We start from the raw sequence: 55,122 nt of genomic DNA, 5'->3' as shown, positions 1-55,122 counted from the left end.
AAAATCATATAGAAGGTTCCCTACCTATAAATGCCCAATTCGTGAAATCTACATGAGTGGAGCAGAACGTTCCACCAATAATCGTTTCACTTTATCACTGCGTCACAAGTTCATGTTCTTCCAAAAACTTTGTATTAAATTCACCTTTTACAAAATCCGGATGATTTAGCAATTGTAAATGGAACGGGATTGTTGTATGTACGCCTTCAATGACAAACTCACTAAGCGCTCGCTTCATCTTTGCAATTGCTTCTTCACGAGTTTTTCCGTGAACGATTAGCTTTGCAATCATCGAATCATAGTAAGGTGGAATTGAATAACCTGGATAAACAGCTGAATCGACGCGAATACCAAGCCCACCTGGCGGTAAATACATTTCAACTTTACCTGGGGATGGCATAAATTTTTTGGCAGGGTTTTCCGCATTAATCCGACATTCAATTGCCCAGCCATTAAATTGTACTTCTTCTTGCTGTAACGATAGCTTTTCTCCAGAAGCAACACGGATTTGTTCTTTAATTAAATCCATTCCTGTCACCATTTCAGTCACAGGATGTTCCACTTGAATTCGTGTGTTCATTTCCATAAAATAAAAGCTTTTCGTTTTATATTCATAAATAAACTCAACCGTACCAGCACCTGTATAATCAACTGCTACTGCCGCTTTCACTGCCGCTTCACCCATTTTTTGACGAATTTCAGCATCCAAAGCAGGTGAAGGGCTTTCTTCTAACAATTTTTGCAAACGGCGCTGAATTGTACAATCACGTTCTCCTAAATGAATGACATTGCCATGTGCATCTGCCATTATTTGAATCTCAACATGGCGGAAATCTTCAACGTACTTTTCTAAGTATACACCAGGGTTTCCAAAAGCGGTACTAGCTTCTTGCTGTGTAATTTGAATTCCCTTTACAAGCTCCTCTTCATGGCGAGCAACACGAATTCCTTTTCCTCCACCACCAGCTGTCGCTTTAATAATAACAGGATATCCAATTTCATTTGCAAGTTCGATCGCTTCTTCTATGTTTTTAATAATACCTTGTGAACCCGGTACAATCGGAACCCCTGCTTCTTTCATTGTATCACGAGCAACGTCTTTTGTACCCATCTTTGAAATCGCTTCTGGGCTCGGCCCAATAAAGATTAAATTACACTCACGGCATAGTTCAGCAAAATCAGCATTTTCAGCTAAAAATCCATAGCCCGGATGAATTGCATCACATCCCGTTAACTTAGCAACACTAATAATATTTGTCAAATTCAAATAACTTTCTTTTGACATCGTTGGTCCAACACAATATGCCTCATCAGCTATCTGTACATGAAGTGATTCTTTATCTGCTTCTGAATAAATAGCAACTGTTTCAATATCCATCTCTTTACATGCACGAATAATGCGCACTGCAATTTCCCCACGATTGGCTATCAATACTTTTTTTATCATTACAAAGACTCCCTTATTACGCTTTTACAAGAAATAGCGGTTGTCCATATTCAACAAGTTGTCCGTTATTAACAAGAATTTCAACAATTTCGCCCTCTACATCTGCCTCAATCTCATTAAATAACTTCATCGCTTCTACAATACATACAACAGAATCTTTTGATACGCGATCTCCAACCATTACATATGGAGGTGCATCAGGTGAAGAAGAAGCATAAAATGTCCCTACCATAGGCGATGTAATTTTATGTAGATTCTCATCTTTAACAACTTCCTTCTCTTCCTGCTTCGGAACTTTTACCTGCGCTGCTGCCGCTGTTGTTTCTACTTGTACAGCTGGAGCCGCTGCTTGCATAACTGCTGGTGCTTGCCCTACCACTACTTCGTGACCGCGTTTTTTCATTTTAATTGTTGTACCATCTTTTTTGTATTCAAATTCATCAATATTAGAGCTATCAATTAATTTAATTAATTCACGAACTTCCTGAATTTTAAACATATAAAACCCACTCCCATACTCTTGTTTGTCTCGTTTTTACAGTCGTCCTATGAGAAATAAGCGATTCGCTGTAAAAATACGATGCATTCTACTGGAAACATTCTCTTTCAAAATGTACCAATAGAAAGATTGACTAGTTCCATCTTACGATAAATATTTTCAACATTCCAACTTATATTTCTTTATTATAAGTCGAAACTCCTGTAAAAATATAATTTCAATTAATATTTTATCACCTAGTAATAATACCAAGTTTCACATGAAATTGGCAAGACCACTTCAAAAAAAAAGGCTGTTTTCTTATCTATAAAAGAATGAAATGACATAATGTTTCCCATATGAATCGTATTTATAAATGTACGAAAATATATTTTACTAAATATTATTTTTTCGTTTACAAACCGTTTAGTCTTCCTCCATATAAAAATAGTATGTTCAAAGGGAACGAAAATATTGTGTAGCGAGGTGCCGAAATATGATTTGGCTCATTCTATTTCTACCGGCTGTAACCGTTTGGGTCATTGTTACTTTTGTTCATATCAAATCTGTGGAAAGCAACCATCATTACCACGAACCTATTATTTTCCACTCTCAACGTATCCCTCCGTTTCGGATTGAAGAAGACCATACGAATGAAATGGAAAAAAGCTATCGAAAACGATAGCTTTTTTCCATTTCTCTCTGCCTTACCATCCACCTTTGATTACTTAACAGGATCAAACTTTACACCTACATCCTTCGCTCCAGCTTCACTTCGTACAAGTTGAATAATTTTATTTGCTTCTTTTTTCGAATGCTTTGCCGCTTTCACTGTTACTTTAATATCAGTTCCATCTGCTCTTACAAGGGCATCTTTATAACCCCCTTGCGATTTAATAACTGTTTCCAATAAGCTTTCCTTTGTCTCCATTGTAGTAATTGCATCAAAACTATCTTTCGCTTTGCTCTTTTCCTCTGCAGAAGATTTCGATGAATTAATTACATTTTGTAATTTTTCTTTCTCAGCACTACGCTGGTCTTCCATTTGCATACGAAGAGCTGTAAAATTCTCATCATTCGATTCAACAGTTACATTTCCTTCCTGTTTACTCGTTTCTTTATTACCATTATCTTTTTTCTCTGTTTCTTTACCCGCAGTTTCTTTTTTCTCTGTTTCTTGATTTGTCGTTTCTTTCGTTCCTTCTTTTTCAGCGTTTTGCTTTTCTTGTCCAATTTTTTCACTTGCTGTTGGTGTTACATTATTCATTTTCTCTGGTGTTGTTACATAATAAACAGATAAAACAACAACTAGACTTAACATCGTCAATAACCAAACTGTTTGTTTTTTCAACATTTCACTTCCCCCTTAACCTTTTTTTGGTAACACAGCAACGCGGTGTGCTGGAACATCTAACATGCGCGTTACTGCTTCTTTTACCATTGATTTAATTTGTATATTATCCACTCCCTTTGCCACGACAAGAACACCGCGTACTTTCGGCTTTTCTGTGCGCAAAACAATAGGAGTTTCTTTATCCCCTTCACGGATAATCACTGTTTTCTCGTCTGTTGACTCGTCCTCCACCTCTCTTTTCCCTCCCGTTTTATCTGTTTCTCCGGTTGTTTGGGATCGTTTTACAATATTTTTTTCGAGTATTTTTTGTTCAGAGGAGTCAAGATTCACTTCAATTGATACTTCTTTTACACCTGTAATATCTTCTAACGAAGACTTTAATTCTTGTTCGTATGCTTTTTCATATTTTTCTACCACAGACATACTATCGTTATTCTTTTGTCCAAAAGTAGGTACATCTTTCTCTGTCTTTTGACTTGTCTGTTCTTTAAAAACTGGCACTTCTTCTTTCTTCGGTTGAAAGAAATTACTAGAGAACATAAGCAAGATTCCAAGTATAAGTAGGACAAGCAAAAATTTTGGTGTTACCTTTTTTCCCTTCTCCCTATCTTCTTTCTCCTCTCCCTTAAATAAGTTGCGAAAAAATGAGAACTTTGTCCCCTTATCGTTTTTGTCCATTTCCTCTACCTGTCCCTCCTTCCATTTGAACTTGGATTTGTTTATCCTCTAGCTGCCATTTGCTTGAAAAGAACTCCTTCATTTCTACATTCATTTCTTCCGTTGTTTGCTTCGGTTCTTTCGTATTGATTTCAATTGGTTTTACAGTTTCAATTGCATCATTTTTCTTCGGTTCTCTTTCTTTCAATGTTACAATAACAGACTCAATATCTTTTGCCGTTCTTACTTCTTCCTTTGTTTCTAGCGCAACTACCTCTATATTAGATACTGTCATACCATACTTTTTCTCAAACTCTTTACCGATTTCTTTTTTCATTTTGACAGCCATCTCTTCTAAACTATATGCACGTGTAAGGGCTTGTATTTCTTTTTTCTTTGCATCAATAGAATTTTTTATAGAATGATCTGTTGCATATTTTTCTGAATTAAAATTAGCAATTACCTCATTTACATCTGTTTGTAATAGCTTGAATAACGGAGTCAACATCAACACGACTAATAGTAGACTTACAACAAATTTTACATATTTCTGTAAATTAGAATTAGGAAGTAACAAATGAAGCATCGTCGCTAAAAGCAAGAATACAATAATGTTTCGAATCCATTCCGTAACAAATTGCATATTCCTCACCTCCTAGCGCATCATGAGGGTAATATTCCCTGCGGCAATCATAATTGTAATGCTAAGGAAGAACATAAAAGATACGATTGCTAGACAAGCAAACACATAAATAATGCTTCGTCCTATAATATCCAAACATTGAATGATTGCTCCCCCGCCAACTGGCTGTAAAACAGCGGCTGCAAATTTATAAATAAAGGCGATACAAAAGATTTGAATAGCTGGAAATGCTACGATTAAACATAAAATAACAAGCCCAATCATCCCTACTGTATTCTTAAGTAGTCCAGATGCACTAATAACAGTATCTGCAGCTTCTGTAAACATTCTGCCTACGACTGGTATAAAGTTTCCTGTGACAAACTTCGCTGTTTTTACAGCAATACCGTCAGCAACTGCTGTTGCTGTTCCTTGTACTGATAAAACTCCAAGAAAAACTGTTAAAAATATTCCGATAATCCCCACGCTGACTTTCTGTAAAAGTTTAGACAGTTTCGTAACTTTATATTGATCACTCATCGTACTTACGATACTTAAAATTGTTGCAAGCAACAAAAGTGGAAGAACGATATAATTCATAAGTAAACCGCTTGTATTCATTAAGAAAACGATAATAGGATGAAAGAATGATACAGATACAACACCGCCTCCAGTCGCTATTAAAGCCAACAAAATTGGAAGCAATGCCAATATGAAATCTACCATCGTTTGAATGGTTTCTCTTGCATAAGTCATGACTACATAAAAGCTATTTAACGCAAAAATAATGAGCACCATGTATACAACAGCATCTGCAATTTTACTAATGCTACTTTTTGCAAAAGCGGATTGCAAAGATTGTAATAGTGCACTAAAGATTGTGAGCATAATAAGAGTCCCAAGTAATTTTCCATTTGCAACAAGCTCATGGAACAAATATTTGAGTAAACCTATCATCCACTCCTTTATCGAAAATTCTTTTTCTCCTTTCACAAATTCCATAAAACTTCCCTTTTGACTTTCTGGTAAATAACCGTCATATTTAGTAATCAGCCCATCCCAAAACTGCTTCACATCCTCAATTCCAAGTTTGTCCAATTGCTGATCAACGACGTTTTGTTCTATGGGAGAAGCTTGTACGACAATTGGTAAAGAAAAGAAAAGGAAGCAAGCAAATAACAGCTTAGCTCCAAACTTCCGCAACATCTACTCCCCCTTATCCCGTAGGTAAAAAGCCAAGAATGGTTTCAATTACAACTGTTAAAATCGGAATGGCCATAACAAGTATTAATATTTTTCCGGCTAATTCGATTTTAGAAGCGATTGCTCCTTGCCCTGCATCTTTTGTAATTTGCGCCCCAAATTCAGCAATATAAGCAATGCCAATAATCTTTAATAGTGTTTCTACATAGACATTGCTCACCTTTGCTTCACTGGCAATTCGCTCAATCATTTTTAAAATAGAATGAATTTGATCGATTAATAGAAGAAACATTACACTACCAATAAAGACAATAAATAATGATGTAATGCTAGACTTATGTTGATTTAATATAGCCGCTAAAAAAGTTGCAACGAGGCCTAATCCGACAATTTGAATAATTTCGATGCGAATCGCCTCCTTTACTGGAAGAGAAAGACACTTTTAATCTTGTCGAATAATGTATTGATTAGAAATGCTACGTGGAATAAAATGACTACAAAACCGACAAGAATGACCCAATTTGCAATATCTTCCCGCTTTAATTCTTTTAATACCGTATGAATGAAAGCTAATATAATGCCAATTCCGGCGATTTGAAATATTAACCCTACGTCAATGGACATCGCCTTTCTCCCCCCTTTATAGCAGTAAAATCACAATAAGTAGCCCTGCTAATACCCCTAGGCTTTTAATCATTTTTTCATATTGCTGCTGCAATGCTTTCGCTTCTCCTTCCTCTCTTTCTAAATGTGTAATGCATAACCGAATATGTTTTTGTTGCGACTCTCGGTCATGCTGCCCTAACGTTTCACCAAATTGTTGCAAAATCTCATATTCAGCTTGTTTAAGAGATGTGAGCGCCCAATTTTCTTTTAAACTATCAAGCCAGGACTCTCTAACAGTTTGTTCACCGTTTTCAAGCCGCTTTGAAAAGCTTTGAAATATCCAATTTAATGGTTTCGGCATTTGTTTGACTAAACGTTCTGCCGCTTCTGATAAAGGGGTATGTCCATACATAATTTCAGCCTCTAATGATTGAAGGGCTGCTTTTAAAAGCCGTAATTGGCGCGGACGCTCACTATATCTCTTCGCATGTGAAAATCCAAAAAAAGTCGTTACTGCTACAATTAACACCGCACCAAATATTTTTATCATACGTTTTGAACCTTCTTTCGCCTTTGAATCGGTTTCCCTTCTCTATCCTTCACTTGCACTACAGTACCAGGCCCTTTTGCTTTTGAGAGTTCAATAAAACGCTCAAACACTCCAAATTCCATTACTGCTTTTAAAGATGGACGCTTTCGTATATCATCTAAAGAAAATCCATGTGCACTTATGAACAGTTGTACCCCTGCATGAACAGCCTCCATAATGGCTTCGCTATCTTCCATGCGCCCGATTTCATCAACAATTAATATATCTGGACTCATAGAACGAATCATCATCATCATTCCTTCTGCTTTCGGACACGCATCAAGCACATCAACACGTGGGCCGAATTCATATTGCGGAATCCCTTTTACACAACCTGCAATTTCTGATCTCTCATCCACAATGCCAACTTTACAAGAAGGGATGTTCGCAAAGCCCACTCCTTGACTCATACAGCGTGCTACGTCTCTAAGAAGCGTTGTTTTCCCCGTTTGTGGAGGTCCAATTACCATCGTATTTAACCAACGTGATTCGTATAAATAGGATAAAAGCGGTTCAGCTATTCCCATTTTTTGACGAGCAATCCGAATATTAAAAGATGACACATCACGAATCATCTTGACCGCACTTTTCTCCGTAATCACTTTCCCTGCGAGACCAATTCTATGCCCACCACGCAGCGTAACATAGCCACGCTTTAATTCTTCCTCTATCGTATAAATAGAAAATTGACTCAGTTTATTTAAAAGGTGCATAGCATCTTCCGGTGTAACTATATATTCATGAAAGAATACTTTTCCATGTGCAATACATTCAAGCGGTCTCCCAATTCGAACGCGAATTTCTTCTAACGCGTTATATTCCTTACATCCTTCAATTAACTCCCTCATCATTTTTGGTAAAACCTCTAATACTTCTTTCATCGCCTTCTCTCCACTCTAATTGACTTTCTATTTCAACACTGCGATAAAAATGCAAGCAACCCCAAGAGTCAGAAAAAAAAGCTTTAAAAAAGAGATTTCACTTGCGACACTTGCAATGCCAATTGTCATTGTCAAAATTAATACAGTAGGCCCAACAAATGCCAACATACCATTTATAAACAAGGCCTTTTTCGCATCATTTACATAAAGCATAAGCAAAGCGGCGCATATTTCCACGCTTCCAGAAAACACCCGAAGTAATCCCATAACAAGCACAGAAGTTTCTATTGCCGCTAGCCATTGTTTCATTCTTTCACCTTCTCTCCTCACAACGACTCTTTCGTTTGCTAAAAATGCTAATTTGAAAAAGAATATATTTGTACAACCATATGCAGTGGTTGTCTATTTCAGAAGTAAAAACATATTTTTTTGCATAACGTAACGAAATTTTCTGAATATTAAATTAAATAATGTTATACTTACGATTAGAAAGGAGTAAAGCCATGAAGCACGTAACATTATTACCACTGGATTTACAATATGCAGAAATTATTTTCACATTATCAAGTGATACACAGGTAAAAAATGCATTAGAAATAAAAGTAGAGAAAATCGAAGACACAAAGGCGTTCCTTCTTTTCGCAATAGAAGAAGAACGCCAAAAGAAATCTTTATCGAGAATGATTGTAAATGAAGAGAATGAAATAATCGGTCTCACCACGCTTAAGCATATTAATTATGAAAAGAAACAATCTCACATTGGTAGTTGGCTTGGCTATCCTTACTGGGGAAAAGGATATAATGAGGCTGCTAAAAAAGAAATCTTTAAAATCGCTTTTTTAGACTTACAACTTACATATGTATTCGCTGGTGCTAAAAAGGCTAATATTCGTTCTTTAAAAGCACAAGAGAAATTACCTTACATTTCATTGCATGTGGAAGATAGATTCCCCGATGAGCACTCTGCTTTAGAGAAAGAAGTAAAATCTTCTTGTGTACTGCATGTCGTGTCACGTGAGAAATTTCTAAATTGGCTAGACCTACAAAATGAGGAGGAAAAATATGAGGGGATTAAAAATTAGTTTAACCATTGTAGTAGAATTAGTCCTTATCTATCTTTTTTCAAAATGGGTCGGTTGGTCATTTATGGATACCTTTTTCCTCGGTACTTTAACAATATTTGCAATTACATGGCTCATTATTATGAGTAAACATAGAAATAACATGACAAATCACGCAATAAATAAAACATTAGCTGGCGTTGAGACCGGTGAAATACGACCATTTCAAATTGTTGTGACTCCGTATATTATAGGCACCCTTTTCCTTGTCTTCATAAGTTTTGTTATCACCGCTATTTATTATCTGCCCTATTTCCTATAAAAAAGCACTCGTGATTATCACGAGTGCTTTTCTACTATGCACGAGAAACGTATTTACCTTCTGCTGTATTGATAACAAGCATTTCACCTTCATTAATGAAGATTGGTACTTGTACAACAAGACCTGTTTCTAATGTAGCTGGTTTTGTTACGTTAGAAGCTGTATCACCTTTAATACCTGGCTCTGTTTCAACAACTTTTAACTCAACAGTGTTTGGAAGCTCCACACCAAGTACTTCACCTTGATATGTCATAATTGACACTTCCATGTTTTCTTTCAAGAATTTTAGTTCGCGCTCGATTTGAGCTTCACTAAGTTCGATTTGTTCATACGTTCCGTTATCCATGAATACGTGAGCCTCACCGCTCGCGTATAAATATTGCATACGACGGTTTTCGATATGTGCTTTCTCTACTTTTTCACCTGCGCGGAATGTTTTCTCTTGAATAGCTCCTGTACGTAAGTTACGTAATTTAGAACGAACAAATGCCGCACCTTTACCTGGTTTTACGTGTTGGAATTCAATCACCTGCCAAAGGTCGTTATCCACCGTAATTGTTAAACCTGTGCGAAAATCGTTTACTGAAATCATGCAAAAAATCCTCCTGTATGTTACAAAATAATAAGTTCTTTTGGAGATTTTGTAATTACTTCATTACCTTCACTCGTTACAATGATATCATCTTCAATACGTACACCACCAACACCTGGAATATAAATACCTGGTTCTACTGTCACAACCATCCCTGGCTCAAGTACTGTTTCAGATCGGTATGCTAATCCTGGTGCTTCATGAACTTCAAGGCCCAGGCCATGACCTGTCGAATGGCCAAAATACTCACCATATCCTTTTTCCGCTATGTAGTCACGTGTTAATGCATCGGCTTCACGACCCGTTAACCCAGCTTTCATGCCATTTACACCACGAAGCTGCGCTTCTAAAACAACATGATAAATTTCTTTTAATTTATCTGACGGTTCACCGACTGCAATGGTACGAGTAATATCAGAACAATATCCTTTATAATAGGCGCCGAAATCTAACGTTACGAAATCTCCTGTTTCTATCACTTTTTCAGATGCCACACCGTGCGGCAATGCTGAACGTAGTCCCGAAGCAACGATAATATCAAACGAAGAAGATGTTGCTCCTTGTTTTCTCATGAAAAATTCAAGTTCATTTGACACTTCAATTTCAGATACTCCTGGGTGAATGAATGATAGAATATGTTCAAAGGCAGCATCTGCAATCTGTGCAGCTTCCTTTAATATCTTAATCTCTGAATCCGTCTTAATCAAGCGTAACTTTTCTACAAGCCCAGAAGTCGGGATAAATTCTGCTGCAATGGCTTCTTTATGTGCTGTATAAGAACTATATGTGAGAGTATCTTGCTCAAAACCAAGTTTTTGAATTCCTAAGTTGTTCACTTGGTTCGCCACTTCATCAAGAATCGGGCCTGTATGCTGTACAATTTCATAGCCAACAGCTTGTTTACTAGCTTGCTCTACATAACGGAAATCTGTAATGAATAGAGCACGCTCTTTCGAAATCAGTACGACACCCGCTGTCCCTGTAAAACCAGTCATATATCTACGGCTATATTCATTCGTTAATAAAATCCCATCAATACCAGCTTCATCAAACGCACTTCTTAATTTCGTAATCTTTTCCATTGATTTAGGCCTCCCCCAGTTTCTCCAACAATGCAAATAATGCTAGCTTATAGCCATAAAAACCAAATCCAACAATCTGACCTGCGCAAACTGCTGCTGTCACCGATTCATGACGAAATGATTCACGCTGATGGATGTTAGAAATATGTACTTCAATAACTGGAATCGAAATGCTTGCAATAGCATCTCGAATCGCATAGCTATAATGCGTAAATGCTCCTGGATTTAGAATGATTCCCTCATATATGCCATCCGCTTCATGAATGGTATCAATAAGAGCACCTTCATGATTCGATTGGAAACATTCTAATCCTACTCCCAATTTTTCAGCTTCTTGTTTCATATCTGTTTCAAGTGTCTCTAACGTTCCTTTCCCATACACATTTACCTCTCGAACACCGAGACGATTTAGATTAGGACCGTTTACGAGGAGTACTTTCTTCATCTTTTTAAAACTCCTTAATATAAAGAATATATATTTCATATTCTAACATAGGAGTCACTTATTTGAATAGTTTGTCTTCTCTGTATCTTCTCCTTGATTTACATTATTCGCCTCAAATGAAACAGAATAGGAGATGAATACACCATATAAAATAAAAATGCAAATTGTGGTTGTAACGGTTTCTTTCGGTAAATGCATTGCATTTTTAATAACCGGTGCAATTGAACCTAGTCCTAAAAATAAAAGACTCCACCAAAACAAACCATACAAGAGGCCGGGAAGTACCCCCTCAAACTTTTTAAAAAAAGTCTTATAAAGAAATGCTACTACAATAGAAAAAAATCCAATACAGATAATGCCTGCTATATTTCCCCAAACACCTTCTTTCCAATCTCCAAGTGCAAATGGCAAAAGTAAATAATTTGTTCCAACCTCTGTAAAAGAGAAAATATGAAGAAAATACCATATACTCCCCCAGAAAACACCACCAAATAAACCAATTTGTACAAAATTGTTTATTCCAGTTTGTTCCTGTTTCACATTCAACACCTCCGCTTACTAGTATGTCCGAAAGTCGTTTGAAGCATGTTTAAATCATGCGAAATTTGTCTATAAAAAGAATAAGAAATGTCTTACCTTCGTAACATTTTTCCTTGTCATCTGCTTGTATTTGTCGATAAAATAAAGGAAACTCGGTAATTGTCAAATATGCCTTGACAGAACCAAGTATGACAATTGCCTCTTTTCTACACAAGAGAGAAACGGATACAGGTTGGTGTTAAACATGTCAGAACAGTCAAAACAAATATATGGCGGGCAAGCAGTCATAGAAGGAGTTATGTTTGGCGGTAGAGAATATACTGTTACAGCGGTTCGTCGTAAAGACAAAACAATCGAATTTTATCGATTGCCACGCGTTCGTAATAAAATATCATCTGCGTTTAAAAAAATCCCATTTTTACGAGGCATTGCCGCTATCATTGATGCAAGTGCTAATGGAGCAAAGCATTTAAACTTTGCCTCAGAGCGATTCGATGTTCATCCAGAAGATGATCAACAACTTGCAAATAAGAAAAAAGAACAATCAAAATTAACGATGATATTAGGAGTAGCAGCTGTCGGAGTGTTATCGTTCATATTTGGAAAAGTGATTTTCACAGCAATTCCTGCACTATTAGCAGAATTAACGCGACCTATTTTCCCATCTCATACTGGGCAAATTATCGTTGAAAGTGTGATTAAGCTTATATTGTTGCTAGGCTATATCTACTTTGTTTCCTTAACTCCACTTATTAAGAGAGTATTTCAATATCATGGTGCAGAACATAAAGTGATTAATGCATATGAGAATAACCTTCCGTTGACTGTAAAAAATGTTCAAAAGCAAACTCGTCTTCATTATCGATGCGGTAGTAGCTTTATTATCTTTACCGTAATTATCGGAATGTTTGTCTACTTTCTTGTTCCAACAGATCCTCTTTGGGTTCGAGTTGTAAATCGTATTTTATTAATTCCAATCGTTCTTGGAATTTCTTTTGAAGTCTTACAGTTCACCAACCGATTACGTGATATTCCTATTTTACGCGTATTAGGATATCCTGGGTTATGGCTTCAACTTTTAACAACAAAGGAACCTACTGATGATCAAGTTGAAGTTGCAATCGCATCATTTCACGAATTATTACGGTTAGAAAATAAACAACAATCATGATAAAAAAATGATGTTCAACTCCTTTCCTCATCGCTAATATACTAATTTTAATACATGTTTTTAGGAGGTGTTCCTTATGAACGGTCGTTCGTTTATGTTCGCTTTTGTTAGCATTATTATTGGATTAGCAATATTCGGCCTTGTTTCTTCAGCAATTACAAATCCAATAGGGATGCTACAAAACATTGGCCTTATGTTGCTTGTTCTCGGTATCTTTTACTTGCTATACAAAATGTTTACAAATTCTAGTGGTTCCGCCCATTCGCATAACTCTTACAAGCGTGCTGCGAAACAATCGAACCGCAAATACGGAAAGCAAAATGTAGCACCCCTAAGCAAATCTTTTTTAAAACGAAATCATACAGACGATAAAGGAAAGAAGGGGAATTCTCCCTTATTAAAACGAAAACGAAAGCAATCTCACTTAACAGTCATTGAAGGTAAAAAAAATAAAAAGAAAGACCGTGCTTCCTTCTAGGAAATACGGTTTTCTTTTTGCTTCATTTCCTTCTAAACAAAAAAGGAAACGCATTTGTTCCCTTTACTTACTTTGTTCTCCATTTGCTTTTTGAACAGCTCGAAGCGTCTCAATTCGAAAATCATCTTCCTCAAAATATTGTACTAAATCCCCAATGCGGTCAATCGCTTCCCAACTTAAATGATGCTCAATCCCTTCCACATCATTATAAATCTTACTTTCATCCACACCGATAATACGCATGAATTGCTCCAATAATTCATGGCGATATACAAGACGCTCTCCAATTTTTTTACCCTTTGCTGTTAATACTAGTCCTCTATATTTTTCATAAATTAGGTATTCATCTTTGTCTAATTTTTGTACCATTTTTGTTACAGAAGATGGATGTACACTAAGCGCTTCAGCAATATCAGATACACGGGCATAACCCTTTTCATCAATCAACAAATAAATTTGTTCAATATAATCTTCCATACTAGGAGTAGGCATCGGTTTCCTCCATCCACATTCATTTTGCTTATTCCGTACGAAGCAATCAATAAAATGATACACCAGAAAGAATGCCGTGACAAGAGATGAAACAAGCCAAACTATATAAAAAAGCAAACTTTTCAAACAGCCTTATAAAGAGGCTGTTTTTTCTTCTGTCTAATTTTACAAATTAAAAATTTTCATAAAGAAACAAGAAAAATGCAAAATAATTAACGTAAATTGTTGACGTGATGCTTTTATTATCGGTATCATATTTCTTCGTGAGCAATTATTTTTCGTTATATGATTTTTTTATTATTACTTCATTTTGAGAGGAGAAATTTGATGTCACTTAAGAAGAAAACGCAAGTACGCACCGGCAAAATGGTACGTGAATTAATGTTAGCAGACGAAGATGTAAGTGCTTCACTAATTATGGTATATAGTGAAAACGGTGTAAATGCAGAAATTAAAATCGAGGGCTTAACGCCAAAATGTAACGAAGAATTATTCTTGAGCGGGAAAGTAGATTGGAACAAAAGTGTAATTTATAAAATTGTTGATTTCTCAGGAAACGCTGAAGTTGGTAAAGTTACACTGACAGCGATGAATAAAAATAATGTTTCCTTGCAAATTGAACGTGTAATGTGGACGAAGGAGAACAAAGAGGCGATAGCACAGGCAACGGCTGAAGAAACTCCAAAAGAAGAAGTAGCGATTTCAATGCCACAAGCAATTACAGCTACTCCAAAACCTAGCGCAGAAGCTCCTGTCGAAACAAAAAGACCTACTCCGGTACCAACACCGAAGCCTGTACATGTAGAAACAGTTACAAAACCAGCTGCTCCAAAGCCGGTAAAAATAGAAGAGTTTACTTCGGTTACCAAACAAGAAACAGTTCCCGTTACACCTACAAAACCGAAACAACCTGTTTTAACTGAAACAAATTCTAAACTACAAGAAAATTATGTGAAGCTTGTAAAAAAAGCAATCGAAGTTTGCCAAGATTATGAACTTGGTATTGACATAGATGATTCTGTTGAAGGTTTGAAAGAAGAGCTTACAAATCAAGGTATTAGTGTTACATTTGACAAAGAAATTATGGACGTTGTAAAGCGTCTTCGCTCTTTACAAGAAAAAGGAATCAAAGTAGAAAAAGTACTTAATTTATTATAAAAAATAAGGATGTGGCTACAGCCATATCCTTATTTTTTATAATTCCATTCATCACTTTCATACTTTTCTTTTGCTAATGTTTCTACTTCATGAAGCTGTTCTGCTGTTAATGTATATGGCAGCAATTCTATGTTTAAACCTTTTTCAAATCCAGTATGAAAAGCTTCAATTAATTGTTCAATTGTAAATGTTTGATCTGTCAATTCATTAATTGCAACCGCTTTAGAAGAAAACATACTCTTCATGCGCTCTTTCATGCGCTCATTTGGAAATAAAAATAGATCGTACAGCTCATCTAAATCAATTTCTAACGGAATCGACCCATGCTGTAAAATCACACCTTTTTGACGTGTTTGAGCACTGCCCGCAATCTTTCTACCTTCCACAACAATCTCATACCAAGATGGCGCATCAAAACAGACTCCTGAGCGTGGATTTTTTAAATTCTCACGATCTGCTTCTGTTTTTGGAACTGCATAGTATGCATCTAATCCAAGTGCTTTAAATCCCTCTAATAGCCCTTGCGAAATAACTCGGTACGCTTCTGTCACTGTTTTTGGCATCTCTGGATGATCTTCAGATACAATGACACTATACGTTAATTCTTTATCATGCAATACACCTCTACCACCTGTTTGACGACGTACAAAGCCATATTTTTTTTCTTTTACTACATCCATATTAATATCCTTTTCCACACGTTGGAAGTATCCTACCGTTAACGTTGGAATTTCCCACTCATAAAAACGAATCGTCGGCGGCATTTTCTTTTCACTTTGCCAATTTAATAAACATTCATCTAACGCCATATTAAATGCCGGTGAACATTGACCAGAGTTAATATAACACCATTTTTCTTTTCCCATCCTGCACCTCATATAACCAATTATTTTTCACATCTTCTAGTCTACCAAATTCGACAAAAATTGTGAAAGAATACGAAAATTCTTCTTATAACCAATGTATCTGTTGCATAAATACACATGGACATTATAATATTGAAAGTAGGATAAGAAAAAAGGGAGCGATAGAATCGTGTCAACAAACTTAATGATTATATTAGCCATCATTCTAGCATTTATCGGCTACTCTGTATGGATGTATTTCTATCAAAAAAAATTAATTCAAACACTTTCAGAAGAAGAGTTTCGCGCTGGATACCGTAAAGCACAGCTTATCGATATTCGTGAAGCGGATGAATATAACGCTGGACATATTTTAGGTGCACGTAACATTCCACTATCACAAATTCGTCTTCGCTACAAAGAACTTCGTAAAGATCAACCGATTTATTTGTATTGCCAAAGTGGATTCCGTACAGGCCGTGCAGCTCAATTCTTGAAAAAGAAAGGCTACAAAGATTTCTACCAATTGCAAGGTGGATTTAAGACATGGACAGGCAAAATCAAAAAGAAATAATAGGAAAAACTAGCTGAAATATTCAGCTAGTTTTTTTCATATTGTTAGCAATATATAGTAAGTTCCGCTTAATTACTTCACTTTCTTGCTGTACGAATGTATTTCGATATAATAGTTGATATTCAAGTTCTTTTTCTTTCCAAATAAGCGTTGCAAATTCCTCTTCTCTTTCCCCGTCATCTTTATTTTTAAAATAAGCCGTCACTCCATTATTTAATCGTATTTGTTCTTGAAATCGATTTTGTTCTACAATATATGGGAAGCTATAAGAAAAATTAGCGACTGTTAACTCTATATAGTCCTTTCTTCCCCGCTCTTGTTGTTTATATTTAATCGTTAAGACCGCTTTTTCCTTTCCAATCTTCCTCACTTCTGCTTTGGCATCATCCATCATGTCGTATGGTAAAAAAGTCGGAACTTTAAATGATACTGGAAAATAGTTTGGAATATCTTTTACTAACATGGGACCAAACACTCTGTCCGCTCCCCCACCTGTTGTCTCCACAAATTGTTTATCTTCCTTTACCGTTTGCTGAAATGCACATGCACTAATAAATACACTAGAAATCATGAAGCAAACGAGTGCTTTTTTCAACCTGTTTCAGCCCTTTCCTATCGATTTCTTAGCGAATATAGCGTTCATTATTGTTCCTATTCGTCTTTTGTTCTGGGGCTCCTTTGAAAACTTTCCTCTTTATTCTCACACATTTTGACATTAAATTTTAAGACAAAAAAGACTTCCTGCTATTCTCACGCCCCAAATGAAAAGGTTACGCGAATAACAGAAAGCCTTTCTTATACCATAGTTTGTGAAAAGCTTTTCAGGTCAAGTCTTTTTCACTATTTTTTCCATTCTTACATATTTCCCTTTATAATACAGATAGAGGTGATACTCATGGTAAATATAAAACAAATTGCACAAACTGCTGGTGTATCTATAACAACCGTTTCTCGTGTATTAAATGACCATCCTTATGTGAGTCAAGAAAAGCGTGAACGTGTATTACATGCTGTAGAACAATTAAATTATGCAAAGAATATAAACGCCATTCATCTAATAAAAGGAAAAACATTTACAGTTGGTGTCATGCTTCCTTTTATCAACCTCCCCTACTTCAGTACGATTATTGAAGGAATTGGAAATGAAGCTTTAATCGCCGGATATCATATCAATTTATGCCAAACAAATTATGATAGTATCGAAGAAATTCGCGTCCTTGAAATGATGAAAATGAAACAATTTGATGGCATGATTATATGTTCCCGAACAAGTTCTTGGGAGCAAATCGAACCTTATTCCAAATTTGCACCTATCGTCTCATGTGAAAAACTAACACATCCTCTTATTTCCTCTGTCTATGTGGATCATTATGAAGGCTTTCGCATCGGTACAAACTATTTACTAAATAAAGGACATACACGGATCGGTGTCTGCCTAGCAAGACGAAAAAGTATAAGTACCTTACAGCGTGAAAAAGCTTTTGCTGATGTTCTTCAAACTGCTCAAAGAAGAGTGCAACCTGATTGGATGTTTTATCAATGTTACACGATGCAAGATGGTGCGAAAGTCTTACAACGCATGTTAAATATGAAAGAGCGCCCAACCGCTATTTTTGCTGCTAATGATCAAGTCGCTGCTGGTTTAGTAACAGAGGCAAAAAAACAAGGATTGCATATTCCAGAGGACTTAGCTGTTCTTGGCTTCGATAATCACGAGGTTTCCAAAGCACTTGAAATCACAACAATTGAGCATCCCGGACTCACAATGGGCGCCCGTGCTTTTTCTTTATTTCATAAGCAAATGCAAGCTGAACAAATTACAGGCTATGCGGAAGAACTTCCATTCCATTTAATCGAACGAAAAACGGTATAAAGAGTGCTGAAATGAGTACTCTTTTTCTCATTCGGCGCATTGACTTTCAAACGATTCTCTTATACAATTAAACTAACGAACGGTAGGTAGGGGATGAAAAATGACAGCAAACCGTATTAAAGCTGTGGCACTTTCTCATTTCGCACGCTACGGCTATGAAGGAACCTCATTAGCAAATATCGCACAAGAGGTCGGAATTAAAAAACCATCAATTTATGCACATTTTAAAGGGAAGGAAGAGCTCTATTTCATCTGTTTAGAAGAAGCTTTACAAAAAGACTTACAATGCTTTACAGATGATATAGAATCCCTTTCAGAATCTCCCACTGAAACATTGCTTATAAATCTTCTAAAAGGTTACGCAAAACGTTTCGGTGAAAGTGAAGAATCCATGTTTTGGCTGCGAACTTCTTATTTTCCACCTGATGCATTTCGCGAACAAATTATCGAAAAAGCAAATGCTCACATTGAAAAAATTAGAGAAATTTTATTCCCGATATTCAAACGAGCAAATGAACAAGGTGAATTGCATAACATTGAAATAAAGGACGCTTTAGAAGCTTATTTATGCTTACTAGATGGCCTTATGGTCGAACTATTATATGCTGGTTTCAATCGCTTTGAGACCCGTTTAAAAGCCTCATGGAGTGTATTTTGGCGCGGTCTTTCAAAATGACGGATTGCTTTTCGCAATGCGTCATTTTTCAGCCCTTTACCTAACGACTGGTAGGAAGGAGGATTATATGTGGCTTGGATTTATGTCATTTTAGCTGGTATCATTGAAATTTTTTGGGTGATTGGACTAAAACATGCGGAGGCACCACTAGAATGGATTGGTGTTGTTCTTATCATTGCAATGAGTTTTATCCTGTTATTTAAAGCTTATAAAGATTTACCTGTTGGAACCGTCTACGCTGTGTTTACCGGAATTGGCGCTGGCGGTATCGTTCTCACAGAGATTTTCATCTTCGGTGAACCTGTTTCCATTGTAAAAATTTTATTTATCGCTTTAATCTTCGTTGGCGTAATCGGCTTAAAACAAGTAACAGGTGAAGAAAAAAAAGAGAAGGAGGTAGCATAAAATGGCGTGGGTATTTTTAATTCTTGCTGGTATTTGTGAAGTTACTGGTGTATTGTTTATGAAAATAGCTACGAAGAAGAAAGGCTGGCTCCCAAAACTTATTTTAATCGCCAACTTTGGCATAAGCTTCTTCTTTTTATCGCTTGCTATGAACGTTTTACCGATGGGAACAGCTTATGCAATTTGGACAGGAATAGGAACAGCGGGAAGCGCACTCTTAGGTATCCTCATTTTCCATGAATCAGCCGATTGGCGCCGCCTTGTCTTTTTAAGCTGCATTGTATGCGGTGCAATTGGCTTAAAATTATTGAGCTAATGTAAGATGACAGTCATGTGGAAAGAAAAAGGGAAACAAATTAGAACAATATTCATTCTTAGTATCGCCATTTTACTACAAATCAACTTTCATATCATTGAATGGCTATTTCATAAAGTGATTGCAATTCTTACGTTTTTTCCAGACATGACTCTTAAAGTGATATCCATCGTGTGTTCGATTGTTGCATCCATCCTTATCATAATCATTTGGAGTATCGCTAAACTTTGGAACAATTTATTTAAAAAGGACAGCTCTTCTAAACAGAAGTAACTGTTCTTTTTTATTATTATGATTCGATTTCTTATTATAATCGAATGCGCTCAAGTGAAATTTTAATCAGTGGATGGTTCTTCATCCCTCTTCGTTTCTCTCCGAATCTTGAGGCGGGCGTCTTACTGCTCTAAAATAGCAGGATACAACATACTATTCCAACAATGACACCACTAATATCAATTTCCTATCGCTATTTCCTTTTTAGCTTTTATCGCTCTATCATATCTCTTTTTCTTTTGGACATACTATACAAAAAGGAGCTGATTATATGCAAAATTCCGTACATAAACATATTCTATTTTTATTTTTTCTATTTCTTTTTCTTATTATTTTTTTCAGCTTTCTATTACACACTCCGAATGAAACATCGAATAACGTTTTTGTTTATAAACTGCTGCTTTCCTATTGTCATTACTGAAAAAAGGTGTCTGCAAGTAAGACACCTTTCTTCGCTTTAAACGGACTACACTCTAAAATTCCCTTTGTTTAAATATGATAATTGAAACAAACATTGAAATGAAATAGCTCATCCATGCCACTATACTTAAAATACTTATGACTAGCATCACATTGGAAGATTGAAAAAACATTAACATAAGCCTTTCCTCAGCAAATACATTACACATGAATCCTTGTAAACCAAATATAGGAAAAAGTATAACGATTCCAAAAATAGTGAACATTTGTTTATTCCCGCTATATTTCATAGGAAGAATCATGGCAGCATAAAGAATAGAAAAGAAACCCGCTATCAATAATGCATACCACGGAATATTGATATGATCTCTGAATAGTAGTACAGGTACTATTAACAAAACACATGTAATTATGAAACCGGCCATAATAAAAAATGCTGTCGATATATATTTAGCAATGACAATTTCCTTCCGCGTACAAGGTAAACTTACTAATATTTTTTCTGTACTATTTTTCTCTTCAGTTACTATAGAAAATAAAATCATGAACAGACAAGTAGCAAAACAAACAGTCGCTAACTGATACGGTTCAATAGACTGTTTTAGCATTCCATAAAAAGGAAAAATAAAGCAGATTAGAAAAATTGTTCTCTGTAAAAAAATATCCTTCAAAATTAACTGTTGCATACACATTCCTCCCTATATGTCACGCGTTTCATACATTCGAATGGTTATAAACATAGATGTGATATATATACTAGCTAATACAATTCCTCCTAGAATAATCATTCCAATATGTGCCGGAGCCATAATCCAATTACTGAATGATGATCCTTGATTCCATCTGTCAGTCATAAACATCCCAATTAAAATACCGATTCCCGTCGTTATTCCCGTACAAATTCCACGTACTACTTTTGACCCAACTCCATAATAACTAGGAAGTAATGTCACAATAAAAATAACTGAAAATAATAAGCCTCTTGCCACTATATACCATGGAATTTCAATATATAAACTAGGATGATATATACCAATATCTCCAATTCCAGCGATACTTCTTACAAGAAAAACAGCCAACATGGTTGCAATCATTCCACCAATAACAAATATTGCACTGGAAATATATCTGGCAATAACAATTTCCTTCCGGCTTACTGGTAAACTGTTTAACATTACGCCGCTTTTATTTCTTTCATCGATTGCTATTAATACCGTAGAGGAAGTAGCTGTTATAAGTAAGCAACTTGCTGGAAACAGTTTTTCTCCATCCGGATTCAACCCAAAAAATATGAATGGCACAATAACATAAACTAGCCAAACTACTCGAAAAAAGAATAAATCTTTATATATGAGTTGACGCATAAACACCGCTCCCCTTCGCCGTATACACAACAATATCATCCAAAGTTGGCTTTTCAAATATAACCTCTTGACCAAACCAATCAATCACCGCTTGTTTATCCCTCGCCAATCCTTCGAAACCAAATTTATTTTTCCGTAACCCGATGAAAAGTTCTTTTCCTTCTGGATCTAGTAAATCATTACTTCCTTTTACGATGACATAACTTTCTAATATTTCATCTTTCTCTCCCGTAAAAGCAATTTCACCATCGTTGATAAATGTAATGTAATCCGCAATACGCTCTAAATCGGTTGTAATATGTGTTGAGAATAGAACAGATATTTCTTCTTCCATCACAATTTCTTGGAGCATATCAAGTAGTTCACTGCGTACAACTGGATCTAACCCTGATGTTGGTTCATCCATAATAATCAGCTCTGCATGATGTGATAGCGCCATCGCAATTGCAAACTTCATTTTCATCCCTTTTGATAACTGCTTAATCTTTTTATTTTTTGGAACTTGTAATCGCTCCATATAGGATTGGTACTTCTCTTCATCCCATTTTTTATATAGTGGTGCGATAATTCGCTTCATTTGTTCACATGTTATATCTTCATAATAGTGATTTTCATCATATACAAAACCTATATTTTGCTTAATTTCTTTTTCAGCTTTTTTATTGTCCTTGCCGAAGATTTTTATATCACCACCATCTCTTCTAACTAAATTCATAATCATTTTAATAGTTGTACTTTTCCCAGCACCATTTGGTCCGATAAACCCCATAATATATCCGCGCGGCAATGTAAAGCTTACATTTTTCACTGCAAATCCTTGATAATTTTTACATACATCTTTTAACTCTAACATCTTTTTATTCCCCCTTATATAAACAAGCAATCATCTGCTCTAGTTCTTCGAATGAAAGCTGAAGAAGCTTGCTCTCATTTACAACTTCCTCCACTTTACTCTCCAATAAACGCAAACGTTGCTCCCGAATCAGCTCGCTATTTTTCTCTGATACATAAGTTCCTTTTCCTGCAACTGTTTCAATATACCCTTCTTTTTCAAGTTCTTCATAAGCACGTTTCGTCGTAATCACACTAATTTGCAATTCTTTTGCTAAACTACGAATTGATGGTAATTGTTCTCCTCCCTTTAGACCTCCATTTAAAATAAGCTGCCGCAATTGCTTACTAATTTGTTCATAAATCGGATCCGGGGAAGAATTTGAAATAATAATATTCATATTTCCCTCCATTGTGTATATACTGTATATACTCTATATGTACAGTATATACACAATTTTATATTTTAGCAAGAAAAAAAGACCAACAATTTCCTGTTGGTCTTTTGTATATGTATCACTTTTCAAAGCGATCTAACATTTCATCTCTCATCCCAAAACTAACAACCGCAATTCCAACATACATAAAAATTAGAAATGCCGGATGTACCGTATTATACCAGCTACTATCAACAATTAAATAAATTGTCAACGCTACAACAAGCACAAACGCCACAATAAACATATAAAAGTGTCTTGTACTACCCATGATAAACTCCTCTCTTCTCGCTTCACCATTCAACAGTATATTTTAACGAATAATTCAATATGACTCAAGGTTAACTTTACTGTATGTAATCCAACTCAATCTTTACAATATCATTACAAGCGATTGAAATGATTGTACCTTTTTGATCGATTGCCGTTACTTCCTTATGATCCATCACACGATGTGCCACACGCTCTAGCATTTTCACATCATCTCGGTAACAAAATTCTTTTATATCTTTAATCGTTTCTCCATTTTCTAAATAATATACCATTCGATAACACCTATAGCCCATCATTCCACCCACCTTGTTCGTTTTTTCACATATACATAAAAATGACTTATTTGCACGTTTAAGTTTCATGAATTTCAATAAAATTCTAACAAAAATAAACAAATTTATCAAACTGACTTTTTCACCAAAAACATGTAAAAAACGCCCGTTTTACTACATCGCAATACAAAAAAGATACATTTTCAACATTCTTTTTATATAATCTAGATCATTACTCTAAAAAAAAGAACTCGCATATAACGAGTTCTCTTCATATCATCAAACTTGTACAGGAGTTGGCTTTTGATAGCGTAATATCGGCTTACGAGCAGCCATCGTTTCGTCCAAACGTGTAATCACTGTTGTATGCGGTGCTTCTTGTACAATCTCTGGATTCTCTTTTGCTTCTTTGGCGATTTGAATCATTTTATCAATGAAACCATCTAACGTTTCTTTTGATTCAGTTTCAGTTGGCTCAATCATAATACATTCTTCCACATTTAACGGGAAGTAAATTGTTGGTGGATGGTAACCAAAATCAAGCAAACGTTTTGCGATATCAAGTGTACGTACACCAAGTTTCTTTTGACGACGTCCTGACAATACAAATTCATGTTTGCAATGTCTATCAAATGGAAGATCGTAGTATGGTGCTAATCTTCTCATCATATAGTTTGCATTTAATACTGCGTTTTCCGTTACTGCACGCAATCCATCTGGCCCCATAGAACGGATATACGTATACGCACGAACGTTAATACCAAAGTTTCCATAGAATGGCTTCACGCGGCCAATTGCTTGCGGACGATCATAATTGAAGTGATATCCATTCTCTGTTTTCTCTAAAATTGGTTTTGGTAGAAATGGAATTAAATCTTCTTTTACACCTACTGGACCAGAACCTGGCCCACCTCCTCCGTGAGGACCTGTAAATGTTTTATGAAGGTTTAAATGCACCACATCAAATCCCATATCTCCCGGACGTGCTTGACTTAATACCGCATTTAAGTTCGCACCATCATAATATAATTTACCACCTGCATTATGAACGATCTCTGCCATTTCTAAAATGTTTTCTTCAAATAAACCAAGTGTATTTGGATTTGTTAACATAAGCGCCGCTGTTTCTTCATTCACAACGCGTTTTAAATCTTCTAAGTCAACAAGTCCATGTTCATTTGATTTTACGGTAATTGTTTCAAAGCCTGCTACTGTTGCAGATGCTGGATTTGTTCCATGCGCTGAGTCTGGGACAATAACTTTTGTACGATTATGGTCACCATTTGCTTCATGGTATGCACGAATTAACATTAATCCTGTCCATTCTCCATGTGCACCAGCTGCTGGTTGAAGTGTTACAGCATCCATACCAGTAATTTGAACTAAATGCTCTTGTAAATCGTACATTAATTCCATTGCCCCTTGCACGGTCTTTTCATCTTGAAGCGGATGAATATTTGCAAAGCCTGGGAAACGTGCCACGTTTTCATTGATTTTTGGATTGTATTTCATCGTACAAGACCCAAGCGGATAAAATCCAGAGTCAACGCCGTGGTTACGGTTTGAAAGCGCTGTGTAATGACGCATAATATCCAGTTCAGATACTTCTGGAAGTTCTGCATCTTCTGCTCGAATATAATTGCTCTCAAACACATCTTCTAATTTTACTTCCTCTACATCCAATTGGGGTAAGCTATATCCTACGCGCCCTTCTTTACTCATTTCAAAAATAAGTGCTTGGTCTTGGTTCTTCATTGGATAGCCCCCATTTCGTTTACAAGTGTGTCAATTTCTGCTTTTGTCCGAAGCTCTGTTACTGCTACAAGCATATGATTTACTAATTTTTCATCATCGCGACCTAAATCATAACCACCGATTATACCCTTTTGCAATAAAGTGTCGTTTATTTCTTTTACCGGGCGCTTGCAATCCACAACAAATTCATTGAAGAACGGCCCAGTAAATACTACTTTGAAACCTTTTTCTTCAAATTGGCGTTTAGCATATTGTGCTTTAGAAATGTTTTGACGTGCCATTTCCTTTACACCTCGTTTTCCAAGTGCAGTCATTGCCACTGATGCAGCTAATGCATTTAACGCTTGGTTAGAGCAAATATTAGATGTCGCTTTATCACGACGGATATGCTGTTCACGAGCTTGCAATGTTAATACAAAACCACGTTTACCCTCTGTATCTACAGTTTGTCCGACAAGACGTCCTGGAATTTTACGCATAAATGCTTTCGTTGTTGCGAAGTAACCGCAATGCGGTCCACCAAATTGTGTTGGAATGCCAAATGGCTGTGCATCACCGATTACAATATCAGCTCCAAATTTCCCTGGAGGTGTTAATACCCCTAATGATAGTGGGTTTGAAGATACAATAAATAATGCTTTTTGCTCATGGACAATCTTTTCAATATCAGCTAACTTTTCAATTTGTCCAAAGAAGTTTGGATATTGAACGATTACACAAGCCACAGTATCATCCATTTCACTTTGTAATCCGTCTAAATTTGTTACACCATCTTTATGATCAATTTCAACTACTTCAAGATGTTGTCCTTTTGCATATGTTTCTAGTACTGCTCTTGATTCTGGATGAACTGCTTTAGAAACAAGAATTTTCTTTTTACGAGTATGGCCTGCTGCTAACATGGCAGCTTCTGCTAACGCTGTACCTCCGTCATACATAGAGGAGTTTGCTACATCCATTCCCGTTAATTCACAAATCATTGTTTGGAATTCAAAAATTGCCTGTAATTCCCCTTGTGAAATCTCTGGTTGATATGGTGTATACGCTGTATAAAATTCTGAACGGGAAAGAACATGATCCACAATTACGGGTGCATAATGGTCATATACACCTGCTCCTAGGAAAGAAGCGTATTCTTTTAAGTTAGCATTTTTACGAGCAAGTCCAGATAGCTCTTTTAAAAGCTCTGGTTCTGACTTTGCTTGTTTAATTTTTAAATCCCCTTTAAAACGAACACTTTCTGGAATATCAGAAAATAATTCATCAATGGTTTGAACACCGATCGTTTCTAACATTTCTTTTTTGTCTTCTTCTGTCATTGGAAGATAACGATGCAACATGAAATCTACCCCTCTCCAGGTTACTTTGAACGTTTATAAAATGGTGTTGGAACAACTACTGCTTTCACGCGTTTTTTTCGAATTTCAATTTCTACTTCTGTATCAATTGCTGCATATTTTACATCAATTAATGCCAAACCGATGCTTTTTTTTAACGTTGGAGATTGTGTACCACTTGTTACTTCCCCAATTTTTTCTTCTCCTACATACACAGGGTAATGCGTACGCGGAATACCGCGTTCAATTACTTCGATGCCAACTAATTTACGAGGTGCACCGTTTTCTTTATATTCTTTTAATACTTCTTTTCCAAAGAAATCTGCCTCTTTATTCGTTTTGACAGCAAAGCCAATTCCAGCTTCAATCGGTGTAATATCTTTTGATAATTCTTGGCCATAAAGCGGAAGCGTTGCTTCAAAGCGAAGCGTATCACGAGCTCCTAAACCACATGGCTTTAAGCTGTCTTCTTCTCCAACTTCAAGAAGTTTCTCCCAAATTTTTATAGCATCTTCACTCTTACAGTAAATTTCAAATCCATCTTCTCCTGTATACCCTGTGCGAGATACAAGTGCTGGAATGCCATCTACAAGAACATCATTTTTAAATTTAAAGAACTTAATTTCTTTTAAATCTTCTGACACAACTTTTTGTAAAATGCCTTCTGCTTTTGGTCCTTGAATTGCAAGTTGTGCAATTTCATTAGAAACATTGACCACTTTCGTATCGCCAATGACATGACTTGCTAACCATTCGTAATCTTTCTCGATATTCGATGCATTGATTACTAATAAGTAGTCTTCTTCACCACGTTTGTAGATTAATAAATCATCTACAGTACCACCATTTTCGTAACACATTGCTGTATATTGCGCGCCTCCTACCTTTAAGGTAGAGACGTCATTTGTAACAACGCGTTGTAAAAATGCTAAACTATCTGCACCTGTTACTTCTACTTCTCCCATGTGAGATACATCAAAAAGGCCTGCTGCTGTACGAACAGCTTCATGCTCTTCTTTAATGCTTGAAAATTGAACTGGTAATTCCCAACCACCAAAGTCGATTGTTTTCCCACCATACTTCGCATATACATCAAATAGCGGTGTACGTTGTAATGTAATCATGTTCCTTCCCCCTTATGCTGTCTATGACAAATCAATAAAAGTTGGCTTCCCTTATCTAAACATTTTTTATTTTGAAAAGATGGGATATACGGAATCTCAATATGTTTTTTTATGAAAGCGTAAATAAAAAAGTACTTTCTTGGATAAAATACGAAAGATTCCACACATTTCACACCATTATCCTAACATTTTTCGATCTATTTCATCAATATTCTAGCATAAAAAATAATTTAGAATTTTTCATCCTCATTATTTATAAATGCATCTTTACCTCAAAATAATAGAATTTAGTATGTAAAGGTAAAAAGTGCAGCAAAAAATGTTTCAATTTATAGAAGGTGGGAGAGTTTTCATGAATGTCAATATTTCCGTAGATCGAGCATGGCAAAATGACTTTTTAAAGAGAATCGATGAAGACGGTCCATGGACGAATTGGAATTTATATGATTTAGCCTATAAAACAGAACAATCGCTACTTGTTCCTACATTTGATGGTCTACAAGCACCAAAGCATTTACCGCATTTCACTCCGCTTCCTCATCAATTAGAAGTCGCGCAAACGGTGCTTGAACAAATGAACGGGAAAGCGATACTAGCAGATGAGGTAGGACTCGGAAAAACAATTGAAGCCGGGCTTATTTTAAAAGAATATATGGTACGTGGTCTTGTGAAAAAAGTACTTATTCTTGTGCCAGCTTCCCTTGTTTCTCAATGGTCATACGAACTCAATACAAAATTTTTTATCCCTGCAGTCGCTCAAAGAAAAAGTTACGCGTGGGAACAAGCAGATGTTATTGTGTCATCCATTGATACAGCGAAGCGCTCTCCGCATCGTGATATTATTTTAAATTTAGAATACGATCTCATCATTATTGATGAAGCACATAAACTCAAAAATAATAAAACAAAAAACTATGAATTTGCACAACGTTTAAAGAAGAAATTTTGCTTATTACTAACGGCGACACCTGTGCAAAATAAGATTGAGGAAATCTTTAATCTCGTTTCTTTATTAAAACCAGGTCATTTAGGGAATCAGTCTAACTTTGAAGAATATTATGCTTCAAAAAACCGCTCACCAGAGTCAGATAAAGACTTAAAAGCACTCATTAATAAAGTAATGGTACGAAATCGAAGAAATAGCACGGGAATTGATTGGCCGAAAAGACATGTCCAAACTATTTTTGTTAACTTTAATGAGGAGGAGAAAGCTCTATATCACGCGATTGAAAATTGGAAAGGCCAAGATGCTTTTTCTTCTGCATTCTCCTCTTTAACCTTAAAACGAGAAGCATGTAGCAGCCGGGAAGCTGTTTACTATTCATTAAAAAAATATGTAGAAAAAAGAAAAAAAGAGAACGCAAATTACATACCAGACCCATACATTGATGTTCTAATGGAGAAAATTAATCATATTTCATTTAACTCAAAAGCAAATCAAACATTAGAACTTATAAAAAAAATTAATGATAAAGTCGTTATCTTTACAGAATATAGAGCCTCTCAAATGTACTTGCAATGGTTCTTAAAACAACATGGTATTTCTTCTGTCCCATTTCGCGGTGGATTTAAACGCGGCAAAAAAGATTGGATGAAAGAATTATTCCAGCAGCACGCACAAGTGCTCATCGCTACTGAAGCAGGTGGCGAGGGAATCAACTTACAGTTTTGTAATCATATGATTAACTACGACTTGCCCTGGAATCCAATGCGACTTGAACAGCGCATCGGACGTATTCACCGACTTGGGCAAAAAAATGATGTTCATATTTACAATTTAGCTACGAAACATACAGTTGAAGAACATATTTTGAAGCTATTATATGAAAAAATCAATTTATTTGAGCGCGTCATTGGTGAGCTCGACGAAATTTTAACAAGAATCAATATGCAAAATATCGATGCGCATATTGAAGAAATTTTTGCAGAATCAAAAAGCGAAGGTGAGATTCGGATTAAAATGGAAAATTTAACATCTATCATTGATTTTGCAAAGCGCAATGAAGCTGAGGTGCAAGACTATGCAGCAACATGAAATTCATCATTACTTATGGAACTTTTTTAAAGCAAATGATTGTGAAATTTTGCAGCGCTCACCGCATCGATTGGATGTTCAGTTAACCATTGAAATGGATAAACGCTTAATGAATCGTCCTTTTTATTGGCATTATCTTGAGAAAACAGGTGGCATACCAAATCCGATGCAACTCTCTCTTATTACAGATCCAAATCATGCTGAAGAAGAAGGTGAACTCATTCACTATGGTTCACCTCGTCTGCACCAAATTTTCCAAACAACAAAAGAACTTGGATCGTATATTCGCTTGTTTGAAGATACAAAAGGGAGCGGTACAGCACATACCCCCCTCCACCCATGGCTTGGTGTAAACGTAAAAGTATGTTACCAATGTGATCGTAAAAAAGATATGCTGCACTCAATCGGCATTCACCTGATTTCAGGAGCGATGGTGAAAAATTTTCACGAGACATTAACAAAGATTTCTTTAACACCAAAAATACCTGATTTTTGTTTTACACTTACACCAATTATTAAGCCGCAAAGCGGATTACAACGCATAGAAGATACATTAAAAAATATGATTGAAACTGATGATCATACGTGGGCAAAAGAAGCCCGTATTCGTTGGAATCATGATTTAGAACTTCTAAACCGCTTTTACGAAGAAAGCGAGGAGCTACCCGAAAGCTACGAAATTGAAAAACAAGCATTAAAGGAGCAATACGAGCCTCGCATTACAATGCAAATCATTAATGGTGGTCTCTTTTATGTCACAGCGAACCATTTTCTTTCATAGAGAAAAGCCCCTTCATGTAAGAAGGAGCTTTTCTTATATTTTTCCATTATATTTCCTACCATCATTATGCTCTTGCTGCTGCTTCTCTGTCATACGCTTTTGATATGCTCGATCTTTTGCACTTACATGATTTGCATCTGTCGGAAGATTCTTTTTTGAACGCCCTACTCCATTGCTCATCTCTTTCACCTCTTATATTTTTTACTTCATTTTATTGTCAGCTAGTATCGCTCTCCTTATACAAAAATAAGAGAAGCATTTCACTTCTCTTATTCCTTCACATATTTCTGAAACATATCATGCAATCCTTGATTTACAAGGTGAGAGATTTGCTCGTCAGATTTGTCTGGATAACGATCACGTAACCTAATAGATGCTTTCACCATTAAATTTTCTAATACCGAACGGCCACCTTCTCCGTAAATAATTTCAGCATATTCTACAAGCCTTCCGTCCTCTAATGTTGCTGGATTATGATTAAAGAAAAATTTACTCATTGTCTCCACCCTCCTTTTGATAACGTTTATATTTATATAAATTATTTATGTTATTTTTTCACAATATTGTATGCATGTATAGATGATTCGTTTCATTATAAGATAACATATCAATAAGAATAGCATAGATTTTCGTCAATTTTGTGAACAACCCGAAGGAATGAAAGCGTTTTAATTATTATACAACAAAAAAATCCCCTACGCTAGATACAATCTTTTCATCAATTGCAAATAAGCCCTCTTATTTCTTTTGTTAATCTTATACAATATTCAAACATTCTATTGTAAAATATAGGTACAAATCAAGGAGGGCAAAAATGAATCAAAATAAAAAAGCTATATACGACATTGTTTTTTATCTCGTCTTTCCTTTTCTTATTTGGAAATTCGCAAAAGCACATATTGACCCCTACTATGCAATGCTAATTTCTTCTGTACCAGGTATTCTGTATACACTGTACACGTTCAAAAAAGAAAGGCAGTTCAATATTACAGGTTTCTTTATTCTCATCACCCTTATCGCGAATACAACTGTAGATTTATTATCCGGTTCCGCTGAGAAAATGCTTTGGAATGACGCCTATTATCATATCGTACTTGGGTGCATTGTGATTTGCACAATTTTTATAAAGAAGCCACTTATGTTATATTTTGCAGCTGATATTGCCGCGCTGCAAGGACATGATCGTGACAAAAGTCGTGCTCTGTATCGCAATAAGCGCATCTATCCTGCCTTGCAATATTTAACATTATTTTTTGGCCTCCAATTCATTTTGAAAAGCTTTTTAAAAATCTATTTCATTTCTGTTTTCGGCGTAGATGGATATGGTGAAATGAGAGCAATTATGACTGCTGTCGGTTGGGGAATCTCTATATGTATCGGTATCGGATTTGTATGGGTAAACAATAAAATACACACAGTCACTGAGGAACACGGGTCAATGTAAAATATAAAAATCCCCCGGCATGTGTCATGCTGGGGGATTTTTATAGGTATAAATCTGTCGAATTAATGACAAGTATATACTCGTCGAGAAAGATTGTACTATACCATTTACCACAATTACTAGCGGTAAATGATTCCAATTGTGATTAGCTTAATTTTTTTCTTTTCTTTTTAACATTTTGATAAAGCAAAGCGGCACTAAGTGGCATCATACCGAACCATCTGTTTAAAAACGGCGCTTTTTCTGCACGGCGCTGCTCTTTCTTCTGTTTTCGATCCTCTTTTGGAGCATCCATATAAGATACAAATTGTTGCGTTACAAAACGCACATAATCATTAGTAGACATGTTTTTATCACCTCTACTTGAATAGTGTACCCACTTTTTCATGAATTAATCCGACGAAGAATTTCTTCCGTAACCTCTTGTATACTTTTATTTGTCGTATCAATCTGTATCACTGCCTCTTCATAAAAAGCACGACGTTCTTCAAACTTCGCTACAAAAGCTTCGACATTCTCCTTTTGAAATAGCGGGCGCGTTATATCTTCATGCAGCCGATCTGCAATTACATAAGGATCACAATATAAATATACAACTGTTCCATTCTCTTTCATCCACTCGCGATTCTCTATGCGCTCAACAATACCACCGCCTGTTGTAATAATTACATCCTTCGTTGGTAATGAGCAAAGCATCTCACTTTCATATTGCCGAAATGAACGCTCTCCTTCTTTTGCAAAAATATCACGAATCACTCGCCCTTGCTTCTCTTCAATTTTCTGATCTGTATCTATGACGTCAATACCAAGCTCTTTACTTAATGCCTTGCCAATTGTCGTTTTACCTGCTCCCATATACCCCGTTATATAAATAGCTCTCATGTTCATATCCTCTTTTCTATTCAATCGTGCCCAAAGTTTTATTTGTATTATAACGAAAGATTCTGCTTGTGATATAGATTTCTGATCTAAAATAACGGAAAATTGTAATTCCATACAAACATAAATTCCTCAATATCACTCTCATATTCCTCCATTTGAATCATCAAATTTTACAGTAGATAATCCAAAATGAAAAACATTTTGTTCTATGATGATGGCAATAGAACAAAACGTACTATAGACAGATCAATTTTTCCTGAAAGGTAGGCGCTGACTATGAAAGAAAAAGTGAGATTCCATTTTCTTCTGCCACTTCTATACACGGTCAGCCCCTTTCCTTCCTCTAAAAAATGACAACTCTCTGCTAAGGTTTGATTTTATCCTCTACAGTCCACTGCTTCATTGCTCATCTAACCAATTGATAATCTTTTTCGTAACAGTATCATATTGAAAACTCGCTTTGTATAAGCGTCCTGCCTTAACGATACACTGTAATTCCACAAAAACAACGTCTTTTTCAAAGACATATCGTCCTCTTGCTTCTCCTTTTTCATAAACAAACGAAAAAGTATCATGCATCTCATTATTCTGTAAATCTGCCTTCACATCTGAAATCACTTGATCAACCATTTCTTCCAATGCAAAATTTTGCTCTGCTTCTATATAAAATTTTTTATCAGATAAAAGCATATTCGTTTCATAAATAAAAAATGACATAAGTAAGAAAAGAAGAATGAGCGTTCCAGGCATAACAAAACCAGCTTGCTTTCTCATACCGCTATCTCAATTGTATCATAACGTATTGCCACGCCATGATATACCTTTCCAGTTATATCTTGCACCCGTATCGATAACAAATGAGGAGTTAATTCATAAGCAATAGAGTCTACCTTTTGTAATATAATTTCTCTTCCTCTCCCGTTTACTTTTCGAACAATGTTATGATCGAGATTCTCATACGTGATGACGTCTCCATTTTCTAACTGAAACCGCAGAACTCGCGCCGCTTCCTCCAATACTATAACCTTTCCTCGCTGCACTTCACGAAATTCCAATTGTACTTGTCCCATAAATACATCCCATTCCCAATCATTTAATTCTTTTGCATATGCTTTTTCCATAAATAGACTATGAAAACGAGGTACTAATAGAAAAAAAAGAGAGAGGAAGAATAAACATATAAGCATTTCTAATAATGTAAAACCCTTCTCTCCCTTTTTTATTTTTGAATATGACGACATTGCTCCATCCTTCTTTGTTTCACATCCCTCCAGCTCGTACATACTTCTTCTCCTTTCCAATGCACGTTATACAATGTATCATCTATCTTTTCTTCCTTTGTTCGCCTGTCTTGATTTTGATATACATATAATGCAGCTTCCCTCTTTAACAGTAGTTGCGCTTTATAACGAAGATATATGTTTTTTCTCTCTTGCATGATCAGTAATGTTTGGGGAAGTAATACTGATATTGCCATCATTAACAAACTTAATGCTACGAGCATTTCGAGCATAATTGATCCTCTTTGGCACTTCACGATACGTAAATCTCCCTCTCCCTAGCTGGAATACAATTTCATAAGTATACTCTCGATAAGAAAGTAAGATTGTACCACCTCGATTAATATTTCCTCTTGCATTATAGGTCATAGGATTTGGAAAAGTATGCAAATTAATTTTTAAGTTTTTATCATACTCACGAGTAATCAGAAATGTATCTTTTCCTGATTCACCAATTGCATATACATGTTTATCCTGAAACCAACGCAATGTATAATGACTGTGATGACTGATCGCTAATTGCTGCATATACAAAATATCTTGTGAAAGCTGTTTTAAAAATTGTTCTACCTTTTGTTTTTCATACAGTGGTGTGACATTAAAATATGCGACAACACTTAATATCGAAATCATAAATAGAACGAGAAGCATTTCTAAAAGCGTAAATCCACTTTGCTTCACGACTTACTAACAATTACCTTTCCATCATTTGAAATACTGATTACTTCCCCTTTTGGACAAGTAGTGGAAGTAATATACTCTTCTTTCACTAATTCATCTATAGTAGGTATTTTATTATTCTGTAATTGGTATGCTTGTACTTGAGCTTCCACTGATTTCACATAGGCATCGCAGCCCTTCCCTTGTACCGCGGAACGTTGCTGAATTACGTTTGGGATAATTAAAAGCAACAATACAGCGATCACAACCATAACTAATAACATTTCTAGCAAAGTAAAGCCTTTTTCCTCCTTCATACAAATAACCTCCTATATAGAGTTCATCATTTGAAACATAGGCATAATCATCGCTAAATACATAAACACGACAATAATGCCGATACAGACAAATAACAGCGGCTGAATCACAACGAAAATACGATTCATTTTCCCTTCCATTTTTTCAATCATCAATTCACTATAGTCTCCTAATTCTGCTGCTAAATTTCCATTTTTTTGTCCATGTGCAATGACGTAAGATAGATCTGCTTCATAATATCCGCTCTTCATAATGATAGAATCTAATGGTTCTCCAGCCATTAATCGCTCCTCAATTCGAGCTGCTTCATATTGAAAAAACGGATGATGTCTTTGTTTACTCATGAGCGTTAAAGCTTCAAGTACCGATAATCCCCCTTGCAATAATCCACTCAGTTGAACAGAAAGATAATGAGAATGCGTAGAAATTAAAAATGTTTTACTAAGAGGAATCCGAAGTAAAATATTTACTCTTTGGACAGGAGGAAGTTTTCGAAGATAGAATACATATACACAAAATCCCACTAGTACTGTTAGAAAAAAGCCAGCTATTATATACGGAAGGGTTTGAATAAAGGAGATAATGGAATCTGTAAAAGAGGTGGTAGATGTACGTAAAGAACTGTATAGTATTTCAAATTGTGGGAGAAGGATAAAATGAAATACAGCAAGTATTCCAATTAAGAACACGGATAAAAAAATAGGATAACGAAGTACTTTTATCATCTCCTTTTGATGTTTATTTTTCCTCTGAAGCAGTAAACTTCCTTGTCGCAACGCAAACGAAATATCACCGTGCTTCTGTGCATAAAATAAATAACTCAATATATCTGGATGGAACATCAATTGATGAAAAGCATCATGTAAACTCTGCCCATTTTTCAACTCTTCTGTCATATGTTGTAGTTGTAAACGCTTCTGCGAAGATAATTGAAATTGTAAAAACTCTAACGCTTGTAAGAGCGAATAGCCTTTTTCCAATAAATCTCCTAACCTTTTTAAAAGCATAACTTGTTCATCTAATCGCCATTTTTTTCTATTAAACATAAACATCCTCTTCTAAAAATCCTAAAGCATAGCCTTTCTTTAATGAAGATTGTAATGTTTCATAGCGATACACCACACGTTCGCCATTCGCTTCGCGAATGGCTTTCTTCAATTCATGACCATATAGCAACTCATAAATGCTTGCTTGCCGTACTTGGCGTATCGATTTACATAATGGTGAACACTTCCCTTTACAAAACGGACATTTCAACTCTACAAGGCGCTGAGCGGCTACAGCTAATAACGACTGTTCAATTTCCTGTCTGCTAATTCCAAAATCCATCAAGCGCAATACAGCACCTTTCGCATCATTTGTATGCAGCGTTGTCATTACTAAATGACCTGTTAAACTTGCACGTACAGCCACTTTTGCTGTTTCTTCATCACGAATTTCCCCCACTAAAATAATATCTGGGTCATGCCGTAAAATTGCCTTTAAACCTGTCTCATACGTAATCCCTGCTTTTTCATTAATTTGAATTTGTAATAAACCGTTCTTTCTTTTCTCCACCGGATCTTCCAATGTAACAATCCGGCGTGTTTGACCTTTTTTGGCAACTTCTAATAACGCATACATTGTTGTTGTTTTTCCAGATCCAGTTGGTCCTGTAAATATAAGCAATCCATGTGAGTGATGTAAAAAAGAGAGCAGTTTCTTCGCTGAACTCGGGAATAAAGAGAGATGTGATAATGGTTGGATAGACGCTTGCAAATGCAAACGAATAACGAGGCTTTCCAAATATACTGTAGGAAGTGTGGATAATCGTAAATGTACTTCTTGACCATCAATTTGTAAATAAAGTGAGCCATTTTGTGGTTTACGCCTTTCTCCAATATCCATAGAAGCTAAAAATTTGAAATGTGAAATGAGTCTCTCTCCAAACTGCTTTTCAATATAATGTTTCGTCATTAAGTCCTGTCCAATGCGCAATTGAATCATTACATTCTCCCGATTGGGTACAATGTGTAAATCAGATGCCTGTACTGCACAAGCTTCTTTCATAATCTTATTGGCAAAATGTTCAATATCATTCATTAGACTCCCTCCTCACTATGTATATATCACGCATAAATCAAAAAGAAAAATAACGAAATTCTTATTTTCTCTGTACTAAAAAGCTAAAATATATTTGTGAAATTATGAACAATTTCTGAATTGTTGACTAAATTTACCTATAAGCAATATTATCTGTATTATAATGTTAATATCTTGGATAAAGTTAAAAAGGTGGAGATCCTAATGGAACAAGCTTTAAAAATTACAGGTGTATTATCTGATCCAACTCGTTATTATATTTATAAATATATTTCACAAAAGCATAGTTATGTAACGGTACAAGAAATTGCCGAGGAGTTTAATATTCATCCGAACGTAGCACGTCTGCATTTATCAAAATTAGAAGATGTAAATATATTGAAATCAGAAACAAAAAAAACAGGAAAAGGCGGAAGACCAAGTCGACTATATATATTATCTGAAGATGTCATTCAGCTTCAGTTCCCATTTCGAGACTATCAATTATTAGCAAACATTTCCTTAAATGCTCTCCTTAGCCTTGGTGAACCTGGAAAGAAAGCGCTATACGAAACCGGTAAACAGTTAGGTAAAGAAATTATGGAACAACATATGCAGCGTTTGAATGTTCATGAAGCTTCTTTAACATTAGAACATAAAGTACAAATTGCAAAAGAAGCATTATCAACAGCTGGCTTGTCTCCTTCGTTTGAATTAAGTACAGATGGCACAAAAGTTTTCTATAATGTGTATAACTGTCCGTTTAAAGAAGTTGCGGTTCGTCATCCAAATGAAGTTTGTAATATGCATGGGGATATGATGAAAGGAGTTTTTGAAGTTCTATTCCCTCATATGGAATTACAGCGCCATGATAATTTGCTAGATGGCTGTAAATCTTGTAACTACACAGTGAATCTTTAATATTACGTTAAACTAAATGTGTCAAAAAGAAGTCAATTTTATGTGGCTTCTTTTCTTTTTTTCGCAAATATTTACAATAGTAAGAAAAATGAATTATAATAAGAAGGGGATTACTTTTTTTAGAAAAGGAGGGAGATTGCATGGAGCGCATGTTTCGCGTTCTTGGCTTTTGGACTGGAATTTTCTCAGTAATGTTTTACTTAGGGGATATGTACGCTACAGCACTACTATTTTTAGGACAAACAGGATTTTTTGTACTTTTAAGTTATTTAAAGTTGACAGAGCGTATGTATATATACGTATTCGGAGCATATTTAACAGTCTTCTTCATCGGATTTACATACTATACAACATTTTTATTTATTCCTGGAACTGGACATTAGAAAGATGGCAAGTTGCCATCTTTTTTTATTTTCCACAATCACCTAGTTGACTTATAGGATTTCTTGAAATATATTTATATAACAGATGGAATGAAGGGGGAATCAACTTGAATACACTGCTAATCGGAATTAATATTGCCGTCATGCTCATCTTAGTTGGCGTATTATACTATATGCAACGTAAGCATGTATCTTTTAATAAACGTGTATTTACTGCTTTAGGAGTCGGAATTACATTTGGTCTTATTTTACAATTCATTTACGATCCTACTTCTAAAGTTATCATTGAATCAAACAACTGGTTTAGTTTAATTGGTAGCGGTTATGTGAAATTGCTACAAATGATTGTTATGCCACTTATTTTAGTTTCTATTATTTCAGCATTTACGAAATTAAAGTTAACAAACAACCTTGGTAAAATTAGTGGACTGATTATCGGTATTTTAATCCTTACAACGGGAATTGCAGCCGCTGTCGGTATTGCCGCAAGCGCGGGATTCGACGTACAGGCAACTGGTTTACAACAAGGGGATGCAGAAACTGCTCGTTTAAAAGCGGTAGAAGAGAAATTCACTTCTATCGAACAAACACCAGTTCCACAAAAATTGTTGGAACTACTGCCTACAAATCCGTTTCTTGATTTAACAGGCGCACGTCCAACTTCAACAATTTCTGTTGTCATCTTTGCTGCTTTCATCGGCATTGCTTATCTTGGCGTAAAACGTAAATATCCAGAGCAAGCAGATGTATTCAAAAAAATGCTTGATGCTGTATATGCAATCGTTATGCGCATCGTAACATTAATTTTACGCCTTACACCATACGGCGTGTTAGCTCTTATGACAAAAACAGTGGCAGGTAGCGATGTAAATGCGATTTTAAAACTTGGTAATTTTGTTTTAGCATCTTATGTAGCTCTTATTGTCATGTTTATCATTCATTTATTATTAATTGGACTCTCTGGTTTAAATCCAATTCAATACGTAAAAAAGGTATTTCCAGTATTAACGTTCGCATTCACTTCTCGCTCTAGCGCTGGTGCAATGCCATTAAATATTGAAGCACAAAAAGAAAAACTTGGTGTCTCAGAAGGAATTGCAAACTTTGCTGCTTCATTTGGGGTATCAATCGGTCAAAACGGTTGTGCTGGTATTTACCCAGCAATGCTTGCTATGATGGTCGCTCCAACTGTTGGAATTGATCCATTACAGCCGCAATTTATTTTAACATTAATCGCTGTTGTTGCAATTAGCTCATTCGGCGTTGCTGGCGTAGGAGGCGGAGCAACATTTGCAGCATTAATCGTACTGTCTACAATGAACTTACCAATCAGTATTGTCGCTCTTGTTATCTCTGTGGAACCATTAATTGATATGGGCCGCACAGCTCTGAACGTGAGCGGATCTATGACAGCAGGCCTTATTTCTAGTAAATGGCTTGGTGAGTTAGATCATCATACTTATGACCAAACTGAACAGACAGAAGAAGTTGCTTCATAATAAAAAGACTCTAACATGATAAAACATGTTAGAGTCTTTTTATTCTTTTCCTTTCCAATATCATCTATCACCAAAAAGGAAATCACTCCTTTCACCATGACACACGTTTTCATCGCCTATTGTCCGTTCTTCTACAAATAGCCATTTTTCTCACACCATGCATGAAATTGTCCTACATCTCTCCCCACTAAAATAATATCCTTTAACTCTACATCAATAGCATAATTATCAATGACAATCCTGAATGTTTGACCTGACTATTTTCTACTTTCTTCACAATTCCTATTTTATTTCGATACGATCCATCTTTATATATATATTTTTTATCCTACAATATCAAAATTCAAGACTCTCTCCTCTTTTATTGCAAATCGAATAGAAGGTTTCCTTTCATCACGTTATTTCTGTATATATGTGATAAAACAAAAAAGAGTCCTTCCTTTATTACAATTATTTTTTCTTTATTTCATTTTGGTAAATTATACGTAAAAATATAGAATCACACACTTGAAAACGCTTACTCAAAATATTTACATGGTATAATAAAAAAGTAGAACTTCGTAAAGAGGGAGACAAATGGATATAAAAATTATCACAAAAGTAATCGAAGCATTAAAATCTTATGGATTTCAAGATGTAACATACTGCGAAGAAACAAAACAATTTTTATTTCATAATCAAACTGATATTATGAACGGCTATGCAGAAATCACATATAGTAGTCAATTTGAAAAATTCAACGTGCAAATCCACCCGATTGAAACACATCATCAAGCGGAGTTACAAGAAGTTGAAAAACACATTCAATCTTGCATACGTAAAGTAGAATATTTAAATGCTCTTCTGACAGGACAAAAAAAATTAAATAAAAAAGTTATGATGATGTAAAAAGAACGTGATAATTATCACGTTCTTTTTACATCATCATTCATTCAATTTCCATCTTTTCTTTCAATTGCAGACCTGTAACAGACTCTAATACATCCATCGCTTCTCTAATGGTCATATCAAAAATAGCCTTGTCTTCCATGTACGGAAATTCTTTAAAACGCTTTTCCAACATCTTTACAATATCTGATGTAAATAACGAACTATCAATGCCAAACTCCGTTTCCAGAAGAACAATCCAATCTAAAACATGAAATCCTAGTCCGTTTATAAATGTAATCAGTTTCTCTTTAGGCTGTGAAGTTAAAAATACATAACGCTCCATTTCTCCAAATAGCTGTTCACCTAAAACGTCTGCGATTTCCTCATCGTGTTCATGACTCACAATTTCATCATACCCATAGTCATCAACAAGCTCTTCTATTTCCTCTCCATCTACACAAAGTAATTGACTGCGACTTGCGTCCTTTTTAAATGCACTTTTTTGTACAACTTCTAAAAAACTTGTGTTCCATCCCTCTTGTAGTTTCATCTTGGTAACTCCTTTATTTTTAAATATATATTTTGCTGAAACTTCTCTTTCGCTCTTTCGTTACAAACTCTCACCTGATCAGACAAAACAGAAGCATTACATATAGACTGATTCACATACACAGGTGGATCGATCAGACGAGCCTTTCCGCTCTTGTAACAAATATCATAGTCTTGTCTATTCTCTTCTAATAATATCCCTGGATGCAATTTATGTAACAAATTTATTATCTCATCATCTTGGCATCGTTTTAATTTTTCAAGTAACTGCTCATCCTCCAATAAAAAATCTTCTATATCAATTCGCTTTCTTTTTAATGCAATCTGTAATGCTTCCGTTAATAAATGGTAACTATACGAACCTAATGGATGTAAAAAGAAATCAATTGTTTCTTTATAATATGTTTCTGTAAACCACTCAGCAGCTTCTATAGACCGTAAACAAATTTGTTGGTCTCGAACAGTTAACTCCTTTAAAAAAGTAGAAACTTCCTGTTTTGAAATCATTCCATATGTATATAAATCGCGAAGCGTATAATCTATTCGATCTGCACATAAGGCCGGTAATGGCTGTTCTAATAGCTTCCATTGTTCCCAATTTTGCAGTACTTTAGAATCATATCCATACTTTTGTAAAATACGAGGTATCTCTGAATTTTCGATAACTGTTTCAAAAATAAGTTCATGATAGTCCTCATCTTTTTTATGTAACACTCGATCAACAACATGTGAAAAAGCCGTATGAGATACATCATGTAACAAAGCGGCAACCTGTTCAGCTTCACTTCCACCTAACATTTTCACAAGAAGCATAACACCGACAGAATGTTCAAAGCGGGTAACATTCCAATTTGGATTTACTAAAAAACTAGCCCCAGCTTGATGAACTTTTTTTAACCTTTGCATCGCTTTCGTTTCGATAAGTTCTTCTAATATACCCCCTATTTCAAAAGTGCCGTATACCGTATCATGAACTTGCATTATACCACATCCTTGCTTATGTAAGAGACAAACGCCTCATTTCGCCTTGAAAAATATGAATCTCTGGTAGGTGATAAAAGGTAGCTTGAAGAGAATTATGTTTATGATACAGATAAATTTTTTCTCTAAGGCAATCGCCATCCCAATCTCAATATGACTCCCATATCCTCCATCTAACAAAAGTAGAAAAACATCAGCTTCTTGTATCGCTTGTTTTTCTGCTTGACCAATCTGTTGTAATTGTTCTTTATCCCGCTATGTTAGGGCAGTAAGACTCCCACCTCAAGATTCAGAAAGAAGCAAGAAAGATAGGTGAGAGTAGGGCTGCCCGTAACAGCCCGATTGGTGAGGGCTCATAATCAGTGGGGGATGAAGAACCCCCCACTGATTAAAGTTTCACTTTATGTACAACTCTTTCATATTGTGTCCAATCATATGTCTGTTTCCAATCTATTTCTTTTAACTTATTCGCTACAAGCCGAACGAGGTCTTTATTTTGAAAACTGGAAGCGATGTAAAACTTCATCCTAATCTCACTCCTTATTTACAAAAGATAAAAGGAAATTCTTTTTATCACCAAAGACTTCAATAAATTGAGCCTGATAAAAAAATCCCCATCTTTATAACTTATTTTACGTTTAAATGATGGGGCCTTTCATGGTCTTCTTTTATTTTCTGTTTTTTATGATTTTCATGCACTAACATATCTAGCTCAGCTGTTATTTCTGATTTCTCTAAATTTCTTTCTTGTGAAAATTTCCTCGAAATATACATCATAACGCTACCAACGTAAAGGACAAAACATATAATAAGAGCAGTATTTTCATAGAGACTCAGCTCCATCATAGTCACTCCTTATCCATTCTTATTTTCACGCTTAAAGAACTGGAATTTCCTTATTAAATATCTGTTATTGTAACATAAATACAGCAATTCTTCGAACCTTTCATTCTACTGAAAAAGACATGATTTTTTTAGAAATCATGCCCCTGTAATACAGTTTATAATGGTCTGTATTGCATCTTTTCATACTATAGTACACTAAAATATCTTGCTTCAGGATGAGAAAATACCATAGCTGTTACAGATGCCTCCGGCTCCATCATAAATCCTTCTGTTAATGAAATACCTATTTCCTCAGGATGAATGAGGCGAAATAACTTTTCCTGGTCAGCAAGTTCAGGACATGCAGGGTAACCAAAGGAAACTCGAATTCCTCTATATTTTGTACGGAACCGCTCTTCCATCGTCATCTCAGGAGCGTCGGGAATCCCCCAGCGATCCCGAATTAACATATGTGTTTTTTCAGCGAGCCCTTCGGCTAGTTCTAATGCTAACGATTGAATGGCATGACTGCGTAAATAATCTCCCTTTCTCTTCCATTCCTCCGCAACGTTGCGAACTCCTTCCCCGACTGTAACAGACAAGAAGGCAACATAATCCATCTCCTCACCAACAGGACGTAAATAATCTCCTAACGTACGGTACGGCGCTTTCATTTGCCGTGGGAATGAGAAACGCTCTAATACGCGTGTATGATCTTCTGGGTCATAGATGATAATCGTCTGTCCATCACTTTGAGCAGGGAAAAACTGATATATAGCTTTTGGACGTAACCAAGATTGTTCTTCCTGCAATAACTCATCAATTAAATCATTTAACTCATGTGCTCGTTTATCACCTTCTCTGAGCAGTTTTTTTACATTTCCTCTTAAGCCAAGGTGATGCCCAATTAACATTTGCCTATTTAAAAATGGAGAAAGATGTGAAACAGGAATATCACGAAGTACGACCCGTTTTGTTGAGTCTGGCACCATGACTTTTGCTTTCGACAACGGCTCAATCACTGCTGGGATTTCTACTTTCTTCTCTTCCTGTTTCACAACATGAAGATGACGTTCCTTTTTATTCTGCTTCATTTTTTCTCGCTCTTCTTCTTTTTGTAATCGATTCATAATATCAAGACCTGTCATTGCATCACTTGCATATAATACAAGACCATCATAAGAAGGAGAAATACGATTATCTGTAAATTTTCTTGTTAATGCCGCCCCCCCTACAACAATCGGAATATTAATATTTGCTGCTTTTAAATCTTCTGCAGTTTTAACCATTTGTTGCGCTGATTTTACTAACAGACCAGAAAGCCCAATGATGTCGGGTTTCTTTTCCTTTACTTCTTGAACGATACGATCAGAACGAACATTGATTCCTAAATTAATAATTTCATACCCATTATTTGATAAAATAATGTCAACAAGGTTTTTCCCAATGTCATGTACATCTCCTTTTACAGTCGCTAATAACACTTTCCCTTTTTTAGCGCTATCACTAGATTCCATATGTGGTTCTAAATAGGCAACTGCCGCTTTCATACTTTCAGCGCTTTGCAATACTTCAGCAACGATTAGCTCATTATTATTAAACAATCGACCTACTTCATCCATACCTGCCATAAGCGGACCATTAATAATATCAAGAGGTTTTCTTCCTTCTTTAAGTGCGCAGCTTATATCATCTTGTAACCCTTGCTTCGTCCCTTCTACAATGTAGTTTGCTAGTCGTTCATCGAGCGTTAATGTTTCTTGAACAAGCACATCTTTCTTCTTTGCACTTCTATAAAAGTTCGTAAATTCTTCTAATGTTTCTTTCGATGTTTCAAATAATAATGCATCCGCGAGCTTTTTCTCTTCCTCTGGAATCGAAGCATAGCGCTCTAATTTTTCTGTATTTACAATCGCATAATCTAATCCAGCTTTTGTCGCATGATACAAAAATACAGAGTTTAATACTTCACGCCCAGCTGGCGGTAATCCAAATGATATATTACTGACTCCTAAAATCGTTAAGCATTCTGGTAATGCTTCCTTAATAAGACGAATTCCTTCAATCGTTGCGGCTGCCGAGCCAATATATTCTTCATCACCAGTTCCAACTGGAAAAACAAGCGCATCGAAAATAATATCGGAAGGACGTATCCCATATTTCTTTGTTAATAATTCATAACTCCTTTTTGCAATTTCCAATTTTCTTTCTGTACGAACTGCCATTCCTTCTTCATCGATTGTTCCGACTACAATAGCTGCACCGTATTTTCGAATAAGCGGCGTAACCTGCTCAAATCGTTCTTCTCCATTTTCTAAGTTAATTGAATTAATAACACCTTTTCCTTGTATATATGTCAGAGCCTTCGCCATCACCTTTTCATCTGTAGAGTCAATCATAATGGGTACTTTTAAGACTTTCGTAACTTCCGCTAAGAAGTTTTCCATATCTTCGACTTCATCACGATCCGGATCTGCCATACAAATATCAATAATATGTGCATTTTTCTTCACTTGCGCTCGTGCGATTTCTGCTGCCTCTTCAAAATTCCCTTCCGCTACTAATCGTTTAAACTTTCTGGAGCCAATTACATTCGTTCTTTCCCCAACAAATAATGGTCTCATCGAATCATCATATTGCAATGCCTCTAATCCACTAATTCCATGTCCTGCTCGCTCATCGTACTGACGAGGCTTACAAGATGCTAGCGTCTCCTTTATTGCTCTTATATGTTCTGGTGTTGTGCCACAACAGCCTCCAATAATATTAATCCATCCTTCTTCAGCAAAACTTTTCACCTTCTCAGCAAGTGAAGAGGGCGACTCATGATAATGGCCATCTTCATCAGGAAGACCTGCATTGGGGTAACAAGAAATATAGCATTCTGACAACTCAGAAAGAGACCGAATATGTTCGCGCATAAATTCTGGTCCAGTTGCACAATTTAGGCCAACTGATAATGGATTCATATGTTCCACTGATAAATAAAACGCCTCAATTGTTTGTCCTGCTAAAGTTGTTCCCATCGGCTCAATGGTCCCAGAAATCATGAGAGGCACTGTTTGATGTAACTGTTCAAATGCGTTTTGAATTCCTAAATAGGCTGCTTTTACATTGCGCATATCTTGACTTGTCTCAATAAGCAATAGATCGACACCACCGCGTAGCAATCCCCTTGCTTGCCTTGTATAAGCTTCCATTAGCTCGTCAAACGTTACACCACCAGTGACACTAATCGCCTTCGTTGTTGGTCCCATTGCACCAGCTACATATACTTCTTTCTGACTTTCTTTCACAGCTTGCCTTGCTAAAAGTGCCGCTCTTTCGTTTAACTCTTCATCTAAATGAGACAATTTATAATCACTTAATACAATATTCGTCGCACCGAATGTATTGGTCTCAATGATATCCGCACCCGCATCAATATAAGCCTTATGGATATTCAAAATAAGATCTGGTCTTGTTTTTACTAAATATTCATTGCATCCTTCGTATTCTTCCCCACCGAAATCATCAGCTGTTAAATCGGCTTGTTGAATCATCGTTCCCATTGCACCATCTAATATTAAGATTTCTTGCTGCAATCTTTCTTCAATTCGTCTCATTTGTTACTTCCTCTCTCACTTCTTGTTTTTCCTTTATATATTTCACAAGATGTTCTGTAATCTCATATTTTAAAAATGGCGTAATAAGATAAATGCCACGAAAATATTTCAATGCTTCATCAATTAACTCCTGTGCAATACTGATCCCTTCTTCAATCGCATCCGCTTCTGTTTCATGTTCTCTCATTCTTTCTCGCACTTGATCTGGAAGCGTAATCCCCGGTACTTCAAAATGAAGAAAATCTGCATTCCGCTTGCTTACTAAAGGCATAATTCCAATAAAAATAGGTTGTTCTAAATGTTTCGTTTCTTTGTATACTCCATAAATCAACGCTTTATCATAAATAGGCTGCGTTAAGAAATATTCAGCACCCGCTGCAATTTTTCTTTCCATCCGCTTTACTGCAGCCTTTAAATGTCTTACATGCGGATTAAATGCCCCTCCGACAGAAAACCTTGTTGCCGGACCAATCGATTTCCCTAAAATAGATCGACCATCATTCATCTCCTGAATCATCTTAATAAGCTCAATAGACGATACATCATATACAGAAGTAGCCCCTGGAAAATCCCCAACCCGAGCTGGATCACCTGTTAAAGCGAGTACTTCTTCCATTCCTAGCACTGACAATCCAAGTAGATGTGATTGTAATCCAATTACATTGTGATCTCGGCACGTTAAATGAGTAAGTACTGGTATATCATGCTTCGTTAATAACGCTCCCATCGCCATATTTGAAATGCGCGGTGAAGCTAACGAATTATCAGCCAATGTAATCGCATCAGCACCTGCTCGCTTTAATGCTTTAGCTCCTTCAAAAAAACGCTGTGTATCCAATGTTTTTGGTGGATCTAGTTCAACGACAACTGTCGTTTGTTTTTTCGCTTTCTCTGCAAGAGTACTATGCGTTCTAAAGCGCTCCGAATGCGTATGAAGGATTGGCGGCCTTGAAACAACCGTCTTTTCTATAACAGGTACTTGATTGGCAATTGCACGTTTCATTCTTTCAATATGTGCCGGTGTGGTACCACAACAACCTCCTAATAAACGAACCCCCTGTTCAATAAACTTCGGTGTCATCGTCTCGAAGTAAGCCGGACTTCCTTCGTATATATAGCGTCCTTCTATATAATTTGGAAGTCCAGCATTTGGATAAGCAGATAAATAACCGTCTTTCGGAATCGAAATCATTTTTAAAGCTTCCGTCATAGGAAGTGGGCCTAATTGACAATTTAAGCCGACCACATTTGCACCATTATGTATGAGTTGTGCTAATATCTCATTTACATCATTTCCATTTTGGGTCGTACCAGCCTCATGAAGTGCTAATTGTGCCACAATCGGAATATCTGTTTGTTTTCTTAGGACTTTGATAGCATGTATGAGCTCAAATTCATCATAAAATGTTTCAAGCAGTAGCCCATCTACCTCTTCTTCTATTAACGCTCCAGCCTGTTCAAGTAGCATAAATTCTCGCTCTATATTCGTTGTCGTAACGGCACCAATATGTTTCATTCCACCAATCGTTCCTAAAATCGCATTTTGCTCCTTCGCAGCTGCTTTCGCGAGTTTTACTGCTGCTCTATTAATTTGTACAACTTGATTTTCTAAGCCATATGTACGCAATTTCGCCTCATTTGCACCATATGTATTTGTTTGAATCACATCAGCTCCAGCAGCTACATATTGTTTATGAATCGATACAATTAAATCTGGATCTGATATATTTAACTCTTCAAAACTACTTTGTAGTCCATGTGAATGCAGTAATGTACCAATTGCTCCATCACCAATTACAATCCCTTTTGATAACAAATCTAGTAATTTCACTTATCTCCCTCTTTTCTATCAATATAAAAAGTCCCCCTCTTCACCTTAAAGAGGGGGACTTCATCGATCCACCTCTTATCACGCAAAACCAATTGTTTTGCAGGTATTAGCACCGTTTCAAACATATTGTTTGAAGGTTGCCGGGTTTCACAGGGCCTTTCCCTCCACCGCTCTTAATAAGAGTTTGTTCTTACTATTTATGTTATTAAAAGGAAATCTGTTCTCCTTTAACAAAATTTGCTGATTTTCTAATAAACTTAGCATGCAAAAAAAGGAAAGTCAACAAAAAAATATAAAAAATAAAAAAATTTCAAAATAAAGTTGCAATTCTTTTATCTTTTGTTGTAAAGTTAAACACATAATAAAATTTCATACAAAGTATTCTTATCTAGAGAGGTAGAGGGACTGGCCCTATGACACCTCAGCAACCATTAACAAACTTGTTAATAAGGTGCTAATTCCAGCAAATTATCAAATAATTTGAGAGATAAGAAGAAGACTCTATTTGAATGAAAGCCTTCTTCTTTGAAGGCTTTTTTTATTTTTCTATTACCATATACTTAAATTTCCATCTCATAAAGGAGGAATGTTGCTATGTCAACAATCGAAACAACATTAGCTCAAATTGGAAACCGTAGTGAAACGGGTACAGGTACGGTAAATCCCCCTGTTTACTTTTCAACAGCCTATCGCCATGAAGGAATTGGAAAATCAACTGGATTTGATTATTCTCGAACTGGTAACCCTACACGCGGTCTTGTAGAACGCGCAATTGCTGATTTAGAAAAAGGTGATCAAGGCTATGCCTGTAGTTCTGGAATGGCGGCCGTTCTTCTTGTGCTTTCTCTATTTCGCTCCGATGATGAACTTATCGTATCTGAAGACTTATACGGAGGAACGTATCGTTTATTTTCTGAACATGAGAAAAAGTGGAATATTCGATGTAGATACGTAGATACACAATCGATTGAGCAAATTGAACACGCAATTACTTCTAAGACAAAAGCAATTTTCATCGAAACACCTACCAATCCTTTAATGCAAGTAACTGATATTCAAGCTGTTGCAACCATTGCAAAGCGTCATGGTTTACTGCTTATTGTAGATAATACTTTCTATACACCGTATATACAGCAACCTTTAACTGATGGAGCTGATATCGTTCTACATAGCGCAACAAAATATTTAGGTGGACATAACGACGTATTAAGCGGGCTTGTTGTTGCAAAAGGAAGCGGGCTTTGTGCGGAGCTTGCCCATTACCATAACGCTTCTGGTGCTGTATTGAGTCCTTTCGATTCATGGTTATTAATACGAGGAATGAAAACTTTGGCACTTCGGATGAAGCAACATGAAGAAAATGCAAATAAAATTGTGACCTATTTAAAAGAAGAAGACGGTGTAACAGACGTATTTTATCCAGGTAGAGGGGGCATGATTTCCTTTCGTCTTCGCGATGAAAAATGGATAAATCCTTTCTTACAATCTTTATCTATTATTACATTTGCTGAAAGCTTAGGTGGCGTCGAAAGTCTAATGACATATCCAGCTACACAAACACATGCTGATATTCCAACAGATGTACGAATTGCACGAGGGGTATGCAATCGTCTACTTCGTTTTTCCGTTGGCATTGAACATAGCGATGACTTAATTCAGGACTTACAGCAAGCAATTCAATATGCAAAAGAAGGTGTAAAAATATGAATTACTCTTTAGACACACTGTTACTGCATAACAAGTATAAACATGATGCACAAACCGGTGCTGTTAACGTTCCAATTTACAATACATCAACTTTTCATCAGTTTGATGTAGATTCCTTTGGAAAATACGACTATAGTCGCTCAGGTAACCCTACACGTGAAGCGCTTGAAGATATAATTGCTCTTCTTGAAGGGGGAACAAAAGGATTTGCTTTTGCCTCTGGCATTGCAGCCATTTCTACTGCCTTTCTTCTTCTCTCACAAGGAGACCATGTTCTTATATCAGAAGACGTATACGGTGGCACTTACCGAATTGTAACAGACATTCTATCACGTTATGGGATATCCCATACATTTGTCGATATGACAAACATAGATGCTGTAAAGCGAAATATAAAATCAAACACAAAAGTTTTTTATATTGAAACGCCATCTAATCCATTATTAAAGGTAACAGATATTCGCACTGTTTGTACATTAGCGAAATCTGTTGGAGCACTTACTTTCGTAGATAATACATTTTTAACACCATTATTTCAAAAACCGCTGGAGCTTGGAGCTGATGTTGTATTGCATAGCGCAACAAAATTTATCGCAGGGCATAGTGATGTAACAGCTGGATTAGCTATTGTAAAAAATAATAATCTCGCCCAAAAACTCAGCTTTTTACAAAATGCTTTTGGAGCTATATTAAGTCCTCAAGATTGCTCTCTTGTACTTCGTGGGCTGAAAACATTGCATGTACGTCTGGAACATTCAGCAATAAACGCAAGCAAAATCGCCCATTATTTCCAAAATCATAAAAAAATACAACATGTCTATTACCCAGGATTAGAATCTCACTCCGGTTATGAAATACAACGTTCACAAGCAAAATCTGGCGGAGCTGTTTTATCCTTTTCATTACAATCAGAAGATGCATTGCGCCAATTTTTATCTAACATAAAACTACCTGTACTTGCTGTAAGCTTAGGGGCTGTTGAATCCATCCTATCGTATCCTGCTAAAATGTCCCATGCAGCCTTATCGCAAGAAGCTCGCGATGAAAGAGGAATTTCTAATTCTTTACTTCGCTTATCGGTTGGACTAGAAAATGTAGACGATTTAATTACTGATTTTGAAAATGCCCTTTCCTATGTAGAAGAACCTGTAAATTTATAAAAGCTGTTTTTATCATCTTAACAAAAAACCCCACCTCAAACTCATGTAGAGATAGGTGGGGCTTTCAATATAATCCTTAAACTGGAATAAAACCATTCGATTGTCACTCTATTCAAGAAGCCTTATGAATGAGCTTTCTATATTCCACGCCTTCAAAATAATCTATTCAATCCAGCATTTAAATTTCGTTTTTTAAGACATATTTTCTGATTAACATAATAAACTTTCTATACAAAATTATAAAATCCTTTTTTCATATTATTTTAAAAATTCCGTATATCGATTTGAAAGAACAAAAAATTCATGATAAAATTATGTTATAAGTATATCTTTTCCAAATTTTAAAGAAAAAACATCTGTTGGCAAAAACACACAAATTTATTTCATTTATTTACATCATAGTCTCGTTTCTTACAATTTCTTTACTTTAAAACATTTTTTCTGCAACAACTGTTTCCTTTTCTTTAGTTTTTTGGTATGAATATTATGATATAACAGCTTACACGGAGGTGGAAAAGAACATGTTAGAAACCTTTCAAAAAGAATTAGAACTTTATGAGAGTAATGCAGAATTATTGAAAGTGCTTGCTCATCCTGTTCGCTTATGTATTGTAAAGGGCTTAATTGAAAGAGGCCCAAGTAATGTTTCTACAATGTACACTGGCTTAAACATGCCACAATCCACAATTTCACAGCATTTAGCAAAGTTAAAAAGCGCTAAAATTGTCTCTAGTGAAAGAAAAGGATTGGAGATTTATTACAAAGTAGAGAATGAAGTCATCATTCAGCTCGTTCATGTATTATTAGGTTAGGGACTATTGGATCATTAAACAGAGAAAAAATGGCGTATTCTATATATTTTATCTCATATCTTTAATATAAATATATATCATGAGGGAAAATATATTAGGCTACATATGAAAAGTCGTATTAAAAAACAAGACGCAGAAAGTTTCTGCGTCTTGTTTTTTCTATACATATAAATAACGATTTACATCCAAAAACGGCAATCCTTTCTTCTGTATTAAAATATCAAAAGCATCGCCTATTCCTCCATCTAAAATCATGGAACGGATGGATCGATTTATTTTTTGATTTTCAGAAAAAGGGTTTCGATCTTGATGATTCATAAGCTGTTCAAGTATGCCTGCCGCTAATAAAAAAGTACTCTGTTTTGTATGCCATACTGTATACAGTCCTGTCGTTTCCCCAGCCTTCTTTATTTCATCCCAATGTACATGAGCTGTAATATCCATTTCACCAGGATAAGCAAGCGGGCTTCGAATCAATTGATGATGATAATACCCTCTTAAACTTCCTTCACGATGAGCTGGATGCATCCACTCTTCTTTTGTATAACCATAATCGACTGTAATCAGTAATCCTTCTTTTATCCATGCAGCAATCTCTTCTATATAGGATTCTGCTACAATTGGAACTTCAAATCGTTGTCCTTCTGAAAGTCTTATATGATGTCTTCTTAAATAATGAACTGTCTCATTTTCTATCGGCCTAAATACCTCTGTAAGTTTTCCTTCATTTGTATATGAAACTCGCACTTCATATAGCACTCCCTTACGCTTCTCAATTACTTCAACAGGGAAAGCATCAAATAATTCATTCGAAAAAACAATTCCTGCAAAAGAGTCACCTAATTCTTGATAAGATTGGTGCTGAGAAATATTAGAAAATGAGTTCAGTTGCTGTTTTTGTAGCTTGCGATGAAAAGGGCTTAACTCAATAATAGAATAGTGTAAATCAGCGAAAGTTTCAGGAGATAGGCGCTGCCATTCTTGTAAAACATCATAAGCAAATCTCCCTGTTCCAGCCCCAATTTCACAAAGGTTAGGTTCGATTTCTCCCCCTTGAACAAGCCGGATAAAAAATCGAGCAAATGTCTTTGCAACTGCAGAAGAGACATTACTAGTTGTAAAGAAATCACCTTTTCTTCCGATTTTATTACGGCTGTTCATATAATATCCATGTTCTTGATTATATAATGCAACTTCCATATACGTGCGGTATGAAATCGAATAATCCTTTTCCTTTTCCATATATCCCCTTAAAATGAACTCTATCCCCATACTACACCTTATTGTAAAAATGGATTATTTTCTTTTTCAAACCCAATATTCGTTTCTGGACCATGCCCACACAATACAGTCGTATCATCTGGTAGCATAAATAATTTCTCTTCAATACTTCCCATTAACTCTGTAAGGCTTCCCCCTGGTAAATCTGTCCTACCGATGCTCATTTGGAATAATACATCTCCGGAAAATACAGCGTTCACTTCTTTACAATAGTAGGAAATACTACCCGGAGAATGCCCCGGTGTTTCAAACATTTCAAATGTAAATGGACCAATTGTTAATGTTCCTTCTCCATCAATCCTATAATCCGCTGGTTTTGCTGTAATACTTCGATTCATCATAAAAATTTGTGAACCGTTAACAGCCGGATCACCAAGCCATTCTGCTTCTTCTTTATGTACATATACGGGAATACGAAAAGCCTCCCTTACCGCATCAACTGCACCGATATGATCAAAATGTGCATGTGTTAATAAAATCGCAAGGGGCTTTAACCCTTCTTGCTGTAAATATGTTACAAGCTTTTCCCCTTCGCTACCTGGATCAAAAATCACACATTCTTTTTGATCGTTACTTAAAATGTACGCATTTGTTTGTAAAGGCCCTAACGGCATTTGTATCCATTTCATCTTTTCCTCTCCTCCAGTTGTTGGACTTTCTTTTATGATACAACATTTCTTTCTCTGACGAAACGAAGCGCTACTATCTCGACAATCATTTCTAAAACATGTACAATGAAAAGAGTAAAAATTCTAAAAAATAAGAATGTGAGAGCAGAGGAGGATTATATATGGGTCTTGTTATCATTTTTGCACTAGTCACTCTGTTAGCTGTATTCGCCACCCTAAGAACATTACGTGAAAAAAACTTACTAGCAGGCGGCTTCTCCATTGCAACCGTACTCGTTTTTGGATGGTTTACAGTTATGACCGTTCTAAATAATGGGTATCCACCAGCATCATAATTCATTGTTATATTCTTATTCAACATGATTTTGCATATAAAAAACGAAAGGGGCAGCCCTTTCGTTTTTTATTCTTCACAAATTATATCATCTTCACTTCGTATTGCTGCTTTTTTACAAGCCAAGCTCCTCCAATTACACCCGCATCATTACCAAGCGTTGCAATTGCTAGCTTTGTGCTCTTTCTAGCACGTGAGAATGCGTATTGTTCAAAATAGCGTTGCGTTGGTTCTAATAGCGCATCACCTGCTTTAGAGACGCCGCCACCAATTACAATTTTTTCAGGGTTTAATGTACTTGCAAGGTTTGCTACAGCTAAT

General features: G+C 35.9%; 69 protein-coding genes, 3 pseudogenes and 2 riboswitches (1 of these 74 only partly in view). Of the genes and pseudogenes, 23 read left to right on the top strand and 49 right to left on the bottom strand.

Annotated elements, in window-relative coordinates; genetic code table 11:
* Positions 1–94 precede the first annotated feature (94 nt).
* Positions 95–1,447: an acetyl-CoA carboxylase biotin carboxylase subunit gene (gene accC, locus MR059_RS05025; protein WP_048723601.1), complete on the bottom strand. Its 1,353-nt coding sequence runs from the start codon at positions 1,445–1,447 to the stop codon at positions 95–97.
* Positions 1,448–1,463: 16 nt separating this feature from the next.
* The gene (accB, locus tag MR059_RS05020) at positions 1,464–1,946 is read right to left on the bottom strand and encodes an acetyl-CoA carboxylase biotin carboxyl carrier protein (RefSeq protein ID WP_012095338.1); all 483 of its coding nucleotides are present in this window, start codon (positions 1,944–1,946) and stop codon (positions 1,464–1,466) included.
* Positions 1,947–2,421: 475 nt separating this feature from the next.
* Here accB and MR059_RS05015 point away from each other — a divergent pair, with 475 nt between their 5' ends.
* On the top strand, positions 2,422–2,610 hold the full coding sequence (locus MR059_RS05015) for a hypothetical protein (RefSeq protein ID WP_041810004.1): 189 nt from the start codon (positions 2,422–2,424) through the stop codon (positions 2,608–2,610).
* Between the two features lie 39 nt (positions 2,611–2,649).
* Here MR059_RS05015 and MR059_RS05010 read toward each other — a convergent pair whose 3' ends face one another.
* From MR059_RS05010 to MR059_RS04970, 9 genes are read right to left on the bottom strand one after another with little or no spacing between them, the layout of a single operon-like run.
* On the bottom strand, positions 2,650–3,279 hold the full coding sequence (locus MR059_RS05010) for a SpoIIIAH-like family protein (RefSeq protein WP_012095339.1): 630 nt from the start codon (positions 3,277–3,279) through the stop codon (positions 2,650–2,652).
* A 12-nt stretch (positions 3,280–3,291) separates the two neighbouring features.
* Positions 3,292–3,957 (bottom strand): stage III sporulation protein AG, encoded by a 666-nt coding sequence (spoIIIAG, locus tag MR059_RS05005; RefSeq protein WP_012095340.1) that lies wholly within the window; start codon positions 3,955–3,957, stop codon positions 3,292–3,294.
* Positions 3,941–4,579 (bottom strand): stage III sporulation protein AF, encoded by a 639-nt coding sequence (gene spoIIIAF, locus MR059_RS05000; RefSeq protein WP_012095341.1) that lies wholly within the window; start codon positions 4,577–4,579, stop codon positions 3,941–3,943. Before spoIIIAF ends, spoIIIAG begins: the two co-directional genes overlap by 17 nt.
* A 12-nt stretch (positions 4,580–4,591) precedes the next feature.
* Entirely contained in the window at positions 4,592–5,764 is a 1,173-nt protein-coding gene (gene spoIIIAE / locus MR059_RS04995) for a stage III sporulation protein AE (protein ID WP_012095342.1), read from the bottom strand.
* 10 nt (positions 5,765–5,774) lie between these two features.
* On the bottom strand, positions 5,775–6,173 hold the full coding sequence (spoIIIAD, locus tag MR059_RS04990; protein WP_256941505.1) for a stage III sporulation protein AD: 399 nt from the start codon (positions 6,171–6,173) through the stop codon (positions 5,775–5,777).
* 8 nt (positions 6,174–6,181) lie between these two features.
* Positions 6,182–6,385 carry a stage III sporulation protein AC gene (gene spoIIIAC / locus MR059_RS04985; RefSeq protein ID WP_012095344.1) on the bottom strand — a complete coding sequence of 68 codons (204 nt, stop codon included), beginning with the start codon at positions 6,383–6,385 and terminating at the stop codon, positions 6,182–6,184.
* A gap of 16 nt (positions 6,386–6,401) precedes the next feature.
* On the bottom strand, positions 6,402–6,917 hold the full coding sequence (spoIIIAB, locus tag MR059_RS04980) for a stage III sporulation protein SpoIIIAB (protein WP_012095345.1): 516 nt from the start codon (positions 6,915–6,917) through the stop codon (positions 6,402–6,404).
* Positions 6,914–7,837: a stage III sporulation protein AA gene (spoIIIAA, locus tag MR059_RS04975; RefSeq protein ID WP_242161593.1), complete on the bottom strand. Its 924-nt coding sequence runs from the start codon at positions 7,835–7,837 to the stop codon at positions 6,914–6,916. Before spoIIIAA ends, spoIIIAB begins: the two co-directional genes overlap by 4 nt.
* Positions 7,838–7,864: 27 nt before the next feature.
* Positions 7,865–8,146: a YqhV family protein gene (locus MR059_RS04970; RefSeq protein ID WP_012095347.1), complete on the bottom strand. Its 282-nt coding sequence runs from the start codon at positions 8,144–8,146 to the stop codon at positions 7,865–7,867.
* Between the two features lie 194 nt (positions 8,147–8,340).
* Here MR059_RS04970 and MR059_RS04965 point away from each other — a divergent pair, with 194 nt between their 5' ends.
* Both MR059_RS04965 and MR059_RS04960 read left to right on the top strand, forming a co-directional pair.
* Entirely contained in the window at positions 8,341–8,919 is a 579-nt protein-coding gene (locus tag MR059_RS04965) for a GNAT family N-acetyltransferase (protein ID WP_242161591.1), read from the top strand.
* The gene (locus MR059_RS04960; protein ID WP_242161589.1) at positions 8,900–9,220 is read left to right on the top strand and encodes a hypothetical protein; all 321 of its coding nucleotides are present in this window, start codon (positions 8,900–8,902) and stop codon (positions 9,218–9,220) included. The genes MR059_RS04965 and MR059_RS04960 overlap by 20 nt, the downstream gene beginning before the upstream one ends.
* A gap of 34 nt (positions 9,221–9,254) precedes the next feature.
* On the opposite strand, the gene efp is transcribed toward MR059_RS04960, so the two are convergent.
* The 4 genes from efp to MR059_RS04940 are packed head-to-tail and all read right to left on the bottom strand — an operon-like array spanning position 9,255 to position 11,879.
* Entirely contained in the window at positions 9,255–9,812 is a 558-nt protein-coding gene (efp, locus tag MR059_RS04955) for an elongation factor P (protein ID WP_012095350.1), read from the bottom strand.
* Positions 9,813–9,832: 20 nt separating this feature from the next.
* Complete coding sequence (gene pepQ, locus MR059_RS04950; RefSeq protein ID WP_087095333.1) at positions 9,833–10,894, bottom strand: Xaa-Pro dipeptidase; 1,062 nt, start codon at positions 10,892–10,894, stop codon at positions 9,833–9,835.
* A 4-nt stretch (positions 10,895–10,898) separates the two neighbouring features.
* The gene (aroQ, locus tag MR059_RS04945) at positions 10,899–11,339 is read right to left on the bottom strand and encodes a type II 3-dehydroquinate dehydratase (protein WP_012095353.1); all 441 of its coding nucleotides are present in this window, start codon (positions 11,337–11,339) and stop codon (positions 10,899–10,901) included.
* A gap of 54 nt (positions 11,340–11,393) precedes the next feature.
* Positions 11,394–11,879: a YqhR family membrane protein gene (locus MR059_RS04940; RefSeq protein ID WP_012095354.1), complete on the bottom strand. Its 486-nt coding sequence runs from the start codon at positions 11,877–11,879 to the stop codon at positions 11,394–11,396.
* Positions 11,880–12,123: 244 nt separating this feature from the next.
* Here MR059_RS04940 and MR059_RS04935 point away from each other — a divergent pair, with 244 nt between their 5' ends.
* Complete coding sequence (locus MR059_RS04935) at positions 12,124–13,050, top strand: DUF1385 domain-containing protein (RefSeq protein ID WP_012095355.1); 927 nt, start codon at positions 12,124–12,126, stop codon at positions 13,048–13,050.
* A 76-nt stretch (positions 13,051–13,126) separates the two neighbouring features.
* Positions 13,127–13,528, top strand: a complete 402-nt coding sequence (locus MR059_RS04930; RefSeq protein ID WP_012095356.1) for an SA1362 family protein — start codon at positions 13,127–13,129, stop codon at positions 13,526–13,528.
* 63 nt (positions 13,529–13,591) lie between these two features.
* Here the strand turns inward: MR059_RS04930 and mntR are convergent, their stop codons facing one another.
* Entirely contained in the window at positions 13,592–14,020 is a 429-nt protein-coding gene (mntR, locus tag MR059_RS04925) for a transcriptional regulator MntR (RefSeq protein WP_012095357.1), read from the bottom strand.
* 327 nt (positions 14,021–14,347) lie between these two features.
* Between mntR and MR059_RS04920 the strand changes: the two genes are divergently transcribed.
* Positions 14,348–15,178: a hypothetical protein gene (locus MR059_RS04920; RefSeq protein ID WP_012095358.1), complete on the top strand. Its 831-nt coding sequence runs from the start codon at positions 14,348–14,350 to the stop codon at positions 15,176–15,178.
* A 29-nt stretch (positions 15,179–15,207) separates the two neighbouring features.
* Here MR059_RS04920 and MR059_RS04915 read toward each other — a convergent pair whose 3' ends face one another.
* A complete protein-coding gene (locus MR059_RS04915) occupies positions 15,208–16,044 on the bottom strand; it encodes a lipoate--protein ligase family protein (protein ID WP_012095359.1) in 837 nt (278 codons plus the stop codon).
* 169 nt (positions 16,045–16,213) lie between these two features.
* Here MR059_RS04915 and MR059_RS04910 point away from each other — a divergent pair, with 169 nt between their 5' ends.
* A complete protein-coding gene (locus tag MR059_RS04910) occupies positions 16,214–16,597 on the top strand; it encodes a rhodanese-like domain-containing protein (RefSeq protein WP_012095360.1) in 384 nt (127 codons plus the stop codon).
* 22 nt (positions 16,598–16,619) lie between these two features.
* Here MR059_RS04910 and MR059_RS04905 read toward each other — a convergent pair whose 3' ends face one another.
* Positions 16,620–17,168, bottom strand: a complete 549-nt coding sequence (locus tag MR059_RS04905) for a hypothetical protein (RefSeq protein ID WP_041810533.1) — start codon at positions 17,166–17,168, stop codon at positions 16,620–16,622.
* Between the two features lie 324 nt (positions 17,169–17,492).
* Between MR059_RS04905 and MR059_RS04900 the strand changes: the two genes are divergently transcribed.
* The 5 genes from MR059_RS04900 (at position 17,493) to MR059_RS04880 (ending at position 20,140) form a co-directional block, all read left to right on the top strand.
* Positions 17,493–18,470 (top strand): LacI family DNA-binding transcriptional regulator, encoded by a 978-nt coding sequence (locus MR059_RS04900; protein WP_012095362.1) that lies wholly within the window; start codon positions 17,493–17,495, stop codon positions 18,468–18,470.
* 100 nt (positions 18,471–18,570) lie between these two features.
* Entirely contained in the window at positions 18,571–19,146 is a 576-nt protein-coding gene (locus MR059_RS04895) for a TetR/AcrR family transcriptional regulator (RefSeq protein WP_048723611.1), read from the top strand.
* 69 nt (positions 19,147–19,215) lie between these two features.
* Positions 19,216–19,551, top strand: a complete 336-nt coding sequence (locus tag MR059_RS04890; protein ID WP_012095364.1) for a DMT family transporter — start codon at positions 19,216–19,218, stop codon at positions 19,549–19,551.
* A gap of 1 nt (position 19,552) precedes the next feature.
* Complete coding sequence (locus tag MR059_RS04885) at positions 19,553–19,867, top strand: DMT family transporter (protein WP_048723612.1); 315 nt, start codon at positions 19,553–19,555, stop codon at positions 19,865–19,867.
* A 15-nt stretch (positions 19,868–19,882) separates the two neighbouring features.
* The gene (locus MR059_RS04880; protein ID WP_242161586.1) at positions 19,883–20,140 is read left to right on the top strand and encodes a DUF3975 family protein; all 258 of its coding nucleotides are present in this window, start codon (positions 19,883–19,885) and stop codon (positions 20,138–20,140) included.
* Between the two features lie 473 nt (positions 20,141–20,613).
* On the opposite strand, the gene MR059_RS04875 is transcribed toward MR059_RS04880, so the two are convergent.
* The 9 genes from MR059_RS04875 to gcvT form a co-directional block, all read right to left on the bottom strand.
* Positions 20,614–21,246: an ABC-2 transporter permease gene (locus tag MR059_RS04875; protein WP_012095366.1), complete on the bottom strand. Its 633-nt coding sequence runs from the start codon at positions 21,244–21,246 to the stop codon at positions 20,614–20,616.
* 12 nt (positions 21,247–21,258) lie between these two features.
* Complete coding sequence (locus MR059_RS04870) at positions 21,259–21,924, bottom strand: ABC-2 transporter permease (RefSeq protein ID WP_012095367.1); 666 nt, start codon at positions 21,922–21,924, stop codon at positions 21,259–21,261.
* Positions 21,905–22,777, bottom strand: a complete 873-nt coding sequence (locus tag MR059_RS04865; RefSeq protein ID WP_012095368.1) for an ABC transporter ATP-binding protein — start codon at positions 22,775–22,777, stop codon at positions 21,905–21,907. Before MR059_RS04865 ends, MR059_RS04870 begins: the two co-directional genes overlap by 20 nt.
* Before the next feature lie 4 nt (positions 22,778–22,781).
* Positions 22,782–23,156, bottom strand: a complete 375-nt coding sequence (locus MR059_RS04860) for a GntR family transcriptional regulator (RefSeq protein WP_012095369.1) — start codon at positions 23,154–23,156, stop codon at positions 22,782–22,784.
* A gap of 115 nt (positions 23,157–23,271) precedes the next feature.
* Complete coding sequence (locus MR059_RS04855) at positions 23,272–23,463, bottom strand: hypothetical protein (protein ID WP_012095370.1); 192 nt, start codon at positions 23,461–23,463, stop codon at positions 23,272–23,274.
* 76 nt (positions 23,464–23,539) lie between these two features.
* The gene (locus MR059_RS04850) at positions 23,540–23,758 is read right to left on the bottom strand and encodes a DUF3929 family protein (RefSeq protein WP_041810008.1); all 219 of its coding nucleotides are present in this window, start codon (positions 23,756–23,758) and stop codon (positions 23,540–23,542) included.
* 258 nt (positions 23,759–24,016) lie between these two features.
* Entirely contained in the window at positions 24,017–25,492 is a 1,476-nt protein-coding gene (gene gcvPB / locus MR059_RS04845) for an aminomethyl-transferring glycine dehydrogenase subunit 2 (protein ID WP_242161584.1), read from the bottom strand.
* Positions 25,489–26,832, bottom strand: coding sequence for an aminomethyl-transferring glycine dehydrogenase subunit GcvPA (gcvPA, locus tag MR059_RS04840; protein ID WP_012095373.1), 1,344 nt, complete (start codon positions 26,830–26,832; stop codon positions 25,489–25,491). The genes gcvPB and gcvPA overlap by 4 nt, the downstream gene beginning before the upstream one ends.
* Before the next feature lie 20 nt (positions 26,833–26,852).
* Complete coding sequence (gene gcvT / locus MR059_RS04835) at positions 26,853–27,953, bottom strand: glycine cleavage system aminomethyltransferase GcvT (RefSeq protein ID WP_012095374.1); 1,101 nt, start codon at positions 27,951–27,953, stop codon at positions 26,853–26,855.
* A 352-nt stretch (positions 27,954–28,305) separates the two neighbouring features.
* Between gcvT and MR059_RS04830 the strand changes: the two genes are divergently transcribed.
* Positions 28,306–29,988 (top strand): DEAD/DEAH box helicase, encoded by a 1,683-nt coding sequence (locus MR059_RS04830; RefSeq protein ID WP_012095375.1) that lies wholly within the window; start codon positions 28,306–28,308, stop codon positions 29,986–29,988.
* Positions 29,975–30,769, top strand: coding sequence for a YqhG family protein (locus MR059_RS04825; RefSeq protein WP_012095376.1), 795 nt, complete (start codon positions 29,975–29,977; stop codon positions 30,767–30,769). The genes MR059_RS04830 and MR059_RS04825 overlap by 14 nt, the downstream gene beginning before the upstream one ends.
* Positions 30,770–30,802: 33 nt before the next feature.
* Here the strand turns inward: MR059_RS04825 and MR059_RS04820 are convergent, their stop codons facing one another.
* Both MR059_RS04820 and MR059_RS04815 read right to left on the bottom strand, forming a co-directional pair.
* On the bottom strand, positions 30,803–30,949 hold the full coding sequence (locus MR059_RS04820; RefSeq protein WP_012095377.1) for a hypothetical protein: 147 nt from the start codon (positions 30,947–30,949) through the stop codon (positions 30,803–30,805).
* A gap of 89 nt (positions 30,950–31,038) precedes the next feature.
* Positions 31,039–31,266, bottom strand: coding sequence for a hypothetical protein (locus MR059_RS04815; protein ID WP_012095378.1), 228 nt, complete (start codon positions 31,264–31,266; stop codon positions 31,039–31,041).
* Positions 31,267–31,583: 317 nt separating this feature from the next.
* Here MR059_RS04815 and MR059_RS04810 point away from each other — a divergent pair, with 317 nt between their 5' ends.
* On the top strand, positions 31,584–32,213 hold the full coding sequence (locus tag MR059_RS04810; RefSeq protein ID WP_012095379.1) for a VC0807 family protein: 630 nt from the start codon (positions 31,584–31,586) through the stop codon (positions 32,211–32,213).
* Positions 32,214–32,358: 145 nt separating this feature from the next.
* Here MR059_RS04810 and MR059_RS04805 read toward each other — a convergent pair whose 3' ends face one another.
* The 9 genes and pseudogenes from MR059_RS04805 to comGA form a co-directional block, all read right to left on the bottom strand.
* Positions 32,359–32,559, bottom strand: coding sequence for a YqzE family protein (locus MR059_RS04805; protein ID WP_048723620.1), 201 nt, complete (start codon positions 32,557–32,559; stop codon positions 32,359–32,361).
* Between the two features lie 38 nt (positions 32,560–32,597).
* Entirely contained in the window at positions 32,598–33,095 is a 498-nt protein-coding gene (locus MR059_RS04800) for a shikimate kinase (protein WP_012095381.1), read from the bottom strand.
* Between the two features lie 399 nt (positions 33,096–33,494).
* Positions 33,495–33,869 carry a competence type IV pilus minor pilin ComGG gene (gene comGG / locus MR059_RS04795; RefSeq protein WP_048723614.1) on the bottom strand — a complete coding sequence of 125 codons (375 nt, stop codon included), beginning with the start codon at positions 33,867–33,869 and terminating at the stop codon, positions 33,495–33,497.
* Positions 33,866–34,336: a competence type IV pilus minor pilin ComGF gene (gene comGF / locus MR059_RS04790; RefSeq protein ID WP_041810544.1), complete on the bottom strand. Its 471-nt coding sequence runs from the start codon at positions 34,334–34,336 to the stop codon at positions 33,866–33,868. Before comGF ends, comGG begins: the two co-directional genes overlap by 4 nt.
* Positions 34,315–34,632 (bottom strand): type II secretion system protein, encoded by a 318-nt coding sequence (locus tag MR059_RS04785; RefSeq protein WP_235436438.1) that lies wholly within the window; start codon positions 34,630–34,632, stop codon positions 34,315–34,317. Before MR059_RS04785 ends, comGF begins: the two co-directional genes overlap by 22 nt.
* Positions 34,610–35,056, bottom strand: a pseudogene (gene comGD, locus MR059_RS04780) (competence type IV pilus minor pilin ComGD); the annotation flags it as partial. The pseudogene comGD and the gene MR059_RS04785, both read right to left, overlap by 23 nt.
* Positions 35,053–35,352, bottom strand: coding sequence for a competence type IV pilus major pilin ComGC (comGC, locus tag MR059_RS04775; RefSeq protein WP_012095385.1), 300 nt, complete (start codon positions 35,350–35,352; stop codon positions 35,053–35,055). The gene comGC and the pseudogene comGD, both read right to left, overlap by 4 nt.
* Positions 35,353–35,364: 12 nt before the next feature.
* Entirely contained in the window at positions 35,365–36,405 is a 1,041-nt protein-coding gene (comGB, locus tag MR059_RS04770) for a competence type IV pilus assembly protein ComGB (protein WP_041810011.1), read from the bottom strand.
* Positions 36,392–37,435 (bottom strand): competence type IV pilus ATPase ComGA, encoded by a 1,044-nt coding sequence (gene comGA / locus MR059_RS04765; protein ID WP_087095343.1) that lies wholly within the window; start codon positions 37,433–37,435, stop codon positions 36,392–36,394. Before comGA ends, comGB begins: the two co-directional genes overlap by 14 nt.
* A 204-nt stretch (positions 37,436–37,639) precedes the next feature.
* Between comGA and MR059_RS04760 the strand changes: the two genes are divergently transcribed.
* From MR059_RS04760 to MR059_RS04750, 3 genes are all read left to right on the top strand, one after another.
* Positions 37,640–38,335, top strand: coding sequence for a helix-turn-helix transcriptional regulator (locus tag MR059_RS04760; RefSeq protein ID WP_242161582.1), 696 nt, complete (start codon positions 37,640–37,642; stop codon positions 38,333–38,335).
* Positions 38,336–38,475: 140 nt separating this feature from the next.
* Positions 38,476–38,718 (top strand): DUF2626 domain-containing protein, encoded by a 243-nt coding sequence (locus tag MR059_RS04755; RefSeq protein ID WP_012095433.1) that lies wholly within the window; start codon positions 38,476–38,478, stop codon positions 38,716–38,718.
* 143 nt (positions 38,719–38,861) lie between these two features.
* Positions 38,862–40,217 (top strand): L-cystine transporter, encoded by a 1,356-nt coding sequence (locus MR059_RS04750; protein ID WP_269147661.1) that lies wholly within the window; start codon positions 38,862–38,864, stop codon positions 40,215–40,217.
* A 131-nt stretch (positions 40,218–40,348) separates the two neighbouring features.
* Here MR059_RS04750 and MR059_RS04745 read toward each other — a convergent pair.
* Positions 40,349–40,564 (bottom strand): annotated as a pseudogene (locus MR059_RS04745) (DUF3912 family protein).
* Positions 40,565–40,793: 229 nt separating this feature from the next.
* Between MR059_RS04745 and MR059_RS04740 the strand changes: the two are divergent.
* Positions 40,794–41,105 carry a hypothetical protein gene (locus tag MR059_RS04740; RefSeq protein ID WP_012095437.1) on the top strand — a complete coding sequence of 104 codons (312 nt, stop codon included), beginning with the start codon at positions 40,794–40,796 and terminating at the stop codon, positions 41,103–41,105.
* A 40-nt stretch (positions 41,106–41,145) separates the two neighbouring features.
* Here the strand turns inward: MR059_RS04740 and MR059_RS04735 are convergent, their stop codons facing one another.
* From MR059_RS04735 to MR059_RS04705, 7 genes and pseudogenes are all read right to left on the bottom strand, one after another.
* Positions 41,146–41,637: a hypothetical protein gene (locus MR059_RS04735; protein WP_242161580.1), complete on the bottom strand. Its 492-nt coding sequence runs from the start codon at positions 41,635–41,637 to the stop codon at positions 41,146–41,148.
* Complete coding sequence (locus tag MR059_RS04730; protein WP_048723888.1) at positions 41,634–42,617, bottom strand: HD domain-containing protein; 984 nt, start codon at positions 42,615–42,617, stop codon at positions 41,634–41,636. The genes MR059_RS04735 and MR059_RS04730 overlap by 4 nt, the downstream gene beginning before the upstream one ends.
* Positions 42,618–42,633: 16 nt before the next feature.
* Positions 42,634–42,869 (bottom strand): annotated as a pseudogene (locus MR059_RS04725) (group-specific protein); the annotation flags it as partial.
* Positions 42,870–43,005: 136 nt separating this feature from the next.
* Positions 43,006–43,143: a hypothetical protein gene (locus MR059_RS04720; protein WP_012095442.1), complete on the bottom strand. Its 138-nt coding sequence runs from the start codon at positions 43,141–43,143 to the stop codon at positions 43,006–43,008.
* Positions 43,144–43,244: 101 nt separating this feature from the next.
* Positions 43,245–43,463, bottom strand: coding sequence for a DUF3966 domain-containing protein (locus MR059_RS04715; RefSeq protein ID WP_242161603.1), 219 nt, complete (start codon positions 43,461–43,463; stop codon positions 43,245–43,247).
* A gap of 185 nt (positions 43,464–43,648) precedes the next feature.
* Complete coding sequence (gene metH / locus MR059_RS04710; RefSeq protein ID WP_242161577.1) at positions 43,649–47,047, bottom strand: methionine synthase; 3,399 nt, start codon at positions 47,045–47,047, stop codon at positions 43,649–43,651.
* Positions 47,034–48,878 carry a bifunctional homocysteine S-methyltransferase/methylenetetrahydrofolate reductase gene (locus MR059_RS04705; RefSeq protein ID WP_242161575.1) on the bottom strand — a complete coding sequence of 615 codons (1,845 nt, stop codon included), beginning with the start codon at positions 48,876–48,878 and terminating at the stop codon, positions 47,034–47,036. Before MR059_RS04705 ends, metH begins: the two co-directional genes overlap by 14 nt.
* Before the next feature lie 72 nt (positions 48,879–48,950).
* A riboswitch (SAM riboswitch) is annotated at positions 48,951–49,061 on the bottom strand.
* Positions 49,062–49,259: 198 nt separating this feature from the next.
* Positions 49,260–49,372, top strand: a riboswitch (SAM riboswitch).
* 100 nt (positions 49,373–49,472) lie between these two features.
* Between MR059_RS04705 and MR059_RS04700 the strand changes: the two genes are divergently transcribed.
* The 3 genes from MR059_RS04700 (at position 49,473) to MR059_RS04690 (ending at position 52,557) form a co-directional block, all read left to right on the top strand.
* Entirely contained in the window at positions 49,473–50,585 is a 1,113-nt protein-coding gene (locus MR059_RS04700; protein ID WP_012095449.1) for a methionine biosynthesis PLP-dependent protein, read from the top strand.
* Complete coding sequence (metC, locus tag MR059_RS04695) at positions 50,582–51,745, top strand: cystathionine beta-lyase (RefSeq protein ID WP_012095450.1); 1,164 nt, start codon at positions 50,582–50,584, stop codon at positions 51,743–51,745. Before MR059_RS04700 ends, metC begins: the two co-directional genes overlap by 4 nt.
* Positions 51,746–52,266: 521 nt before the next feature.
* Positions 52,267–52,557 (top strand): ArsR/SmtB family transcription factor, encoded by a 291-nt coding sequence (locus MR059_RS04690; RefSeq protein ID WP_012095451.1) that lies wholly within the window; start codon positions 52,267–52,269, stop codon positions 52,555–52,557.
* Positions 52,558–52,716: 159 nt separating this feature from the next.
* Here the strand turns inward: MR059_RS04690 and MR059_RS04685 are convergent, their stop codons facing one another.
* Together MR059_RS04685 and MR059_RS04680 are read right to left on the bottom strand one after the other, a co-directional pair.
* The gene (locus MR059_RS04685) at positions 52,717–53,829 is read right to left on the bottom strand and encodes a class I SAM-dependent methyltransferase (RefSeq protein ID WP_012095452.1); all 1,113 of its coding nucleotides are present in this window, start codon (positions 53,827–53,829) and stop codon (positions 52,717–52,719) included.
* Between the two features lie 8 nt (positions 53,830–53,837).
* Entirely contained in the window at positions 53,838–54,467 is a 630-nt protein-coding gene (locus MR059_RS04680; RefSeq protein ID WP_012095453.1) for an MBL fold metallo-hydrolase, read from the bottom strand.
* Positions 54,468–54,628: 161 nt separating this feature from the next.
* On the opposite strand from MR059_RS04680, the gene MR059_RS04675 reads away from it, so the two are divergent.
* Entirely contained in the window at positions 54,629–54,802 is a 174-nt protein-coding gene (locus tag MR059_RS04675) for a DUF2759 domain-containing protein (RefSeq protein WP_012095454.1), read from the top strand.
* A gap of 82 nt (positions 54,803–54,884) precedes the next feature.
* On the opposite strand, the gene glcK is transcribed toward MR059_RS04675, so the two are convergent.
* Positions 54,885–55,122 carry the 3' portion of a glucokinase gene (gene glcK / locus MR059_RS04670; protein ID WP_012095455.1) on the bottom strand. The gene runs 746 nt beyond the window's last position, so 238 of the gene's 984 nt are visible here — the last part of the coding sequence; the start codon falls outside the window, past its right edge — the gene reads right to left on this strand; its stop codon occupies positions 54,885–54,887.

It is taken from the genome of Bacillus cereus group sp. BfR-BA-01522 (genome assembly GCF_022662635.1).
Taxonomy (GTDB): Bacteria; Bacillota; Bacilli; order Bacillales; family Bacillaceae_G; genus Bacillus_A; species Bacillus_A cytotoxicus.
This window is presented reverse-complemented; position numbering and strand designations above follow the sequence as displayed.

Excerpts from the sequence above, each read along its gene's own strand:
- MR059_RS05010 (WP_012095339.1), bottom strand. The coding sequence starts at position 3,279 with ATGTTGAAAAAACAAACAGTTTGGTTATTGACGATGTTAAGTCTAGTT.
- MR059_RS04690 (WP_012095451.1), top strand. The coding sequence starts at position 52,267 with ATGTTAGAAACCTTTCAAAAAGAATTAGAACTTTATGAGAGTAATGCA.
- comGC (WP_012095385.1), bottom strand. The coding sequence starts at position 35,352 with ATGAAGGAGGAAAAAGGCTTTACTTTGCTAGAAATGTTATTAGTTATG.
- MR059_RS04730 (WP_048723888.1), bottom strand. The coding sequence starts at position 42,617 with ATGCAAGTTCATGATACGGTATACGGCACTTTTGAAATAGGGGGTATA.
- spoIIIAB (WP_012095345.1), bottom strand. The coding sequence starts at position 6,917 with ATGATAAAAATATTTGGTGCGGTGTTAATTGTAGCAGTAACGACTTTT.
- gcvPA (WP_012095373.1), bottom strand. The coding sequence starts at position 26,832 with ATGTTGCATCGTTATCTTCCAATGACAGAAGAAGACAAAAAAGAAATG.
- MR059_RS04860 (WP_012095369.1), bottom strand. The coding sequence starts at position 23,156 with ATGAATATTATTATTTCAAATTCTTCCCCGGATCCGATTTATGAACAA.
- MR059_RS04870 (WP_012095367.1), bottom strand. The coding sequence starts at position 21,924 with ATGCGTCAACTCATATATAAAGATTTATTCTTTTTTCGAGTAGTTTGG.
- aroQ (WP_012095353.1), bottom strand. The coding sequence starts at position 11,339 with ATGAAGAAAGTACTCCTCGTAAACGGTCCTAATCTAAATCGTCTCGGT.
- gcvT (WP_012095374.1), bottom strand. The coding sequence starts at position 27,953 with ATGATTACATTACAACGTACACCGCTATTTGATGTATATGCGAAGTAT.
- MR059_RS04760 (WP_242161582.1), top strand. The coding sequence starts at position 37,640 with ATGGAACAAGCTTTAAAAATTACAGGTGTATTATCTGATCCAACTCGT.
- MR059_RS04820 (WP_012095377.1), bottom strand. The coding sequence starts at position 30,949 with ATGAGCAATGGAGTAGGGCGTTCAAAAAAGAATCTTCCGACAGATGCA.
- MR059_RS04810 (WP_012095379.1), top strand. The coding sequence starts at position 31,584 with ATGAATCAAAATAAAAAAGCTATATACGACATTGTTTTTTATCTCGTC.
- accB (WP_012095338.1), bottom strand. The coding sequence starts at position 1,946 with ATGTTTAAAATTCAGGAAGTTCGTGAATTAATTAAATTAATTGATAGC.
- spoIIIAF (WP_012095341.1), bottom strand. The coding sequence starts at position 4,579 with ATGCAATTTGTTACGGAATGGATTCGAAACATTATTGTATTCTTGCTT.
- MR059_RS04970 (WP_012095347.1), bottom strand. The coding sequence starts at position 8,146 with ATGAAACAATGGCTAGCGGCAATAGAAACTTCTGTGCTTGTTATGGGA.
- MR059_RS04815 (WP_012095378.1), bottom strand. The coding sequence starts at position 31,266 with ATGAGTAAATTTTTCTTTAATCATAATCCAGCAACATTAGAGGACGGA.
- MR059_RS04920 (WP_012095358.1), top strand. The coding sequence starts at position 14,348 with ATGTCACTTAAGAAGAAAACGCAAGTACGCACCGGCAAAATGGTACGT.
- MR059_RS04915 (WP_012095359.1), bottom strand. The coding sequence starts at position 16,044 with ATGGGAAAAGAAAAATGGTGTTATATTAACTCTGGTCAATGTTCACCG.
- MR059_RS04965 (WP_242161591.1), top strand. The coding sequence starts at position 8,341 with ATGAAGCACGTAACATTATTACCACTGGATTTACAATATGCAGAAATT.
- MR059_RS04935 (WP_012095355.1), top strand. The coding sequence starts at position 12,124 with ATGTCAGAACAGTCAAAACAAATATATGGCGGGCAAGCAGTCATAGAA.
- MR059_RS04740 (WP_012095437.1), top strand. The coding sequence starts at position 40,794 with ATGGATATAAAAATTATCACAAAAGTAATCGAAGCATTAAAATCTTAT.
- MR059_RS04895 (WP_048723611.1), top strand. The coding sequence starts at position 18,571 with ATGACAGCAAACCGTATTAAAGCTGTGGCACTTTCTCATTTCGCACGC.
- MR059_RS04850 (WP_041810008.1), bottom strand. The coding sequence starts at position 23,758 with ATGGGCTATAGGTGTTATCGAATGGTATATTATTTAGAAAATGGAGAA.
- MR059_RS04830 (WP_012095375.1), top strand. The coding sequence starts at position 28,306 with ATGAATGTCAATATTTCCGTAGATCGAGCATGGCAAAATGACTTTTTA.
- comGB (WP_041810011.1), bottom strand. The coding sequence starts at position 36,405 with ATGTTTATGTTTAATAGAAAAAAATGGCGATTAGATGAACAAGTTATG.
- MR059_RS04750 (WP_269147661.1), top strand. The coding sequence starts at position 38,862 with ATGCTCATCTTAGTTGGCGTATTATACTATATGCAACGTAAGCATGTA.
- MR059_RS04700 (WP_012095449.1), top strand. The coding sequence starts at position 49,473 with ATGTCAACAATCGAAACAACATTAGCTCAAATTGGAAACCGTAGTGAA.
- MR059_RS04930 (WP_012095356.1), top strand. The coding sequence starts at position 13,127 with ATGAACGGTCGTTCGTTTATGTTCGCTTTTGTTAGCATTATTATTGGA.
- efp (WP_012095350.1), bottom strand. The coding sequence starts at position 9,812 with ATGATTTCAGTAAACGATTTTCGCACAGGTTTAACAATTACGGTGGAT.
- MR059_RS04865 (WP_012095368.1), bottom strand. The coding sequence starts at position 22,777 with ATGTTAGAGTTAAAAGATGTATGTAAAAATTATCAAGGATTTGCAGTG.
- MR059_RS04715 (WP_242161603.1), bottom strand. The coding sequence starts at position 43,463 with ATGATGGAGCTGAGTCTCTATGAAAATACTGCTCTTATTATATGTTTT.
- spoIIIAC (WP_012095344.1), bottom strand. The coding sequence starts at position 6,385 with ATGTCCATTGACGTAGGGTTAATATTTCAAATCGCCGGAATTGGCATT.
- MR059_RS04720 (WP_012095442.1), bottom strand. The coding sequence starts at position 43,143 with ATGAAGTTTTACATCGCTTCCAGTTTTCAAAATAAAGACCTCGTTCGG.
- MR059_RS04825 (WP_012095376.1), top strand. The coding sequence starts at position 29,975 with ATGCAGCAACATGAAATTCATCATTACTTATGGAACTTTTTTAAAGCA.
- MR059_RS04905 (WP_041810533.1), bottom strand. The coding sequence starts at position 17,168 with ATGATTTCTAGTGTATTTATTAGTGCATGTGCATTTCAGCAAACGGTA.
- MR059_RS04675 (WP_012095454.1), top strand. The coding sequence starts at position 54,629 with ATGGGTCTTGTTATCATTTTTGCACTAGTCACTCTGTTAGCTGTATTC.
- comGA (WP_087095343.1), bottom strand. The coding sequence starts at position 37,435 with ATGAATGATATTGAACATTTTGCCAATAAGATTATGAAAGAAGCTTGT.
- MR059_RS04805 (WP_048723620.1), bottom strand. The coding sequence starts at position 32,559 with ATGTCTACTAATGATTATGTGCGTTTTGTAACGCAACAATTTGTATCT.
- accC (WP_048723601.1), bottom strand. The coding sequence starts at position 1,447 with ATGATAAAAAAAGTATTGATAGCCAATCGTGGGGAAATTGCAGTGCGC.
- MR059_RS05015 (WP_041810004.1), top strand. The coding sequence starts at position 2,422 with ATGATTTGGCTCATTCTATTTCTACCGGCTGTAACCGTTTGGGTCATT.
- mntR (WP_012095357.1), bottom strand. The coding sequence starts at position 14,020 with ATGCCTACTCCTAGTATGGAAGATTATATTGAACAAATTTATTTGTTG.
- comGG (WP_048723614.1), bottom strand. The coding sequence starts at position 33,869 with ATGAGAAAGCAAGCTGGTTTTGTTATGCCTGGAACGCTCATTCTTCTT.
- MR059_RS04885 (WP_048723612.1), top strand. The coding sequence starts at position 19,553 with ATGGCGTGGGTATTTTTAATTCTTGCTGGTATTTGTGAAGTTACTGGT.
- MR059_RS04875 (WP_012095366.1), bottom strand. The coding sequence starts at position 21,246 with ATGCAACAGTTAATTTTGAAGGATATTTTTTTACAGAGAACAATTTTT.
- MR059_RS04800 (WP_012095381.1), bottom strand. The coding sequence starts at position 33,095 with ATGAGAGCTATTTATATAACGGGGTATATGGGAGCAGGTAAAACGACA.
- metH (WP_242161577.1), bottom strand. The coding sequence starts at position 47,047 with ATGAGACGAATTGAAGAAAGATTGCAGCAAGAAATCTTAATATTAGAT.
- spoIIIAA (WP_242161593.1), bottom strand. The coding sequence starts at position 7,837 with ATGAAAGAAGTATTAGAGGTTTTACCAAAAATGATGAGGGAGTTAATT.
- MR059_RS04685 (WP_012095452.1), bottom strand. The coding sequence starts at position 53,829 with ATGGGGATAGAGTTCATTTTAAGGGGATATATGGAAAAGGAAAAGGAT.
- pepQ (WP_087095333.1), bottom strand. The coding sequence starts at position 10,894 with ATGGAAAAGATTACGAAATTAAGAAGTGCGTTTGATGAAGCTGGTATT.
- comGF (WP_041810544.1), bottom strand. The coding sequence starts at position 34,336 with ATGTCGTCATATTCAAAAATAAAAAAGGGAGAGAAGGGTTTTACATTA.
- MR059_RS04755 (WP_012095433.1), top strand. The coding sequence starts at position 38,476 with ATGGAGCGCATGTTTCGCGTTCTTGGCTTTTGGACTGGAATTTTCTCA.
- MR059_RS04960 (WP_242161589.1), top strand. The coding sequence starts at position 8,900 with ATGAGGGGATTAAAAATTAGTTTAACCATTGTAGTAGAATTAGTCCTT.
- MR059_RS04680 (WP_012095453.1), bottom strand. The coding sequence starts at position 54,467 with ATGAAATGGATACAAATGCCGTTAGGGCCTTTACAAACAAATGCGTAC.
- MR059_RS04855 (WP_012095370.1), bottom strand. The coding sequence starts at position 23,463 with ATGGGTAGTACAAGACACTTTTATATGTTTATTGTGGCGTTTGTGCTT.
- metC (WP_012095450.1), top strand. The coding sequence starts at position 50,582 with ATGAATTACTCTTTAGACACACTGTTACTGCATAACAAGTATAAACAT.
- MR059_RS04735 (WP_242161580.1), bottom strand. The coding sequence starts at position 41,637 with ATGAAACTACAAGAGGGATGGAACACAAGTTTTTTAGAAGTTGTACAA.
- gcvPB (WP_242161584.1), bottom strand. The coding sequence starts at position 25,492 with ATGAAGAACCAAGACCAAGCACTTATTTTTGAAATGAGTAAAGAAGGG.
- MR059_RS04900 (WP_012095362.1), top strand. The coding sequence starts at position 17,493 with ATGGTAAATATAAAACAAATTGCACAAACTGCTGGTGTATCTATAACA.
- spoIIIAG (WP_012095340.1), bottom strand. The coding sequence starts at position 3,957 with ATGGACAAAAACGATAAGGGGACAAAGTTCTCATTTTTTCGCAACTTA.
- MR059_RS04880 (WP_242161586.1), top strand. The coding sequence starts at position 19,883 with ATGTGGAAAGAAAAAGGGAAACAAATTAGAACAATATTCATTCTTAGT.
- spoIIIAE (WP_012095342.1), bottom strand. The coding sequence starts at position 5,764 with ATGTTGCGGAAGTTTGGAGCTAAGCTGTTATTTGCTTGCTTCCTTTTC.